Raw genomic sequence first — 56068 nt, forward strand, 5'->3', positions numbered from 1 at the left:
CCTCGAGACCGCCCTCGTAATGCAGCTCGACGACGCGCTCTTCGATGCCGCGCGCATCGGTCAAGGCCAGGGTCACGCCGGAGTTGAGGAAGGCCAGCTCGCGCAGGCGATGCTCGAGGGTATCGAAATCGAAATTGGTGTTGGTGAAGGTCTGCTTGGAAGGGAGGAAGGTGACCTCGGTGCCCTTCCGCCCGCCCTGCGGGCCCTTGACGGCGAGCGGCGCCTCCGGCTCGCCATGGTGGAAGCGCATGAAGTGCTCGTTGCCGTCGCGCCAGATCCTGAGCTCGAGGGTCTCGGAGAGGGCGTTCACCACCGACACGCCGACGCCATGCAGCCCGCCGGAGACCTTGTAGCTGTTCTGGTCGAACTTACCGCCGGCATGCAGCTGGGTCATGATCACCTCGGCCGCCGACACCCCCTCCTCCTTGTGGATGTCGACCGGGATGCCGCGGCCATTGTCGGTGACGGTGACCGAGCCCTCGGCGTTCAAGGTGACGGTGATGCGATCGCAATGGCCGGCCAGCGACTCGTCGATGGCGTTGTCCACCACCTCGTAGACCATGTGATGCAGGCCGGAGCCGTCATCGGTGTCGCCGATATACATGCCCGGGCGCTTGCGCACGGCATCGAGCCCGCGGAGCACCTTGATCGCTTCGGAGGTGTATTCCTCGCCCGCTTCGACGGGATTCTGTCGCGCTTGGCCGGTCATTGTCCTTGCGTGCCACCATGAGATAGCGGTGCCAATCGGGCATCGGCGACGCGGATGAATTGCGCGGCCCCGGCGAGATGCCGGAACAGGCCCTCATCGGTGCCGGTGAGCCAGGCCTGGGATCCCAAGGCCAGGATCTCCTCGTAGAGCGCCTGTCTGCGGCCGTCGTCGAGATGGGCGGCGACCTCGTCCAGGAGCAGGAGCGGCGGCTGGCCGCGATGGCCGCGGATGAGCCGGGCATTGGCGAGCGTGATGGCGATGATGAGCGCCTTCTGCTCGCCGGTCGAGGCCTGCTCGGCCGGCAGATTGCGGCTACCGAAGCTGACCTTGAGGTCGCTGCGCTGCGGTCCTTCGGCCGAGCCGCCGGTCTCGGCGTCGAGGCGCCTGAGCTCGGCGAAACGGGAGCGCAAACGCTCCTCGACCTCGAGCGCCGGCGTGGCCTCGAGGGCCGCCTCGACCGTGCCCGCCACTCTGAGGTGGGCGCGCGGGAAGGCTCCTTCGCTCTCGGCGGAGACCTCGTTCAAGCGCCTGAGCAGATCGAGCCTGGCGGCGGCGACGGCAACGCCCTGGCTGGCGAGCGTGGCCTCGAGTGCTGAGAGCCAGGTGGTGTCGATCTGGCCTTGCTTCAGCAGCCGCGAACGCTCGCTGAGCGCGTGCTCGTAGTGGGAGAGCCGGCGCGCATGCTCGGCATCGAAGCCATAGACCAGCCGATCGAGGAAGCGCCGCCTGCCGCTCGCCGGGCCGAGGAAGAGCCCGTCCATTTGCGGGGTGAGCCAGGCGATGGCGCCGAACGCGGCCAAGGCCGCATGGCCGCGCTGGGGCTTGCCGTCGATGCGCACCAGCCGGCGCTCCGATCCCTCGGCCGGATCGCGGCCGGTGCCGACCTCGACCGGACCCGAGCCGGTCTCCAAGGTCGCCGCCACGCCCCAGGCAACGCCGAGGGGAGCGCCGATGCGGTCGATCTCCCCCAGCCGCGCGCGGCGCAAGCCCCGTCCCGGCGCCAGGAACGAGATCGCCTCCAGGAGGTTGGTCTTGCCGGCACCGTTCGGCCCCGACAGCACCACCGGTGCTGCACCCACCGCCAGGCGCGCGCTTTCGTAGCCGCGGAAATCGGTCAAGGCCAGGCGACGAACCGCAAGACCGGACACGAGCGCGCGTTCGGCGGCGAGATGGATCGGCGCCGGCTCGCGCCGGGCGAAGGTGGTGAGAATTCCGTTCACACCCGCATCGGCATGAGGACGTAAAGCGCGCTCTGGTCGGCGAGGTCGCGCACCACGGTGGGTGAGGCGGCATCGGCCATGGTGAACTGCGCCACGTCGCCTTCGATCTGTTGGGTGATGTCGAGGAGATAGCGGGAGTTGAAGCCGATCTCCATGGGCGAGGCGCTGTACTTCACCTCGATCTCCTCGGTCGCGGTGCCGTTCTCGGGGCTGGAGGCCGAGAGCGTCAGCGAGCCGGTGGAGAGCTGCAGCTTCACCGCCCGGCTCTTCTCGGTCGAGATCGTCGCCACGCGGTCGACCGCCTCGGCGAAGTCCTTGCAGTCCACCTGCAGGACCTTGTCGTTGCCGGTCGGGATCACCCGCTCATAATCGGGGAAGGTGCCGTCGATCAGCTTGGATGTCAGCACGATGCCGTCGAAGGCGAAGCGGATCTTGGTCTCCGACAAGGAGATGCCGACGGCATCGCTGGTCTCGTCGACGAGCTTGCGGAGCTCGCCCACCGCCTTGCGGGGCACGATCACGCCGGGCATGCCATTGGCGCCTTCGGGGAGCGGCATCTCGACCCGGGCCAGGCGATGGCCGTCGGTCGCTACCGCGCGCATGACGGAGACGTCGTTCGAGCGCGTGGCATGCAGGTAGATGCCGTTCAGATAGTAGCGGGTCTCCTCGGTCGAAATCGCGAAGCGGGTGCGGTCGACCAAGGATCTGAGCTCGCCCGCCGGCAGCTCGAAGCTGTGCGCCAGGCCGTCGCCCGAGAGGGCGGGAAATTCTTCCGTCGGCAAGGTCGGCAGCGTGAAGGTCGAGCGGCCGGCCTTGAGGATCATGCGGCCGGACTCGCCGGTCGCCGACAGCTCCACCTGCGAGCCCTCGGCCAGCTTGCGCACGATGTCATGGAGGGTGTGCGCCGGACAGGTGACGGAGCCGGCGCGGCCGACTTCGGCGTCGACCGCTTCCACGATATCGATGTCCATATCGGTCGCAGTCACGCTCACCTTGCCGTCCCGCGCATCGATCAGCACGTTGGAAAGGATCGGGATCGTGGTGCGCCGCTCGACCACGCTTTGCACATGGGCAAGCGGTTTCAGGAGCTGGGCGCGGTCGATGATCAGCTGCATGTCGGCCGCCGCAATCAGAGGTCAAATCTTGAGACGACGGGGCCGCCTCAGCGTTCCCGGCGAAGGCGGCCCGTTCAAGGCGTGGAACTATACCACATTGCACCGCGATGAAGGAAAAAAGCACGGCCCCGCGGGGGCTCCTCGCGGCCCGAAAAAACCACGGTTATTCCGCAACTTAAGCGGGGCGCAACGATCCGGAAGGGGCCGTCTCCGGGGCATGCCGCCGCGTTCGCTGGAAACAGTCCGCCAGGGGCCAAAATCAAGCGGCCGTCAGGGTGCCTTGGGGTCGGATCGGGGGCGCTCGGCCAGGAGCGAGTAGGCCAGCGGCAGCCAGGGCTTGTCGGGCCATCGGTAGAGCCCGTCCGGGCCCTCGACCAGGCAGCCGAACATGCGCCAGGGAACCCCCTCATGCTCATGCAGCCACAGCAATCCGAGACCGGCATCGGTCAGGGCCGTGGTCACTGCGCCCAAAGGGTGCAGCCACTCGTATTTTCTCGCATTCGTGAGCCGGGCGCTCGCATCGGCGTAGTCGGTGGGATCGTCGTCGACGAGCGGCTCACCGCCGAAATAGGGCAGAAAATAGCCGGGCATGCCGTCAGCCATCGCGCGCTCGTCGTCGAAGACGGCCGCCGTTGGATGTCCTTCGGCGAAGTAGAGGCGGCCGCCGGGCTTCAGCAGGTGGGCCACGATCTCCGCCCAGCGCCTGACGTCGGGCAGCCATCCGATGGTGCCCCAGGTCACGTAGACGAGATCGAAGGAGCCGGGCTCGCCGATCGCCGCGATCGCTTCGTAGACGTCGGCTTCGACGAAGCGCGCGCGCGATTCGAGCCCGAGCTCGGTGGCCAGACGGCGCGCGGCGGCGATCGCCGGCGGGGAGAAATCGAGGCCGACCACATAGGCGCCGCGTTGCGCCAAGGTCAGGCTGTCGGCGCCGAAATGGCACTGCAGATGCGCAACGCTGAGCCCGGCGACGGGACCGAGCTCGGCCGCCTCGATCGCATTCAAGCGGCCGCGCCCGGATCGCAAATGGGAAAGATCGTAGCCCCGCGGCCCGAGATGGATGGGAACCCGCTCGTCCCAATTGGCGCGATTGGTCTGGCGCCATTCCGGCTCGGTCACGTGCGGCTCCATGATGAGCGGAATTTACCGCAGAGAACGCGGAGGAGCGCTAAGGACGCGGAGAAGAGATTCGTTTCCGCCGCGACCTCTGCGCTCCTCGGCGGCCTCTGCGGTTCTCGAACGACGCCGCCGGGCGCCGTTGCGATGCTCAGTTCTCCAGCATGCGCTTCAGGAGGTCGACGTCCTCGGCGAAGCCGGAATCGGCGGTGCGCAGCTCCTCGACCTTCTTCACCGCATGCATGACCGTGGTGTGGTCGCGGCCGCCGAACTTGCGGCCGATCTCCGGCAGCGAGCGCTGGGTCAGCTGCTTGGCGAGATACATCGCCACCTGCCGCGGCCGGGCTACGGCGCGGGCGCGGCGGGCCGAATGCATGTCGGCGACGCGGATGTTGAAGTGCTCGGCCACCCGCTTCTGGATCTCTTCGATGGTGACCCGGCGGTCATTGGCGCGCAGCAGATCGTGCAGCACCTCCTGCGTCCCCTCGAGCGTAATCGGCCTGCCGACCAGGGTCGCGTGCGCGAGGATGCGGGTGAGGGCGCCCTCCAGCTCGCGCACATTGGAGGTGATCTTGTGGGCGAGGAACTCCAGCACCTTCGGCGGCACCTGGACGTTCTGCTGCTCGGCCTTGGATTGCAGGATGCCGAGGCGGAGCTCGTAGGTCGTGGGGTGCAGGTCGGCGACCAGACCCCAGCCGAGACGCGAGCGCAGACGCTCCTCCAAGCCCTCGAGATCGGAGGGCGATTTGTCGGCGGAGATCACGATCTGGCGGTTCTGATCGGCGAGCGCGTTGAAGGTGTGGAAGAACTCTTCCTGGGTTGAGTCCTTGCCGCTGATGAACTGCACGTCGTCGATCATCAGCACGTCGACGGAGCGGAACTGCTCCTTGAAGGCCATCGTGTCCTTGTACCGGAGCGCGCGGATGAACTGGTACATGAACTTCTCGGCCGAGAGATAGAGCACGCGGCGCGCCTTGTGGCGCTCCGAGATGACCCAGGCGATCGCATGCATGAGGTGGGTCTTGCCGAGACCGACGCCGCCATAGAGGAAGAGCGGGTTGAACGGCACCGCGTCCGACTCGCTCACCCGCTTGGCGGCGTGGAAGGCGAGCTCGTTCGGCTTGCCGACGACGAAATTCGCGAAGGTGAAGCGCGGATCCAAGACCGCGGTCAGATCGGCGCGCTCGACCGGCGGCGGCTCAACGCCGTCGCCCGCCTGGGGACGCTGGGGGTAAGCCGGCGCCGCAGCGATGACCGGCTTCGGTTCGGCGGCACGCGCCGGCAGGCGGCCGACGATCACCTCGATGCCGCGCACCTCGGTGTTCTCGGTCGACCACAGGGCCAAGAGCCGGTCGGTGTAGTGGCTCAGCACCCAATCGCGCATGAAGCGCGTGGGCACCGAAATGACCACGGTTCCGTCCTTCAGGCCTTGCAGCGTAAGGGGCTTCAACCAGCTGCGGAATGCCGCTTCGCCGAACTCGGCGCGGAGCCGTCCACGCACGCGCACCCATTGCCCCTGCACCGGCTCGCCGCCCTGCCCCTCGATCATTCCTGCCTCCGCCCCGCCTCAACCATCGCGACCGTTCAACCGCCGCGATATCGCCTAGACGCGGCCTCGGCCCCGCGTCTCCCAGATCCCCCGCAGCCCGGCTGCGGCAGTACGCTTGAAGTATAACCAGCCCCCTCCACGCGCAGAGCGCGCAGCTTACGAGAACTCCGTCCCCATGTTCAGGTCTTTCTTCACTGGATTCTTCCCGACCGAAATATTTTACTCGGGACAGTTCCAACGAAGTTGCATCATTTTACAAACGATTATTTATTATTTTGTAACATTACTTCTTTTTTTGCCTCCCCGCCACAACCCGGGAAGGAACTTTAACCGCGTCGGCTGCGGGAGGCAACGTGATCGAAATGAGAACTGATGAATTTTTTCCACCGCTCGCTCGCTCCGCCGCAACGCCAAAAACTCAACGCGCGCGCGGGCTCCGCAACGGCGACCCCGCGCGTCGGTGACGGCTTCGTTACGCTTTAGTGATTTAGGAGAGCGCGTTGATGTGACGGGCGAGGCGGGAGAGCTTCCGCGCAACGGTGTTGCGGTGAAGCGTGCCCTTGTTGATGCCGCCATGGAGCACGGGCTGCGCCTCTTTGAGCGCGGCAGCCGCGGCGGCCTTGTCGCCGCTGGCGACGGCCTCCTCGACTTTTCTCAGATAGCTGCGCACCCGGCTGATGCGGGTCCGGTTGATCTGGGTGCGCCGCGCAATCTTGCGCACGCGCTTTTTTGCCGAAGGGGTGTTCGCCATGGTGGTCTCGCCTCTGGGAGGAGGGCGGTTATAGGCGTCGGCCCCCGCCGCAGTCAAGCGGCGATCGGGCGCTTTTGAGAGGTCTCGGCCGCACTTCTGCCGATTCGCTGCAATCGCCTGCCAGCTCCATCCACCAGGACGCTGTTCCAGAACACTCCGAGGCGGCGGCGCTGGTGTCGACCGTTCCGAAGTTCGTCGGCGATGCCGACGAACTTCGGAACCGGCACACTAGTGTGATGATTCCGACGTTCGTCGGCGAACTTCGGAATCTGAATCACACTGGATTCAATAGATTAGTGGCCCGCTTGTCCCTGAAGTTCGCGGACGAATTTCAGGGGCGGGACACTAGCGAGATTTCGGCGCGAGCGTGAACCGGACGGTGAGACCCTGCGAGTCCCGGGTGATTTCCAAGCTCAAGCGCTCCTTCTCGCGCTGGAAGCTGCGTTCGCTCAGGCGCTGCCAGCCGAGCTGGGGCAAGGTCGAGGCGTAGAAGGCGATGACCGTTTCAGGGCTGACCTGGCCCTTTGCATAGGCGACGACGATGCGGCCCTCGGGCGCATCGAAGCTCAAGCCCGCGTCCGGGAGTGCGGCCAATCCGTCCATCAATGGCAGGTCTTCCACACCCTCGACGAATCCCGGCTCCGCCGCCACGCTAGCGGGCCAAAGCAGCAGACTCGACAAGAGCAAGGCGGACGCCAAGCTCAGAAGCGGCCCCGCTCGCATCTCAGCGCTGCCGCTTGCCGCAATAGAAGGTCGAGCGACCGGACTGCACGATCCGTCTGACGCCGACCCGGCAATTGCAGTCGGGGCAGGGCTCGCCCTCGCGGTCGTAGACCGCGAAGCGATGCTGGAAATAACCGAGCTCGCCATCCGGCCGGCGGTGGTCGCGCAAGCTGGAGCCGCCGGCCTCGATCGCCTCGGCCAGCACCGACTTGATCGCCTCCGTCAGTTTCTGGGCGCGTGCGCCCGAGACGGTTCCCGCCTTGCGCAAGGGCGAGATGCCGGCGTGAAAGAGCGCCTCGGAGACATAGATGTTGCCGAGCCCGGCCACGACGCGCTGGTCCAGGAGGGCGGCCTTGATCGGCGCCGCCTTGCCTTGAAGGCGTTTGGCGAGGCTCGGCCCATCGAAGCTGGCATCGAGCGGCTCCGGTCCGAGACCGGCGAGAAGCTTGTGGCGCCCGAGATTGGCTTCGTCGGTCAGATCCAGCATGCCGAACCGCCTGGCGTCGTTGAAGCGGACGACATGGCCGCTGTCGTCGGCGAAGGTCACATGGTCATGGGGGTCCAGCCGGTTGGGCAATCCCGATGTCACCAGCATGCGCCCCGACATGCCGAGATGGGCGATGAGCACGCTCTGATCGTCGAACCCCATGAGGATATATTTGGCGCGGCGTCGCAGCGAGGTCACCCGGCGCCCGGTCAGCCTTTGGGCGAGATCGGGCGGCAAGGGCCAGCGCAGATCGGGCCGGCGGACCTCGACCTTGACCAGAACATGGCCGAGCAGCACGGCCGCCAGTCCCCGGCAGACGGTTTCGACTTCGGGAAGCTCAGGCACGTTGCGAGTGTCCGTCGCGATCGGGATGCCCCCACCCCAACCCTCCCCCACCGGGGGTGGAATTTGGGAGGGGGCGGGGACCACCCCCTCCCCGACCCTCCCCGGGACGCATGGGGGAGGGAGTAGAAATGCGTTTCGACTCCCTCCCTCGCCGAAGGCGGGGGAGGGTTGGGGTGGGGGCACGCGGCAGTTCCAAGCTCACCTGCAAAGCAACTCCTGTGGCCTGCATGTGTAGCCTAGGCCCTTGCGTTGGCGCTATGGTCCCCGCCCATGGCGAAGCCCGAGCCCGGATCGGACAACGAAGCGACCGCCTCCTTCGGCTATCGCGAGGTGCCGAAGGCGGACAAGCGCGGCCTCGTGCGCGATGTCTTCGAGAGCGTCGCCGGGCGCTACGATCTGATGAACGACTTGATGAGCGCCGGCATCCATCGGCTGTGGAAGGCGGCCCTCATTCGCCTTCTCAAGCCCACGCCGAGCATGCATCTCCTCGACGTGGCCGGCGGCACCGGCGACGTGGCCCAGCGCTTCCGCCAGGCCGGCGGCGGCAGGGTGACGGTGGTCGATCTCACCCCGGAGATGCTGAGCCACGGTCGGGCCCGGGCCGTCGATGCCGGCCTCCTCGACGGCATCGACTGGGCGGCAGGCGATGCCGAGGCCTTGCCGCTGGCCGACCGCTCGGTCGATGCCTATTCGATCGCCTTCGGCTTGCGCAACGTGACCGAGCCCGAGACGGCGCTCGGCGAAGCCCACCGGGTGCTCCGGCCCGGCGGTCGTCTCGCGGTGCTGGAATTCAGCCCGGCGGTGCTGCCGGGCCTGAGCCAGGTCTATGATCTCTACTCCTTCCGCGTGCTGCCCCTCTTGGGCGGGCTCGTCGCCGGCGATGCCGGCTCCTATCGCTATCTGGCGGAGAGCATCCGCCGCTTCCCCCGACCGGAGGTCTTGGCCGAGATGATCCAACGCCAGGGCTTCGCCGGGGTGCGCTGGCAGGCGATGACCGGCGGCATCGCCGCCTTGCATTCGGGCTGGCGGGTGTGAGCGGCCACGCCGGCGCCAGCCTCGGCGGTGGTTAGCGCCTGAATGCTCCGCGCCCTTCGCCACGCGCTCCGGCTGGTATCGATCGCGCGCACGCTCGCCCGCCACGACGCGCTTTTTGTCCTCGAGCTGGTGCCGGTCGCCCCGGCGCTGACGGCGCTGGCTGGGCTCATGCGGCGAGAGGCGTCGGGACGTCCTGGCGAGCGATTGGCCGCGGCGCTCACCGATTTGGGGCCGAGCTTCATCAAGCTCGGACAGTTGCTCGCCACCCGGGCCGATCTCATCGGCGAGGAGATGGCCGCCGATTTGAGCCTCCTCCAGGACCGATTGGCGCCGTTTCCCGGCATCGAGGCCGGAAAGACCGTCGAGAGCGAGCTCGGCAAGCCGATCGGAGAGCTGTTCCAGAGCTTCGAGGCGGCAGCGGTCGCCGCCGCCTCGATCGCCCAGGTGCATCTCGCGGTGACCTGCGCGGGCAAGCCGGTCGCGGTCAAGGTGCTGCGCCCCGGCATCGAGGCGGCGTTCCGCCGCGATACCGAGCTCTTCCGCTGGGTGGCCGAGCGCATCGAGGCGAGCCTCCCCGCCTTGCGCCGGCTCCGGCCGCAAGCGGTGGTCGAGACCTTCACCGAGACCGTGCGCGTGGAGATGGATCTGAGGCTGGAAGCGGCGGCTGCCTCGGAGCTTGCCGAGAACTTCGCCGGGGATCCGGATTTCCGCGTGCCGAAGGTGGACTGGGAGCGAACCGCGCGCCGGGTGCTCACCCTCGAGCGCGTCGAAGGCATTCGCATCGACGACGTGCCGGCGCTGATTGCCGCCGGCCAGGATATCGATGCGGTACTGGCGAAGTCGGCCGCCGCCTTCTTCCGGCAGGTCTTCCGCGACGGCTTCTTTCACGCCGACATGCATCCCGGCAACATGTTCGTCGCCGCGGACGGCAGCTTGGCGCCGGTGGATTTCGGCATCATGGGACGGCTCGATGTGGCGACACGGCGCTATCTGGCCGACATGCTCATCGGCTTCCTTGCCCGCGACTATCGACGCGTGGCCGAGGTGCATTTCCAGGCGGGCTACGTGCCGGCGCACAAATCCGTCGACGCCTTCATGCAAGCCTGCCGGTCGATCGGCGAGCCGGTGCTGGGCAAGCCGCTCAACGAGATCTCCGTCGGCCGACTCCTGGCCCAGCTCTTCCAGGTGACCGAGACCTTCGAGATGGAGACGCAGCCGCAGCTCCTCTTGCTGCAGAAGACCATGGTCGTGTCCGAGGGCGTGGGGCGCACACTCAATCCTCGAGTCAATATGTGGCAGTTGGCGCAGCCCTTGATCGAGGCATGGGTGCGTGAGCACCGCGGACCCGAGGCCAGGATCGGCGAGGCCATGGGCAGCGTTGCTCTGACGATCGAGCGGCTGCCATCTCTCGTCCGCGACACCGAACGCGCCGTCAGCGCGATCTCCGGCGGAGTCAAGCTGCACCCCGACACCATGCAGGCACTCGCCGGCGCCTTGCGCGCCGGCCAAAGCGGGTCATGGCCGCTCTGGCTGGCGATCCTGGCGCTCGCCCTTATCGTCGGCATCTACTTCCTGCGCTGAGGCAGCACCCCTTGGAGACAGCGTCTAGATCGGTCTCTGTTCCCGTCGGATGCCCCCACCCCAACCCTCCCCCAGCAATGCTGGGGGAGGGAGCCAGAGCGCATCATCACGCCCTCCCTCGCCGCTAGGCGGGGGAGGGTTGGGGTGGGGGCATTCGCTGCAAGGATCCGCCCTACCCCAGCACTCGCAGCAGCGCCTGCGCCTGCTCGGAGATGAGCGTCGGGCCGCTGATGTCGGGAAACTTGCCCCAGTTCTTGTCGACCCATTCCATTCCCTCGAACCGCCGTGGCGTCGCATAGCGCGGCACCACGTGAAAATGCACCAGCGGGTCCACCATCATCAGCATCAGATAGTTGATCTTGTCGTAGGCGAACGCGTCCTTGAGACGCGTTTCCACGTCCTTCACCACTTCGGCCAGGCCGGCGAACTCCTCCGGGCTCAGCTGGGAGAGCTGGATTGCTTCGCGCCTGACCGACAAGACCGAGGCGCCCAGCGTGCAATGCACCGGCCTCAGCGACCACACCCAGTCGCGATAGGATTTGACCGCGAGCTCGGCCGTGCGGAATTTCAAGGCGAATTCGGAGAGCGCAGTCATCGGTTCCGGCGGAGCCAAGAATGCCGAGACGGTAGCAGCGGCCGCCTTTGCCGGCGAACGGGAATTGCACTTTGCCCGGCTGGGGCTTATTTTAACAGGCTGTCAATGTAGTTTCCGCCGGAGCCGGCCATGCTCAAAGGCAAGCGGATCCTGCTGGTCATCGCCGGCAGCATCGCCGCCTACAAGACTCTCGACCTGATCCGCCGCCTGCGAGAGCAGGGTGTCGCCATCAGCGCGATCCTGACCAAGGGCGGGGCCGAGTTCGTGACTGCGCTCTCCGTCGGCTCGCTCACCGGCGAGAAGGTCTACAGCGAGCTGTTTTCGCTGACCGACGAGGCGGAGATGGGACATATCCGGCTCTCGCGGCAAGCCGAGCTGGTGGTGGTGGCGCCGGCGAGCGCCGACCTCATGGCGCGGATGGCGGCGGGCATGGCCGATGATCTGGCGACCGCCACCTTGCTCGCGACCGACAAGCCCGTACTGATCGCGCCTGCCATGAATGTGATGATGTGGCGCAATGCGGCGACGGCGGCGAACCTGGCGCTCCTCAAGAGCCGCGGCATCCTCACCGTCGGACCCAATTCCGGCGAGATGGCCGATGGCGAGTCCGGTCCCGGGCGGATGGCGGAGCCGGCGGAGATCCTGGCGGCGGTCGAGAGCTTCTTTACCGCTTCCGGGGTGCTCAAGGGACGCCGCGCCTTGGTGACCAGCGGGCCCACTCATGAGGCGATCGATCCCGTGCGCTACATCGCCAATCACTCCTCGGGCAAGCAGGGCCATGCGATCGCGGCCGCACTCCGCCGCCTCGGCGCCGAGACCACGCTGGTGACCGGCCCGTCGATGGAGCCGGACCCGCCCGGTGTCAGCGTGGTGCGCATCACCTCGGCCAGCGAGATGCTGGCGGCTTGCGAAGCGGCGCTGCCCGCCGAGATTGCGGTCTGTGCGGCGGCGGTTGCCGATTGGCGGGTCGCCGATCCGCCGACCGCCAAGATCAAGAAGGCCGCCGGCGCGCCGCCGCCCCGGCTCGAGCTGGTGGAGAATCCGGACATCCTCGCCACGCTTGCCACGCCAGGCAAACGCCGGCCGGCGCTGGTGGTCGGATTCGCCGCCGAGACCGGCGATGTGGTGCGGCTCGCAACCGACAAGCGCCGGCGCAAGGGCTGCGATTGGATCGTCGCCAACGACGTCTCGCCCGGCACGGGCACATTTGGGGGCGATCGGAACCGGGTGCATCTCATCTCCGAATCCGGCGCCGAGGCGTGGCCGCTCCTCGGCAAAGCCGAGGTGGCGCGGCGCTTGGCCGAGCGCATCGCCCAGCATTTCTCGCCCGTGAGCAAGCATGAGGCGGCGCAATGAGTGTCGCCGTTCCCGTGCTCCGCCTCGCCCACGCCGCGGGTCTGCCGCTGCCGGCCTATGCCACGCCGGGAAGTGCGGGCCTCGACCTCATGGCCGCGACCGATCGGCCGCTCGCCGTCGAGCCGGGCGAAAGGCTGGTGGTGCCGACCGGAATCGCGATCGCGCTGCCGCCGGGGTTCGAGGCGCAGGTGCGCCCGCGCTCCGGGCTCGCCTGGGAGCATGGCGTGACCGTGCTGAACGCGCCCGGCACCGTCGATTCCGATTATCGCGGCGAGATCCAGGTTCTGCTGATCAATCACGGCGCCAAGCGCGTGACCATCACCCGCGGCCAGCGCATCGCCCAATTGCTGGTGGCCCCGGTCTCGCGGGTGGTCTGGCAGGAGCGCACCGAGCTGGGTGCGACCGAGCGCGGGCCTGGGGGTCACGGTTCGACCGGCAGCGCCCCCCTGCCGACGAGCCGCACCGCCACGAGCTGATCCCATGCTGCGCCCGTCGAAAAAGCTCGTCTGCACCATCGAGGCGGTTCTCGACATCGCCTACAACGCCGCCGATCGTCCCGTGCGCGCCAAGGAGATCACCAGGCGCCAAGGGGTGCCGCCGCGCTTTCTCGAACCCGTCCTGCAGGATCTCGTGCGGGCCGGCGTGCTCGACAGCGTGCGCGGACCCCGCGGCGGCTATCGGCTGGCCCGCGAGCGCCGGCGCATCACCCTTGGCGATCTCTGCCGGGCCAGCGGCGCCTTCGAGGAAGCGAGCGAGGAGGAGATGGCGCCGAACGGCTCGATCCTCGCCGAGCAAGTCGTGCGCCCGCTCTGGGCCGATCTTCGCTCCGAGCTCGCCACCAGGCTCGAATCCGTCACCCTCGACGATCTTTGCCAGCGGGCGCAGAGCGCCGGCATCCCGAGCCAATCCGGGGATTGCCTCGACTTCAATATTTGAGCAGGCCGCCGCGGCGGATGATGACTGAAGCTCACCCTGAGTTCGGCATCTGGATCGTTCGGCCGCCGGGCTTCGTGCATAGCCGCGGCTTCGAAGAGGTGGCCGAAGCGCTCCAGGCCGGGCTGGTAGCGCTCGGCCATTCCGCGGCGATCGTCGACCCGCCGGCATGGGCCGCCCGTCGGCTCATCGTGCTCGGCGGACAGCTCATCGATCCCGGATATTTCGACCGCCTGCCCGCCGATGCCGTCATCTTCAATTTGGAGCAGATCTTTCCCGGTTCGCCCTGGCTCGAGCCGCACTACGTGGAGCTTCTGCGCCGGTTCGAGGTCTGGGACTATAGCCAGCGCAACCTCGATGAGCTGCGCCGGCTCGGCATCGACAATTGCCGGCTTTGCGGGATCGGCTACGCCTCCTGTCTCACGCGCATTCCCGAAGCCGTCGAGGACATCGACGTTCTTCACTATGGCAGCATGAACGCCCATCGGCGCTCGGTCCTGGCCGGGCTCGTGGAGCGGGGAGCGGTCGTCCGGCACGTCTTCGGCGTCTTTGGCGAAGACCGCGATCGGCTCATCGCCCGCTCGAAGATCGTGCTCAACATGCATTTCTACGAAGGGCGCGTCTTCGAGATCGTTCGGGTCTCCTACCTCTTGGCGAACCGACGGTTCGTCGTCTGCGAATACGGGACCGACCCCGGGTTGGAGGAGCCGTTCGCCGGTGGCGTCGCCTTCGCGCCGCATGAGGAGCTGGTCGACACCTGTCTTCGCTATTTGGCCGATCCGGACGCTCGCAAGCGCATTTCCGAGCGGGGATTCCAGCGATACAGTGCCATGCTGCAGGCCGATATGCTGCGCCGGGTGCTGAGCCAGCCCGGCGAGCGCCTCGGCTCCAATATTTGAGTGCCAAATCTATTCGATCGACAGAATTATTTGATCGACAGGATGAGTGGCCGAGCGGTGCCGACCACCCTATATTCACCGCCAGCTTGTCGAATATTCTAAATCACAGAACAAATAGGTGAAATCATGACTGCCCGCCGCGCCGAACCGCAAGAGCCCGCGCCCGAATTTCGCGGCCGCATCTATGACAGCATTCTGGAGACCGTCGGCGCCACGCCCTTGGTCAAGCTCCAGCGCTTTGCCGCGCATCACGGCGTCTCCGGCGAGCTCCTCGGCAAGCTGGAATTCTTCAATCCGCTAGCCTCGGTCAAGGACCGCATCGGGCTCGCCATGATCGAGGCGGCCGAGCGCGAGGGAAAGGTCGGCAAGGGCACGACCTTGATCGAGCCGACCTCGGGCAATACCGGCATCGCCCTTGCCTTCGTCGCCGCATCCAAGGGCTACCGGCTCATCCTGACCATGCCCGAAAGCATGTCGGTGGAGCGGCGCCGGATGCTGAAGCTGCTGGGGGCCGAGCTCGAGCTCACACCCGCCGCCGCCGGCATGAAGGGTGCCATCCAGCGGGCCGAGGAGCTGGTCAAGAGCACCCCCAATTCTTTCATGCCGCAGCAGTTCAAGAATCCGGCGAACCCGGCGGTACACCGGCGGACCACGGCCGAGGAGCTGTGGCGGGACACCGGCGGCAAGCTCGACGTGTTCGTCACCGGCGTCGGCACCGGCGGCACCTTGACCGGAGTCGGCGACGTCTTGAAGCCGCGCCTGCCCGGCTTGCGCATCGTCGCCGTCGAGCCGGAAGACTCAGCCGTGCTCAGCGGACGACCGCCGGGCCCACACAAGATCCAGGGAATCGGTGCCGGCTTCGTGCCCGACATTCTCGAGAAGAAGCACATCGACGAGATCGTGCGCATCGCCAACCAGACCGCCTTCGAGGCCGCGCGGGCGCTGGCGCGGCTCGAAGGCATCCCCGTCGGCATCTCCGCCGGTGCGGCGCTGGCGGCGGCGGTCGAGGTCGGCAAGCGGCCGGAGATGAAAGGCAAACGGATCGTGGTGATCATCCCCGACTTCGCCGAGCGCTATCTCTCGACCGCGCTCTTCGACGGGCTCTGAGAGATTTGTTCGTCATTGCCGGGCCAGTCTTTTCCCCCGCGCGCGCAGCCGCCACGCCAACCCTGCGCGCGCTGGGATATAGTTGCCCGGCGATCCATCGTGCTCTTGTTAGATGGACCCCCGGGTCAAGCCCGGGGGTGACGAAAACGGAGGGGTTCGTCAGGTGCCCGTAGAGCTGACCGACGCGCAATTCGAGCGCTATGCCCGCCACCTCATCCTGGATGAAGTCGGCGAAGAGGGCCAAGCGCGGCTGATGCAGGCGCGCGTGCTGGTCGTCGGCGCCGGCGGATTAGGCTCGCCGCTGTTGCTCTATCTCGCCGCCGCCGGTGTGGGCACGATCGGCATCGCCGATGATGACGAGGTGTCGCTCTCCAATCTGCAGCGCCAGATCGTGCATTCGACCCAAGCGCTCGGCGAAGCCAAGGTCAAGAGCGCCCGGCGCACGCTCGCCTCCGTCAATCCCGAGACAAGCATCGTCATCCACGATACGCGGCTCGTTCACTCTAATGTTCTGGAGATCATCGAGGGCTACGACATCGTCGCCGATGGCAGCGACAACTTCGCCACCCGTTATCTCTTGACCGATGCCTGCTTCCAGGCGCGCAAGATATTGGTCTCGGGCTCGCTGCTGCGCTTCGAAGGGCAGCTATCGACCTTCAAACCGTGGACCGGCGGGCCTTGCTACCGCTGCCTCTTCGCCGAGGCGCCGCCGCCCGATCTGATTCCGCGCTGCGAGGAGGCGGGCATCCTGGGCTCGGTCGCCGGCGTCATCGGCACCGTGCAGGCAACCGAAATCTTGAAGGAGATCCTGGGCCTTGGACAGTCGCTCTCCGGCCGGCTGATGATCTACGACGCGCTCTCGGCCGAGTTCCGCACCATCCGCTTCAAGCCCGATCCCAATTGCCGGCTCTGCGGGCCCAAGGCCACGATCCGCGATCTGTCGGAGCACAAAGAGAAGGCGCCGTCCGGCACCACCTGAGGGGTAACGGCGATCCGTAGCGCGAACCGGACGCGGCGCGGTCGGCCGCTTGCCGACGGCAAAAACCAGCGTATATTATGGTAATATACGCGGGATGATGGATTTCGACCGCATCATCGGTTTCGAATGGGATGCCGGCAACGCTCGAAAGAGCGAGGACAAGCATGGTGTTACGCAGGCAGAAGCCGAACAGGCATTCCTGAACGAGCCGCTGGTGGTTGCCGCCGACCCTGTGCACAGCGCTGCCGAGCCGCGCTTTCACGCCCTGGGTCGGACCGACGGCGAGCGGTTATTGCACATCGTGTTCACGCTCAGATCCGAAGACACCCTCATTCGCGTGGTCTCGGCGCGAGACATGAGCCGCAAGGAGAGGATGCGCTATGAAGAGAAGAACTAGGGCAGCGCCGCGGTTCCGCAGCGAAGGCGAAGAGCGCGCCTATTGGGAAAGCCACGACTCCTCCAGGGCGATCGATTGGAACATGGCGGAGCGGGTCCGTTTTCCTAACCTGAAGCCTTCGACCATTTCCATTTCTTTGCGCCTGCCCGTCGGGCTTTTGGAACGGATCAAAATCGCAGCCAACAAGCGCGACGTGCCCTATCAGTCGCTCATCAAGACCTGGCTTGCGGAAAAGGTCGACTGAGAGGAAATGCTTCGATGAGAAATGTGGATCGACGCCACGATGTGCGCGAGGGCGTGGAGCTCGGCTCGCTTCATGCTCCCTCTCCCATGGGGAGAGAGGCGGCGCATGACCAATCTATGCATGCCGGCGCCGCTTCCCCTCACCCGCGCTTCGCGCGACCTCTCCCGCGGGGAGGGTCGGGGAGGGGGTGGTCCCCACCCCCTCCCAATGTCCACCCCCGGGGAGAGGTAATGAACAATCGAGAAGCGCTTTCTCAGTAGGGCGAGCCCGAGGCGGCGCGGCGGCCGTTGGTCTTCTTCGGCGGTGCCTTGGCCGGTGCCGCTTTTCCCGGCGCGACCCCTTCGCGCATCTCCGCCATGGCCTGCTTGGCAGCCGCGGTCAACAGACGCGCATCGCCCATCACCGTCACCAGGTCGAAGCCGGCGGTGCGCATGCGCTTGGCGTAGGCGGGAGAGGCCGTGTGGATGCCGGCCTTGATGCCGTGCCGCTTGCAGGCCTTGAGGATGGTCATGATGACGCCCAGGCGAAAGTCATCGGTGTGGTCGGCGCCGGGCCCCTTGCCCAGCGAGATCGATAGATCCGAGGGGCCGATATAGACCCCGTCCAAGCCCTTGACCGAGAGAATCTGGTCGAGGTTCTCCAAGGCCTCCTTGGTCTCGATCATGGCGAGCGCCACCACCACGTCGTTCGCCTTGTCGTGATAGTCCGCCCCGCCATAGAGGGTGGCGCGGATCGGCCCGGAGCTGCGATAGCCCTTCGGCGCGTAGCGGGTGGCGCCGACGAAGCGCTGGCACTCCTCGCGGCTGTTGATCATCGGGCAGATGACGCCATAGCCGCCGGCATCGAGCACTTTCATCACCTGCCCCGGCTCGTTCCAGCTGACCCGCGCCATGGGCACGACTTGCGTGGTGGAGATCGCCTGGAACATCGAGACCATCATCTGGTAGTCGATGATGCCGTGCTGCATGTCGACGACGAGCGAATCCCAGCCGGCATGGGCCATGACCTCGGCGTTGAAGGCGCCGGGCATGTTGAGCCAGCCATTGACGACGCAGCCGCCCTTTTTCCAGATCTGCTTGACGATATTCGCGCGCATGGAATCCTCCGGATGGTCTTTGGTGGGGCGGCGTCGGCCTTGGGATGGCCGCTTGAGCCAAAGGGCGAGACGCCTAGGCTGGCCCGGTCGCGGGTGAAGTGCAAGGACAACCCGTGTCGAGGCTCACAGCATCTGCTCGAAGACCCGATCGGGCGGCTTGTGGCCGTCGACGAAGCTCTTGATGTTGATGATCACCCGCTCGCCCATGGCAAGCCGTCCTTCGTTGGTGGCCGAGCCGATATGCGGCAGCAGCACGACGTTGTCGAGCTCGATCAGCTTCGGCGGCACGCCGGGCTCATGCTCGTAGACGTCGAGACCGGCGCCGGCGATCTCACGCCGGATCAAGGCCTGGGTCAGCGCCGCCTCGTCGATCACCTCGCCGCGCGCGGTGTTGACCAGGATCGCATCGGGCCGCAAGAGCTTGATCCGCCGGGCGGAGAGGAGATGGAACGTCGCCGGCGTGTGCGGACAGTTGACCGAGATCACGTCCATCCGGCTCAGCATCTGGTCGAGGCTCTCCCAATAGGTGACGTCGAGCTCCCCCTCCAGGTCGGGCAGAACCGGTCGGCGGTTGTGATAATGCACCTGCAGGCCGAAGCCCTTCGCCCGCCGGGCGACCGCGGCACCGATGCGTCCCATGCCGACGATGCCGAGACGCTTGCCGCTGAGCCTGATTCCCAGCATCGAGGTGGGCGCCCAGCCCGTCCACTTGCCGGCGCGCAACAGCCGCTCGCCCTCGCTCAAGCGGCGGGCGACCGCCAGGATGAGCGCCATCACCATGTCGGCGGTGTCCTCGGTCAACACACCGGGCGTGTTGGTGACGGCGATGCGGCGCTCGCGCGCCGCCTCGAGGTCGATATGGTCGACGCCGGTGCCGAAGGAGGCGATCAGGCCGAGACTCTCGCCGGCGGCGGCAATGACGCTGCGGTCGATGCGGTCGGTCACCGTCGGCACCAGGATCGCGGCCTCGGCGGCGGCGGCGCGGAGCTCGGGCTCGCTCAGCTTCCGGTCGTCGAGATTCAACCGGGCATTGAACAGCTCCATCATCCGCGTCTCGGTGGCGGCGGGGAGCTTGCGGGTCACGATGACCAGGGGTTTGCGGCTCGGCATCGGCGCCTCGCTAGTGTGATGATTCCGAAGTTCGTCGGCGAGCTTCGGAATCTGAATCACACTAGATTCGACCAATTAGTGGCCCGCTTATCCCTGAATTTCGCGGGCGAATTTCAGGGGCGGGACACTATCGAGGCTTCCGCCTAACAGGCCGGGGCCGCAATGTCAAAAACCGGCCCGAAACGGAATCCGCGGGCTTCCCGGCCTTGACCGGCGGCGGCCTGCGCTATATTCGCCCTCCTCGATGTCCGTCCGCCGCCTCGCCCTCATCATCGTTGCCCTTCTCGCTCTCGACGGCAGCGCCCTTGCCGATCGCGTCGGCCGGGTCACCGGCCTGCCGCTGCCGCGCTTCCTCAGCCTGAAGAGCCCCGAGGTCAATCTGCGCACCGGGCCCGGAACCCAATACCCCGTCGAATGGGTGTTCGTGCGCCGCCTGCTCCCGGTCGAGGTGCTGGACGAGTTCGAGAACTGGCGCAAGATCCGGGACAGCCAAGGGGCCGAGGGCTGGGTGCACCTCACGGTCCTGTGGGCCCGCCGCTCCATGCTGGTGACGGGATCGACGCGCAGCCTCCGACGCAGCAACCGCGAGGATGCCGAGACCGTCGCCATGGCCGAGGCCGGCGTCATCGGCCGGCTCTTGGAGTGCCGGGAGGCCTGGTGCCGGGTCGAGATCGCCGGCACCCGCGGCTGGCTGAAGCGCCAGGAATTCTGGGGCGTCTACGAGGATGAAGCGGTGAAGTAGACGCGGGCGGCGCCGGGGCGCCGTTTTGCCATGCACCAACTGCTACCTTGCATAACAAGGTATCGATTGCTACTCTCCCTGGGCGCCAACGCCATCCACGGCTCCAACACCCTCGAATGACCGCCGCCGCCTCACCTCCCGAAGCCCAATCGGAGCCGACCCAGGTCCAGCTGAAGAAGGGCGTGCTCGAGCTCTGCGTCTTGGCGCTGCTGGCCCGCGGCGACAACTACGCCTACGAGATCGCCAGCCGCCTGTCGCGTGCGATCGATATGGGCGAGGGCACGATCTATCCGCTCATGCGCCGCATCGAGCGCGCCGGCTTGGTTGCCACATACCTCGTCCAGTCCGACAGCGGGCCGGCCCGCAAATACTACAAGCTCACCAAAACCGGCCGCGCGCATCTCGCCGCCCTCAAGGCGGAGTGGAACAGCTTCGCCCGCGACGTCGCCGCCATCTTGGGAGACTCCTAGATGACTCGAATCGATTTCCTTGAAACCCTGCGTCGGGGCCTCGCGGGCCTGCCGCAAGCCGACAACGAGGACATCCTCGCCGACTACGAGGCGCATTTCACGGAAGCGATCCGCGCCGGGCGGAGCGAGGACGAGGTCGCCAGCGCCATGGGCGATCCCTCACGCCTGGCGAAGGAGCTCCGCGCCGAGGCGGGTTTCCGGCGCTGGGAGAAGGAGCGCAGCACCCGCAATCTCGCCGGTGCCATCCTGGCGCTCATCGGCCTGGCGGCGGTCGATGTCGTGCTCTTGCTGCCGCTCCTTTGCTGGTTGGCATTCTTCGTGCTGGTCATGGCCATTGTCCTGGGTGCTGCCTGCATTGTCGGCCTGGTGCTGGTGACCGGTTTCGTCGCCTGGCACCCTTTCGCGCACATCGCCGGATCCTTGTCGCGCACGCTCTTCGGCATCGGGCTGTTGGCCGGCGGCATCGGCGGCGGCGCGGTCTTGTTCCTCATCCTGGAGTGGTTCGTCCGTCTCTTGGGCAAGTTCGCGCGGCTGCACTACCGACTGGTCAGCCCTGAAGACGACGCGCTTTCGAGGAGATGACCCATGATCAGACCCATCGCCATCCTCGCCATCGCCGGCCTCGCCGTCTCTGCCGTCTCGCTGTCGATCGCCGCCTCTTTGGATCGGGCTCCGTTCGTCGCCGCCTGGCCGGCGTGGGATCGGGGGATCATGCAGGACGCCTGCACCGGCGGAGCCGAGCAGCAAAGCCGCGAGCTCGCCTGGGACGGCGACGGCAGCCGCCTCGACATCGGCGTGCCGGCGGTCGCTCAGGTCGAGCCAGGAGTCGAGCGGAAGATCCACGTGGAAGGCCCGGCCGCCGCGGTCCAGCATCTGGCGATGCAGGATGGGCAGCTCAGCTTCGATGGCTGCCTCTGGAACGGCTCGCCCGGCCAGCTCACGATCCATGTGTCCGGCCCCTCGATCCGGCGCTTCGCCGTGAGCGGTGCGGGCCGGCTGGTGCTCGAAAGAATCGATCAGCCCGACATCGACATTGCGATCGCCGGCGCCGGATCGATCGCCGGCAAGGGCCATGCCGGCGAGGCAAAAATCAGGATCGCCGGCGCCGGCAAGGCGGAGCTGGGTGAGCTTGCGGTCGAGCGGCTGACGGTGCGGATCGCCGGCAGCGGCCGGGCGACGGTCGCGCCCAAGGACTCGGCCGATGTGAGGATCGCCGGCTCGGGCGATGTGCGGCTCGCGACACGGCCCGCGCATCTCACGACCCGTATCTCCGGATCCGGACGCATCCGCGAGGCGCAATCCAGCTCGACCACGCCCTGAGGAGCCGATGATGATGCCATCGAGAGCGCTCGCAGGTGCCGTGCTGCTCGGCTTGGCGGCGGCGTCGATCGCGCTGCCGGCGGGCGCTGTCGGCTTCCAATACGTGTCCGTGCCGGACCCGGATGATCGGCCGCTCGAGGTCGGCATCTGGTATCCGAGCGATGCGCCTGCCGCGCCACAGAAGGAGGCGCTCCTGCCGCAGATCGTGGCGCCCGATGGAGCGCTTGCCGGCGAGCATCTGCCGCTGGTCGTCATTTCCCATGGCAGCGGCGGCTGGTTCGGCAGCCATGTCGACACCGCCCTGGCGCTGGCCGAAGCCGGCTATGTGGTGGTGGCGCCGACGCATACCGGCGACAATTTCCGCGACAAGAGCGACTTCGGCACCCTCAAATCCTTGCAGAGCCGGCCACGGCACGTGCAGCGCGTGCTCGACTACATGCTGGAGGCCTGGCCCGCGCATGGCCGTCTCGACCCGGCGGGCATCGGTATCTTCGGATTTTCGGCCGGAGGCTATACGGCCCTGGTGGCGATCGGCGGCGAGCCCGCTCTCGGCCGCATCAATCCCGATTGCGCCGCCGACCCCGCGGGATCCGCGTGTCGTCGCCGCGTCGCGCAGCCCAAGCCCGCCAAGCGATCGAGGCCGGTTTGGCCGCACGTGCCGCGCTTCAAGGCAGCGGTCATCGCCGCCCCCGGACTCGGCTACGCCTTCGATGCGCCGGCACTCGCCGGAGTCCATGTTCCGGTGCAGCTCTGGGCCGGCGCCGAAGACGCGATCGTGCCGACGCTGACCAGCACCGCGTTCCTGCGCCAGGCCTTGCCGACGGCGCCGGACTACCACCTCGTTCCCGACGCGCGGCACTACAGCTTCCTCACCCCCTGCGACGGCAGCGCGAACGAAGCCATGGACTACTGCAAAGATAAGGCCGGCTTCGATCGCCGCGCTTTTCATCGCGCGCTGAATGCCGCCATGCTCGCCTTCTTCAATATCCAGCTCCGTTCACATTGACGGTGCATCACGCTGGCACACGCAGGGCGACCTATCGAAGATCATCCCACCGGCGGCACGGTCTGGAAGGCAGCGATCGTCTACTCCGGTACGGTGGCGCTAAGCTGGAGCATGGTCGCAGCTCTCCGCCGCCCTCCTTGGATCCGGTGCACGATCTAGCGATAGGGCGTCAACGATGACGGGCTCTCGAGGAACGATGGACGAAACGCAGTTCTCCGAGCTTGCGTCCTGGATCACCGAGGTGGGTTTGGCCGGCCGCGCCGAGACCTTGATGCTGACCGGGTTTTGCGAGCGCGCGGTGGTGGCCGGGCTGCCGCTGGCGAGCGGCCTCGTCATCATCGACACGCTGCACCCGACCCATGAAGGCCACGCCTTTCGCTGGCGCGAGGACGAGGCGGAGACGAAGTTCATCGAGTATGGCAGCAGCCATGAGGGGAAAGCCGCGGAGACATGGCGCCGAAGCCCGTTCTATCGGCTGCTGGAGACAGGTGACTCCGTGCTGAGGCGGCGCTGGAATCCGGCGGCGCTGGCGGAATTTCCGTCGATCAAGGACATGGTCCCGCCGGGCTCCACCGAATACGTGGCGATGATCAGCCGCTTCGCCGCCGCCGGCGCCATCGGGGAGATGGATTGCGTCTATCTCGCCTGGACCACACGCCGCCCGGGAGGTTTCGACGACGAAGCGATGGCGGCCTTGCGGCGCCTCGTCCCCTTCCTTGCGATCGCGATGAAATGCGCGGCTCTCGCCCGAGTCGCCACCAATCTGGTCGAGACCTATCTCGGCCGCGGCGCCGGGCGGCTGGTCCTGAGCGGGCGCATCGCGCGCGGCGTGGCCGATCGGATCGAGGCCGTCTTGTGGTTCAGCGATCTTCGCGGCTACACCAAGATCTCCGACTCCTCGCCGCCGGAAGAGATCGTCCCCCTGCTCAACGACTATGCCGAGGCGGTGATCTCCGCCATCCACGCGGAGGGCGGCGACGTCTTGAAGCTGATCGGCGATGGCGTGCTGGCGATCTTCCGGGTCGAGGACCGCAAGGCGGCGTGTCGATCGGCGATCGCGGCGGCACTCGCCGCCGATCGGGCGATCGAGGAGCTGAACCAGCGCCGCGCCGGCCGGAATGCGCCCACGACCCACATGTATCTGGGGCTCCATAGGGGCGAGGTGTATTTCGGCAATATCGGCAGCAAGGATCGGCTCGACTTCACCGTGGTGGGTCCTGCGGTGAACGAGGTGAGCCGCATCGGCGCCATGTGCCGGTCCTTGGATCAACCGGTGCTGACCTCGGCCGGCTTTGCCGAAGCGCTTGGCGATGCCAGGCCGCGGCTGGTTTCCGTCGGCCGCTACGCGCTCCGCGGCGTCGGGCGGGCGCAGGAGCTGTTCACCATCGATCCGGAGGATCGCCGGTAGTGCTTTATGTCGTCGCCGGATTCAATATTCCAAGCCGCCGCTCAACGCGCTCGATCCGCTCGCCAAGGCGGTCAATGGCAGCCTGCATTCGCGCGCTCTCCGTTCTGACGGCCGCCAAGCCGAGCTCCACCGCCGAGAGACGATGTTTGATGTCCGTGATATCGGCGCGCATGAGACGCTGCTCGTCCAGCACTTGCTGGAGCATGCGCCCAATCAGATCGAGAGTGAAGGGCTCGGCCACGGGAATAGTCTAGTTCCCTGCCATTTCGAGGTCCAGATACCAACGCTGCAACGGCCTCGTGGACTCTGCAGCATCGAGACCGGCCGAGGACGCTCTTGATGCTCGGCCGGCCTAGTCGAAATCCGCCGCCAGCGCCGCGCGGATCGGTTCGGGCAGCACGGTCATGTGCCCGTATTGGGGATGCTCGAAGCCGAGAAGGACGTGCTCGCCCGGGGTCTTGAAGCGGCGGATCTGGGCTTGCGTGAAGGCGAAGTGCACGAACTGCACCGAGGAGGCCTTGCCCTCCTCGGAGGTGCGATCCTGGTCCTTCTCGGGTGCCGCATTGACCGTCTCCTCGTCGAGCCGCATGAACACCGTCTCCTCGACGCCGCCCAATTCGGCCAGCACGGTGCGGCGGCGCTCCGGATCGTCGATCTCGAAGAAAATGGTGGCGACCAGCTCCTCGCCTTTGGGAATGAGCGGATTGTAGGCGTCGAGCTCGCCCGCCACCTGCTCGGCCCCACCCTTCTCGATGTAGAGCATCTCGTGCACCTGCAGCCACATGCTCTGATAGCTCTCGAAATGGAAGGTGGCGTAGGGCCCGACCGCCAGGCGCCGGTTGCGCTTCTGCTCGATGATCTCCCGGCGCTTCTCTTTGCGGATCGCCGCATATTCGGCCATCGGCATGATGTCGGAAGGGGTGAGCCTGTGCTTGGCTTCCATGCTCGTCGGCCTTCCCTCAGAGACCGAGCCCGTAGGCTTTGGCGAAGATCTCGATCGGATGCAGGCTCTCCGGCAAGGCGCCCGCCCCGTCGAGGCGCTCCAGACCCTGCAGGATGTGGCGCGCTGCCAAGGGGCATTCGGAGGCGAGATAGGGTTTCGCCTCTATCTTGATCTGGCGCGCGACCGGTTTTCCCTGCTTCAGGGCAACCTCGAAATGCTGCTGCATGACGCCCCAGGAGCCGCCATGGCCGGAGCAGCGCTCGACCACCGCGAGCTCGGCGCCGGGGATGAGCCGCAAGAGGTCGGCCGCCTTCTGTCCGATGTTCTGCGCTCGCGCATGGCAGGCGATGTGGAGGCCGATGCCGCCATCGAGGGCCTGAAGGCCCGGCGCCAATCCTTCCTTGCGCGCGATGTCGACGATGTACTCGCTGATGTCCCAGGTGGCGCCGGCGAGCTTCTTCACCCGCTCATCCTCCGGCAGGATCAGCGGCCACTCGAATTTGAGCATGAGCGCGCAGGAGGGAATGAGCGCGATCACGTCATAGCCCCGGTCGATCCAGGGCCCGAGCTCGGATGCGACATGGGCGGCCTTGCCGGCGACCCGCGAGAGGGCGCCATGCTCGAGCTGCGGCATGCCGCAGCAGCCGGGATAGACCACCTCGGTTTCGACCCCGTTCTTGGCGAGAACGGCCTGTGCGGCGGCTCCGATTCTGGGCTCGTTGTAGTTGACGAAGCAGGTGGCGTAGAGGACGGCCTTGCGCCCATGGGCGGGCGCGCCGGCGTCGACTGCGGGCGGCCTCAACCGGGCACGGCGAAGGAAGGTCGAGCCTTGGAACTTCGGCAGCGCTGCCTCGCGGTGCACCTTCGCCACCCGCTCGAGGAGAGGGCGGGTCAGGCGATTGGAGGTGTCGCCGGCCCAGTTGACGATGGGTGCGGCCAGGCTCGCGAGCTTGCCGTTGCGATCGGTCTCGGTCAGCTGCCGCTCGGCGAAGGCGACCTCGCCCTTGCGTTCTGCGACCGCCCGATAGCGCAGCATCAGATGGGGAAAGTCGAGGTTGAATTCGTGCGGCGGCACATAGGGACATTTGGTCATGTAGCAGAGATCGCAGAGCGTGCAGGCATCCACGACCTGGGCGAAGTCCTCGCTCTTGACCGCGTGCATCTCCTCTGCGCCAGCGGCATCGACGAGATCGAAAAGCCGGGGAAAGCTGTCGCAGAGATTGAAGCAGCGGCGACAGCCATGGCAGATGTCGAAGACGCGCCGCAATTCGGCGTCGAGCTTGGCCTCATCCCAGAATTCGGGATTGGTCCAGTCGAGCTTGTGGCGTGTCGGCGCCTCAAGGCTGCCTTCGCGCATGCCCACTCCTACGACCCCGATCCATGCTCAGCAAAAGAAAAGCGAAGGGGACCGGTTCGAGAGGCTCGGTCCCCTTACGCGAGATGATTAGAGGCCGTCGAGCGCCTTCTGGAAGCGGCCGGCGTGACTCTTCTCGGCCTTGGCCAAGGTCTCGAACCAATCGGCGATCTCCTCGAAGCCCTCTTCGCGCGCCGTCTTCGCCATGCCCGGGTACATGTCGGTGTACTCGTGGGTCTCGCCGGCGATCGCGGCCTTCAGATTGAGGGCGGTGCCGCCGATCGGCTTGCCGGTCGCCGGATCGCCGACCACCTCGAGGAACTCGAGATGGCCATGGGCGTGGCCGGTCTCGCCCTCGGCGGTGGAACGGAAGACCGCGGAGACGTCGTTGTAGCCTTCGACATCGGCCTTCTGGGCGAAATACAGATAGCGCCGGTTCGCTTGGCTCTCGCCGGCGAACGCGTCTTTCAAGTTCTTCTCGGTCTTGCTGCCTTTTAAGCCAGCCATGACGCTCTCCTTCACTTGGACTCAAAATCGCGCTGGGGCACCACCCGGCCTGAGCCGGCAAGGTGCCTCCTCACGGGGCTGGTATGGACCAGCCGCCGGGCGAAGTCAATACATTAGAATTGATCCAAGAAGCGGCGTAACTCAAGCACTTGGCGGAGTTTATGCCGCCTATTTCTGTGTGTGCAGACGGATCACGACATCCACCCGATCGATGACCATGCCCGCCGGCGCGGCCGGCAGGCTGGTGACCGCCACGGCGTCATTGGCGATGTCGCGAAGCTCGCCCGTGTCGACGAACAGGAAGTGGTGGTGATCGGAGGTGTTGGTGTCGAAATAGGCGCAACCGGCCTCGACCACGACCTCGCGCAACAGCCCGGCGCGGGTGAACTGATTGAGGGTGTTGTAAACCGTGGCGAGCGAGACTGGGACCCGCGCCCGCACGGCCTCGCCATGCAGCTGCTCGGCGGTCACGTGCCGATCGGCCGCTTCGAAGAGCAGGCGTGCCAGCGCCAAACGCTGGCGGGTCGGCCTCAAGCCGGCGCGTCTCAGGCGCTCCAGGCTCTCTGCGAAGGGGCGGCTCGCGCCCCGCATCTTCTGGGTCATGCCGTTCGATTCCTAACCCTGCTCCCGGCCGAGACCGGCCGCGAAAGCGGATAACTCACTCAGTCGCCGGTGGTCAAGCGCTGCACCAGCTGGTTCACCGTTGGAACGAAACCATTGGCATAGAACGGATCGGAGGCGAAACGATAGGCGTTGTGCCCGGCGAACATGAGCTCGTTCTCGACCTCGCTCGAATGGCTGATGGCTTGCAGGGTTTTTTGGATGCAATAGGACCTGGGGTCGGCCTTCTTGTGGGTGGTGCCTTCCTCGTTCTGCGCCCAATTGGAGAAGAGGCAGGCGGACAGGCAACCCATGCATTCGATCTGATCGTTCTGGATCTGGCGGGCCTTGGCCGGGGCGACGAAAATGAGGGTGGTATCGGGCGTGCGCAGCGCCTCGGTGTAGCCCTGGGCGACCCAAGCATCGGCGCGGAGCTTGTCATGGGCGGTCAAGTACACCTCGCGGCCGCGGGCGCCGACTTTGAAGGAGGTGTCATGGTCGGCCACCGGGTGGGCCTGATAGGCGACCTGGCGCTCCGCTCGCTCCTTCAGCTCCCTCAGGAAAGCGTTGGTGACAGCCGAGGAATAGAATCCGGTCGGGCTGAACCGGTTGAGCCAGACATCGCCGTCCTTGAGCGTCAGCAGCTTCCGCTTCCAGGCAGGCGAGATCGGACTTTCCTGGGTCAAGAGCGGCCGCGTGCCGAATTGGAAGGCGACTTTGCCGATCTCGGGATTGTCGAGCCAATGCTCCCATTCCCGCATGTACCAGACCCCACCCGCCATGATGATCGGGGTCTCGCCCAGGCCGAACTCGTTCATGAGCTGGCGGAGCTCGCGCACCCGGGGATAGGGGTCCTCGGGGCGGGTCGGATCCTCGCTGTTGGAGATGCCGTTATGGCCGCCGGCAAGCCAGGGATCCTCGTAGACCACACCCCCCAGCCAATCGCGGAAGCGGTGATAGGCGCGCTTCCACAAGGCCCGGAAGGCGCGGGCCGAGGAGATGATCGGATAGTAGTAGACCCGGTACTGGGCGGAGATCTCGGCGATGCGATAGGGCATGCCGGCCCCGCAGGTGACGCCGTTTATGAGGCCCTTGGCGCCCTCGAGGATGCCGTGCAGCGTCCGCTCCGAGGCGGCCATCTCCCACAGCACGTTCATATGGATGCGGCCCTGGCCGCTCGCCTTCTCCCAGGCGATGCGAGCCTGGGCGATGCCGCCCTTGATCGAGAGCGCGACCAGCTCCTCGTGGCGCTCGCGCCGGGTGCGGCCGTGATAGACCATGGGAATGAGCCGGCCGCTCGCATCGAAGGCGTCGGCATTGACCCCGGAGAAGGTTCCGACCCCGCATGACGCCGCCCAGGCGCCCGAACTCTCGCCGTTGGACACGGCGATGCCTTTGCCGCCCTCGACCAGGGGCAGAACCTCGCGGCCCGACAGCATGATCGAATTCAGCGCCCGCACGAACCGATCCTCCCGCTGGCCCAGCCCCCGTTTACGGGATGGTTGCTAGTCATTCTTATATACGCTTTGCGCCCAGAAAGACCACGGGCTCACGATTCGATTACATTCCGCCGATGGCCGGCACCAGCAGGTCCGGGGCGTCGGTGATGACCGCATCCACGCCCAAGCCGACGAGCCGGCGCGCCTCCTCCGGGAGGTTGCAGGTCCAGGTGACCACGGCAAGGCCGGCCGCCTTGATTTCGCTCACCCATTTCGGGGTGAGGTGCTTCCAGTTGGGGTTGATCGCCCGGCAGCCCAAGGCCTCGGCTGCGGCCCGCCAGTCCCGCTCATGCCGGTCGAGGAGAAGACCCCGCGGCCATTCCGGCATCGCCTCCTGGGCCGCCGCCAGCGCCGGGCGCTTGAAGCTCGAAAAGAGCGGCGGCGGCAAATGCCCGGGCCAGCAGGCCTTGGCGGTGGCGACCGCCTCGAGTGCGGTCTCGCGCTCGCGTCCTGGGCAGGGCTTGATCTCGATGTTGACACCCATGCCGCACCCGGCGATGACCGCCAGCGCCTCGCTCAGAAGCGGCACCCGCTCGCCGGCAAAGGCCGGAGCAAAGCGGATGCCGGCATCGGCATCCGCCAGCTCCCGCCAGTCGCTGGCCTCGATCCGCCCCGTGCGGTCGGTGGTGCGATCCAAAGTCTCGTCATGGATCACCACCGGCACGCCGTCCCGGGTCAGCATGACGTCGAGCTCGACCCAGCCGGCACCGAGCTCGGCCGCTTTCCTGAAGCCGGCCAAGGTATTCTCCGGCGCGCGCAAGGCCGCACCCCGATGCCCGACGATGCGGGCGAGACCGAGCAGCAAAACCAACTACTCGGCGACCTGCGCCGACTGCGTGAGATCGCGCCCGGTGGCCTGGTCCACCGCCTTCATCGACAGCTTGACCTTGCCGCGATCATCGAAGCCCAGGCACTTCACCTTGACCTGGTCGCCGACCTTGACCACGTCGGCGACCTTGCCGACCCGGTGCAGCGCCAGCTCGCTGATATGCACCAGGCCGTCGCGGGCGCCCAGGAAGTTCACGAAGGCGCCGAAGTCGACGACCTTGACCACCTTGCCGGTGTAGATCGCCCCCACCTCGGGCTCGGCCACGATGTTTCGGATCCAGTCGATCGCCGCCTTCGAGGCCTCGTTGTCGACGGCCGCGATCTTCACCGTACCGTCGTCCTCGATATCGATCTTGGCGCCGGTCACCTCGCAGATCTCGCGGATGACCTTGCCGCCCGGGCCGATGATCTCGCGGATCTTGTCCTTAGGCACGGTCATCGTGGTGATGCGCGGCGCGTTCTGCGAGACCGCTTCCCTGGCGCTGGTGAGCGCCTTCGCCATCTCGCCCAGGATGTGGAGGCGACCCTCGCGCGCCTGGCTCAAGGCCTGCTTCATGATCGCCTCGGTGATCGAGGTGATCTTGATGTCCATCTGGAGGGCGGTCACACCGCTCTCGGAGCCGGCGACCTTGAAGTCCATGTCGCCCAGATGGTCCTCGTCTCCCAGGATGTCCGAGAGCACGGCGAACTTGGCCTCTTCCTTGATCAATCCCATGGCGATGCCGGCAACCGGACGGCCCATCGGCACGCCCGCATCCATCATCGCCAACGAGGCGCCGCAGACGCTCGCCATGGAAGACGAGCCGTTCGATTCCGTGATCTCGGAGACGATGCGGAGCGTGTAGGGAAAGTTCTCCTTGGACGGCAGCAAGGGATGGACCGCCCGCCAGGCGAGCTTGCCGTGGCCGACCTCGCGGCGTCCGGGCGAGCCCATGCGGCCGGCCTCGCCGACCGAGTAGGGCGGGAAGTTGTAGTGCAGGAGGAAGTGCTCGCGATACTCGCCCGCTAGCGCATCGATGATCTGCTCGTCCTGGCCGGTCCCGAGGGTTGCGACCACCAGGGCCTGGGTCTCGCCGCGGGTGAAGAGGGCGCTGCCATGGGCGCGCGGCAAGACACCCACCTCGCAGACGATCGGCCTGACCGTCTTGGTGTCGCGGCCGTCGATGCGCTGACCGGTCTCCAGGATGGCGCCGCGCACGATGTCGCTCTCGAGGTCCTTGAATAGGCTCTTGACCAGCTCGGCCTCGATGCCTTCGGCCGCGAGCGTCTCAACCGCCTTCTTCTTGACCGCATCGATCTTGGAATGGCGCTGCTGCTTCACCGTCTCGCGGTAGGCCTGGATCAGCTCGGCTGTCGCCACCGCCTTCAAGCGCGCGCGCGCCGCCGGGACCGCCGAGGGCTCCTCGGGCAGAGGCCAAGGCTCCTTCGCCGCCGCTTCCGCCAGCTCGATGATGGCGCCGATCACCGGCTGGAAGCTCTTATGGCCGAACATGACCGCGCCCAGCATGATCTCCTCGGAGAGCTCCTTCGCCTCCGACTCGACCATGAGCACGCCTTCGACCGTGCCGGCCACCACCAGGTCGAGCTGCGAGTTCGGCAGCTCGTCGCGCTGCGGGTTCAGCACATACTCGCCGCCGACATAGCCGACCCGGGCGGCAGCGATGGGCCCCAGAAACGGGATGCCGGAGAGTGTCAGGGCCGCCGAGGTGCCGATCAAGGCGACGACGTCGGGATCGTTCTCCAGGTCATGGCTCAAGACCGTGCAGACGACCTGCGTCTCGTTGCGGAAGCCGGGCGCGAACAAGGGCCGGATCGGCCGGTCGATGAGCCGGCTGGTCAGCACTTCCTTCTCCGAGGGCCGACCCTCGCGCTTGAAGAATCCACCCGGGATCTTGCCCGCGGCGAAGGTCTTTTCCTGATAGTTGACGGTGAGCGGGAAGAAATCGATGCCGGGCTTCGGCGTCTTCATGCCGACGACCGTGCAGAGCACCACCGTCTCTCCATAGGTGGCCAGCACGGCGGCGTCCGCCTGGCGGGCGATCTTGCCGGTCTCGAGCACGAGCCGGCGTCCGCCCCACATCAGTTCTTTACGAAATACCTTGAACATTGGGTTGAATTCCTTTCACCCCGGGGCCGCTCGGATAGGATCTTCCCCTCGGCCTCGCGCTCCGGGGAGGGACGGGGAGGGGTGATCCTCACCCCTGCCAAATCCCCACCCCGAAAGGAGCGCGATGGGCGGACGGGAAGAACTCGGCGCATCCATGCGCCGGCGGACGGTGCCGCCTGCCGGGAATCGGCAGGAAACGGCGCCGCGAAGGGCGCGGCCCCTCTTCTTTCGCCTCTTCGTCTTTCGGTGCTTTCCATGACACGGAAGGGCCCGGTCGTCAAATTCACCGGGTCTGCCGCTTCCGGCCTGAACCCGCCTCAGCGGCGCAGGCCCAAACGCTGGATCAAGCCGTCGTAGCGGTCCTTGTCCTTGCGCTTCAGGAAGTCCAAGAGCCGGCGCCGCTGGCCGACCATCACCAGGAGCCCCCGGCGCGAATGCAGATCCTTCGCGTGGGTTCCCAAGTGATCGGTCAGGTGGCGGATCCGTTCGCTCAAGATCGCCACCTGGACTTCCGGCGAGCCGGTGTCGCCCGGCTTGGTGGCATATTCGGTAATGAGCGCAGCCTTGCGCTCCGGCGAGATCGACATCGGCCATCTCCTTATCGCTAGAGATTCAGCACCCGAACCGGGCAAATGCGACCTGCATCAAACCGGGCGAGCGCCACTGGCCTTCCGGCCGCCGTGGCGCAAAGCAAATCCCCGTCCTGCAAGTCGCCGAGCCTGTCGAGGTCGGACTTGCGGAACAGGGCGACCGCCTGGCCTTGACGCAGTCGATTGGCCTCGGTCCCAGTCAGGGCCAGCGCCGGGATGTCGTCCAGCGCGGTCTCGACCGGCAAGAGGTGCTCGAAAGCGGCCGGACTATGGCCCAACAGGGTCAGTGAATCCAGCGAAATCGCGCGGGTTTCCGCGAATGGACCGACCCGGAGCCGACGGAGCTGGGCGACATGGCCGAGGCTGCCGAGGACGCGGCCCAGGTCGCGGGCGAGCGCTCGCATATAGGCGCCCTTGCCGGATACCACCTCGAAAACCGCCAGATCGGGCGCGGGCTGGGAAACCAGGCTGAAGCGCTCGATCATGACCGGGCGCGGCTCGAGATGCACCGGCAGGTCGGCCCGCGCCAGGTCATAGGCCCGTTCTCCGGCGATCTTGAGGGCGGAGTAGGCGGGCGGTGTCTGCTGAATGAGGCCGGTGAAGCGAGGCAGCGCCGCTTGGATCGCATCGGCGGTGGGTCGATGGGCGCTCACCGCCGTCACCTCTCCCTCCGCATCATCGGTGGTGCGCGCTTCGCCCCAGCGGATGGTGAACCGATAGACCTTGGTCGCGTCCATGACGTAGGGCACGGTCTTGGTCGCCTCGCCGAACGCAATCGGCAGGACCCCCGTCGCCAAAGGATCGAGCGTGCCGCCATGGCCGGCTTTGGCCGCCTCGAAGAGGCGTCTGACCGCCCCCACGACCCGGGTCGAGGTCATCCCGCTCGGCTTGTCGATGATGAGCCAGCCGTCGACCTTGTTGCCCTTCCTTCTGCTCATAGCGGCGGGCTCATTCTTCGCCATCCTTGCCGGAGGCGAGGTCGCGTGCCACCGCCGGGCTTTTCAAGAGTTGCTCGATCCGGCTCGCCTCGTCGAAGCGCCGGTCGAGCTCGAAACGCAGCGCCGGGGCGAATTTGAGCCTGACCCGGTGGGCGAGCTCGCCGCGCAAATAGGCCGCCGCCCGCTTCAAGGCCTTGAGCAATGTCTCGCCGTCGCCGCCGCCGCCAAAGGGGGTGACGAAGATGGTGGCGTTGCGAAGGTCGGGGCTGACCTTGACCTCGGTCACGGTCAACTTGGCGGATGCGAGCTCGGGATCGCGCACATGACCTTCGGCAATGATGCCGACCAACGCGTGGCGGAGTTCTTCGCCGACCCTCAATTGGCGCTGCCCGGGAGCGCCGGTGGATTTGCGTGTCATCGATTGTGTCCTGGCCCAGCGTCTCGTCGGAGCTGCGCAAATGGGCGAACCCCGCCCGCCCGGGGGTGGACTTTGGGAGGGGGTGGGCCCCCTCCCCGACCCTCCTCGGGCGGGAAGGGATTTGGGTGAGGCTATCCTAGGAGCAGACGCGGCGACCCTCGACCTACAGCGTCCGCGCGACCTCCTCGACCTCGAAGCACTCGATGACGTCGCCCGCCTGGATGTCGTTGTAGTTCTCGAACGCCATGCCGCATTCGTAGCCTTCCTTGACCTCCCGCACCTCTTCCTTGAAGCGGCGCAGCGTCTTCAGCGTGCCCTCGTGGACGACCACGTTGTCGCGCAGCAGCCTGACCTTGGCGCCGCGTCGGACCATGCCTTCGGTCACCATGCAGCCGGCCACCTTGCCGACGCGGGTGATCTCGAAGATCTGCCGGATCGCGGCATTGCCGATGAGCTTCTCGCGGATGGTCGGCGCCAGCATGCCGCTCAACGCCGCCTTCACGTCGTCGACCACGTCGTAGATGATCGAATAGTAGCGGATCTCCACGCCGTCGCGACGCGCGAGATCGCGGGCCTGCGGATTGGCGCGCACATTGAACCCGATGATCACCGCGCCCGATGCCTTGGCGAGCGTGATGTCGGACTCGTTGATGCCGCCCACCGCGGCATGCAGGGTGCGCACCATCGCCTCGTCGGTCGACATGCGCTCGAGGCTGGCGCGGATGGCTTCGAGCGAGCCCTGCACGTCGGACTTGATCACCGCGGCGAACTGCTTCGCCCCGCCGCCGGCGGCGGCCTTCGCCATCATCTGCTCGACTGTGCCGCGCCCGGCCGCAGCGGCCTGGCTATCGCGCAGACGGCGCGCGCGGAAGTCGGCGACGTCGCGGGCCCGGGCCTCGTTCTCGACCACGGCAAACTCGTCGCCCGCCAAGGGCGTGCCGTTCAAGCCCAAGACCTCGACCGGGCTCGACGGTCCGGCCACCTCGATCGACTTGCCCTTGTCGTCGATGAGCGCTCTGACACGGCCCCATTCGGCGCCGGCGACGAAGATGTCGCCCACGCGGATGCTGCCGTTCTGCACGAGCAGCGTCGCAACCGCGCCGCGGCCGCGCTCGAGCTTGGCCTCGATGATGGCGCCCTCGCCCGGCCGGTTCGGATTGGCCTTGAGATCGAGCAGCTCGGCCTGGAGCACGATCGCCTCCTTCAGTCGCTCGAGCCCGACGCCGGTCTTAGCCGACACTTCGACGGCCAGCGTCTCGCCGCCCAAGTCCTCGGTGACGAGGCCATGCTGCAGGAGGTCGGTCTTCACCCGCTGCGGATTCGCCTCGGGCTTGTCGACCTTGTTGACGGCGACGATGACCGGCACGTTTGCCGCCTTGGCGTGGTTGATCGCCTCGATCGTCTGCGGCATGACGCCGTCATCGGCGGCGACCACGAGCACGACGATGTCGGTCACGTTGGCGCCGCGGGCGCGCATGCTGGTGAAAGCCTCGTGGCCCGGAGTGTCGATGAAGGTGATGCGCTCGCCGGTGTCGAGCTCCACCGAATAGGCGCCGATGTGCTGGGTAATGCCGCCTGCCTCGTGCGCAGCCACGTCGGTGTGGCGAAGCACATCCAAGAGCGAGGTCTTGCCGTGGTCGACATGGCCCATGACCGTGACCACGGCTGCCCGCGTCAGCAGCACCTCGGGTTGATCGGCAGCACCGGTCAAGCCGATCAGCACGTCCGACTCCGACACGCGCTTTATCTTATGGCCGAACTCTTGGACCAGGAGATCGGCGGTGTCGGCGTCGACAATCTGATTGATCGTCGCCATCACGCCCATGCGCATCAACGCCTTGATCACGTCGGCGCTGCGCTCGGCCATGCGATTCGCCAGTTCCTGGACGGTGATGGTCTCCGGTACGACCACCTCGCGGATCACTTTCTGTCCCTCCGCGCGGGTCTGCTGCGCCCGCTGCTTCTCGCGCTCGCGCGCCCGCCTGACGGAGGCAAGGCTGCGCACGCGCTCTTCTTCGTCGAGCGCCTGCTGGATGGTGAGCTTGCCCGCGCGCCGGCGCGGCTCCTGGCGGCGCGTGGCGCCGGGGCTGGGCTTGCGCGCCTCCAGCCGGCCGGGCTTGCGCGCCTTGGCGGAGTCCTCCTCCTCCTCCTCGGCGGCGGTCTTGCCGGGTTTCGCCTTGGAGGGAAGCGGGCGCGCCGGCTCGGGCGCCGGCGCCGCCGGTGCTTCGGCGACAGCGGGTGCGGCCGCGGCCGCCTCGACTTTAGCCGGCGGCTCTGGCTGCGGCTCGGTGAGCGTTTCCGTCAGCGCTTCGAATTCCGGCTCCTCGACCGCCGGCATCTCCGCATCCGTATGCGGCAGATCCTGAGTCAGCACATCGCCATCGATGTGCTTGGCGGCTTCCTCGGCCCGGTGTGCGGCTTCGACCGCGCGGGCTCTGGCGGCGCGCTCCTCGGCGGTCAGCGTGCGGACCGGGGCGCCGCGCGGCGCGGCGGGCTGTGCTGCCTCGTCGACCTGGACCTCGGGCGGACGCGCCTCGACGGCGATCTCCAGCGCTGCCGCCGCTTCCTTCACCTCGGCCATGCGGCCGCCGGCGCCGGGCGCGAAGGTGCGCTTGCGCTTCACCTCGACGGTGACGGTCTTCGACCGGCCGTGCGGGAAGCTTTGGCGGACCTGACCGGTCTCCACGGTCTTCTTCAGCTCGAGCCGTCCCGGTCGGGACAGGCTCAGCATCTTCTTGCGGTCCTGCTCGTCGGTTGCCGTCATCTATATCCGCCTCAACCCGCCTCGTTCACGCCTCAACCACGATCTCGACTAGAAGCCGCCTCCGCCTTCGAACGGAAGCCGGCGAGATGTCCCTGCAACGCCAAAAGGCGGCCGGCCAGCTTTCCCCGGTCGACCACCGCATGCACCACCGCGTCCCGCCCGAAGGCGCCTCCGAGCTCGGCGGCCGTCAGCCCATCCATCACCGGCACGCCCTGGGCAAGCCCGCTCAGCTTGCCCCGCCCGCCGGCCGCACCGTCGGATGCCTCGATCATGAGCCCGGCGGCACCGCCGGCCAGACGCTCGCGCACCCGTTCGAACCCGCACACTGCCTGGCCCGCCCGGCGCGCGAGGCCGATCGCCTCGACCATCCGGCGCACAAGCCCCGCCGTCACCTGATCGGCCAGATCCGCCTCGGCCTTGACCCGGGTGTGGGCCGCCTTGGCAAACAAGCCGCGGGCGACCGCCCGCTCGACCAAAGCCCGCTCCGGCGCCACATATACGCCCCGGCCCGGCAGTTTGCCATCTAAGTCCGGCACCACCCGCGCGTCCGGCCCGACGACGAAGCGGATGAGATCGGCCTTGTCGGCGGTCCGTCCGCTCGCAATACACCGGCGGCGGGGGGCCTCCGCGGCCTCGCTCGCTGCCGGCATCCCATGCTCACATGGTAGCGGCCGTGCCATGTCCAGCCGGATGCATCACGCCGCGCTCGGCGCCGGCGCCGGCTCGTCGGCGAACCAATGGGCCCGTGCCGCCATGATCACCTGGTTCGCCTCCTCTTCGCTAAGCGCGTCGGCGCCGACGATCTCGCGGAGCTCGTCGCTCGCCAGGTCGGCCAGGTCATCCAACGTCTTGACGCCCTTATCGCCGAGCTGGACCAGCATCTGCGGCGTCAGCCCCTCGATAGCCGCCACTTCGTCGGCCACGCCCAAGGTCTTCCGCTGCTCGGTCAGCTTCTCGTTGCGCTCGGCGATGAACGCCCGCGCCCGCTCCCTGAGCTCGGCCGCGACGTCGCGGTCGAAGCCCTCGATGCCGGCCAAATCGTCCAAGGGGACGAATGCCACGTCCTCGACCGTGGTGAATCCTTCCGTCACCAGGAGATGGGCGATCACGTCGTCGACGTCGAGCGCCTCGATGAACATCTTCGAGCGCGAGCGGAACTCCTCGGTCCGCCGCTCGGATTCCTCGGCCTCGGTCAGGATGTCGATATCCCATCCCGTCAGCATGGATGCCAGGCGCACGTTCTGGCCGCGCCGCCCGATGGCGAGGCTCAGCTGGTCGTCGGGAACGATTACCTCGATGCGACCCGCGTCCTCGTCCAAGACCACCTTCGCCACTTCGGCCGGCGCCAGCGCGTTCACCACGAAGTTGGCGGGGTCCTGCGACCAGGGAATGATGTCGATCTTCTCGCCCTGCAGCTCGGCCACCACCGCCTGCACGCGGCTGCCGCGCATGCCCACGCAGGCGCCGACCGGGTCGATCGAGGAATCATTGGAGATGACCGCGATCTTGGCGCGGCTGCCGGGGTCGCGCGCCACCGCCTTGATCTCGATGATGCCGTCGTAGATCTCCGGCACCTCCTGGGCGAACAGCTTCGCCATGAATTGCGGATGGGTGCGCGACAGGAAGATCTGCGGGCCCCTGAGCTCCTCGCGCACGTCATAGATATAGGCGCGCACCCGGTCGCCGGTGCGGAAACTCTCGCGCGGCAGGAGCTCGTCGCGCCTGAGGATCGCCTCGGCGCGGCCCAGATCCACGGTGACATTGCCGAACTCGACCCGCTTGACCAGACCGTTGACGATCTCGCCGACCCGGTTCTTGTACTCGTTGAACTGCCGGGTGCGCTCGGCCTCGCGCACCTTCTGCACGATCACCTGCTTGGCGGTCTGCGCGGCAACCCGGCCGAAATCGATCGGCGGCAGCGGATCGACGAGGAAGTCGCCGATGGCCGCATCGGGCTTGATCGCCTCCGCCTGGGCCAGCGTCAGTTGCGTGGCCTCGTTCTCGATGATCTCGACCACCTGACGATGGCGGGTGAGCAGGATGTCGCCGCTCACCCGATCGATCGAGGCGCGAATGTCGTGCTCGTGGCCGTATTTGGAGCGACCCACCTTCTGGATGGCCATTTCCATGGCTTCCAGCACCTCGTCGCGCTCGATGCCCTTCTCGCGGGCGACAGCGTCGGCCACTTGCAGGAGCTCGAGTCGGTTCAATAGATATCCGCTGCTTTCCATCGCCTCTTGGTATCCCAAATCTCGAATTAAACGCCTAGTGCCGCTTGGCGCCCTGGGCGAGCAGCTCGTCGGTCATGACGAGGCGCGCCTTCTGGATGATCGCGAGCGGCACATCGACCTCGCCCGACTCTTCGACCAGCCGCACTTTGGTCCCATCGGCCAGGCCGACGAGACGGCCCTTGAAGCGCCGCCTGCCGGCGACCGCAGCCTTGGTCTCGAGCTTGGCCACGAAGCCGGCAAACCGCGTGTAGTCCTCCGGCCTGGTGAGCGGCCGGTCGATCCCCGGCGAGCTCACCTCGAGGGTGTAGGTGCTGGCGATCAGATCCTCGACATCGAGCAAGGCCGAGACGGTCCGGCTGATGCGCGCGCAGTCCTCGACCGACATGGGCATGCCGTCGCGGCGCTCGGCCATGACCTGCAGCACCGGCCGATGCCTGCCGGAGAGCTGGATCCGCACGATCGCGTAGCCCAACGCCTCGATCGAGGGCGTCAGCATGCGTTCGATCCGATCCATCGGCCCGCCATTGGACGGGCTTACGGGCTCCATGCCTTCACCATCTCCTGCGAACGAAAAGGAGGCCTCTCAAACGAAAAAGTGGGCCCGCGGCCCACCTCGATCCTGATTCCCGGCAATTCGTCCAACCAGTAGGCCTTACGGGAATCGAGGCGGGACTATAGCGATTTCCCCGCGTCCATCAAGGGCTTTATCCCGCGCGGCATCCGCTCGAAGAGCAAGTAGTGCGGGCTCAAGCCCTTGGCAAGCGCCTTCGCCTCATAGCGGGTAGGGATCCAGCCGGGCGGCCTCAGGACGGTGTCCTCGGGCACCTGGCGCACACCCTGCCAGAGCCCGTGGCCGGTCATGGTCTCGCGCATGGCGGCCACATAGTCGGCATCGTCGCTGGCGAGCAGGAGCCGAGCCCCGTCGGACATGATCCGCGCCAGCTCGCCCGCGGTCTTGGGATTGACCAGGCGGCGCTTGTGGTGCCGGAGCTTGGGCCAGGGATCGGGAAACAGGATGAAGCAACGGGCGATCGAAGCCTCGGCCAAGGCCTCGATGAGGATGCGGCCGTCCTCGGGGAAGATGCGGATATTGCCGAGGCGCTCCCTCTCGATCCGGGCCAAGAGCGAGGCAATGCCGTTCAAGAACGGCTCGGCGCCGAGAAAACCGATCCCTGGATGGTCCTTGGCGGCGACGGCCAGGTGCTCGCCCCCGCCGAAGCCAAGCTCGAGCCAGACGGCCGCGGCGGGCGGCTGAAACAGCGTGCTTGGATCGAGCCCGGGTGTGGCCTCGATCCGGAGCGCCGGCAGCAGCCGGGCCAAGAGCTCGCGGCGGCCAGGGCGAAGCGGCCGACCCTGGCGGCGGCCATAGAGGACTCGGCGGGGGCGCCGGTCGGTTTCGGCCAACAGTCAGCCCCTATTTCTCACCGGGATCGGGAGCAGCGTCGCGCCGCGCCAAGCCGCTCGCCGGGGGTGGGATATAGAAGGGGGTGGTCCCCACCCCCTCCTCGATCCTCCCCCAGTGCGCAGCATTGCTCTTCGCGGCTTTCCTCGCCGGTGATCGCGTGAGCCCGTCGCTGCCCCGATCCCGGTGAGAAATAGGGGCTTACCGAAACGCCGCCTGCAGACCCTTCACCAGGTCGAGGCGCTCCCAGGAGAAGGCGCCATCCGGCTCGGGCTTGCGGCCGAAATGACCATAGGCGGATGTCCGCGCATAGATCGGCCGGTTGAGGCCGAGATGCTCGCGGATGCCCCGCGGGGAGAGATCCACGAGCTGCTGCAGCACCTTCGACAGCTTGGCCTCGTCCACCTGGCCGGTGCCGTGGGTGTCGACATAGACCGAGAGCGGGCGGGCGACGCCGATGGCATAGGAGAGCTGGATGGTGCAGCGCTGGGCGATGCCGGCGGCCACGACGTTCTTCGCCAGGTAGCGCGCCGCATAGGCGGCCGAGCGGTCGACCTTGGTCGGATCCTTGCCGGAAAAGGCGCCACCGCCATGGGGCGCCGCACCGCCATAGGTGTCGACGATGATCTTGCGGCCGGTGAGGCCGGCATCCCCATCCGGCCCGCCGATGACGAAGCGGCCGGTCGGGTTCACATAGAAATGCGCCTCGTCGCACATCCAACCCTCGGGCAGGACCTTTTTCACATAGGGCCGGACGATCTCGCGCACATCGTCCTGGTCGACCTTTTCGCTGTGCTGGGTCGAGACCACGATGGCTGTGCAACCGACGGGCTTGCCGTTGACGTAGCGAAGCGTGACCTGGCTCTTGGCGTCCGGCCCCAGCATCGGTTCCTTGCCGCTATGACGGGCCTCGGCCATGGTGCGGAGAATGTTCTGCGCGTATTGAATCGGCGCCGGCATCAGCTCCGGGGTGTCGTTGCAGGCATAGCCGAACATGATCCCCTGGTCGCCCGCGCCCTCGTCCTTATTGCCCTTGGCGTCGACGCCCATGGCGATATCGGCCGATTGGGCGTGGAGGTAGATGGCGATTTTCGCCTTCTGCCAATGGAAACCTTTCTGCGCGTAGCCGATGTCCTTGATGGCGCGGCGGATCGGCGATTCGAGCTTCTCTTTCTTGATCTTGCCGTCCTTGGTGACGAGCGAGCGGGGTCCGCGTACCTCGCCTGCGAGCACGATGCGGTTGGTGGTGACCAAGGTCTCACAGGCGACGCGGGCAAAGGGATCCGCACCCAGGAACAGATCGACGATGGTGTCGGAAATGCGGTCGCAGACCTTGTCGGGGTGACCCTCGGCAACGGACTCGCTGGTGAAGACGTAGTCGGATTTCGCCACAGGCGCCCCCCCGTCAGCTGCGGATCTGCATTGGAATCGGCGGGCGCCTCAGATGAGGAGGCAACCGATCGGTGCCGGATCGCAAAGCGCCGTGTTCTCGCAAGGTTTACGGCGACGGGTCAAGCAGTTTCCGGCGATCCGCCTCCGCGGTGCGGCGCGCTCGGCTTGTGGGCAGGATGTGGGCCGGAGAATGGGCCTAGGCCTGAGCCTTGCCATTCGCGTTGGCGATCGACTTCGCCAGCTCGAAGACGCGCTTGCGGACCGTGAGATCGTTGATCCGGTAATAGGCGCGCACCAGCTCCAAAGTCTCGCGCCTTGCCATCGGGTCGGCATCGAAATCGGCCGGACGCTCTTCGGCGAGCCCGGCGCTGAGCTGTCCCGGCGAGCGCGCCGCCACCTCAGAAGCCATGTCTTCGAAAAAATAGGAGACGGGAACGTCCAGCACCCGGCTCAGATCGAACAGCCGGCTGGCGCCGATCCGGTTGGTGCCGCGCTCGTATTTCTGCACCTGCTGGAAGGTCAGGCCCAGCGCCTCGCCCAATTTTTCTTGGCTCATGCCAAGCAAGGTTCGACGCAGGCGTACGCGGCCCCCGACATGCACGTCGATGGGGTTGGGCTTACCGTCTGGGGAGCCGCGCGAGAACGCTCGACGCGTGCTTCCTCGTGGAGCCATGGCAGCGATTTTCCAATCGGAATGTGGTTAACTAATTAGGCCATACTTCCGTATGCGGTCAATACGATATTGCTTAGTTGTGGCAGGACCTTGCCACTATTTTTTTGTCCCACGCCGACGCTCGATGCCGGCACCGGCAAGGAGCATTCCAAGGCCCAATAGAACACACATGGTGTCGCCCCAGCGCGCATAAAGGGGGGCCGTCGCCAGCGCTCCCGGCAAGGGCGAATCAATCACCCCCTCACGGTCGAGACCGAGCCGGGCGCGCACGCGGCCATAGGCATCGACCACGCCGGAGATGCCGGTATTGGCCACGCGCACCAAGGGTAGCCCCTCCTCGATGGTGCGCATGCGGGCGATGGCGAAATGCTGGTAGGGCCCGGTCGAGCGCCCATACCAGGCATCGTTGGTGAGGTTGACGAGCCAAGCCGGGCGCGCGCCTTCATTCACCACCTGGCCCGGGAAAATCGCTTCGTAGCAAATGAGCGCGCCGGCCGGGGGCGCGCCTGGAATCAGCAGCCTCTCGAGCCCGGCGCCGGTCGAGAAATCGACCTCCCCCACCAAGGTCCAGCTCGCCGGGAACAGACGGCGGAGCGGTTGGTATTCCCCGAAGGGCACCAGATGAACCTTGTCGTAGCCGGCAACCTGTCTTCCCTCCTCGTCGAAGACGAGAAGCCCATTCCAGACTTGCCAAGGCTGGAGACCGGGAGGAGTCACCCGGATGGCACCGGTGATGAGCGCCCCGCCGCGGGGCAGCGCCTGGCCGAGGATGGGGATCGGCCGGGGATCGCGCACGACCGGGTAGGGAAGCGCCGTCTCCGGCCAAATCACATGGGTGATCGGCGCATCGCCCGGCCGCATCGATAGCTCGACGTAGCGGGCAAGGGTCGCCGCCTGCTGCTCGGGCACGAATTTGAGGTGTTGCGGCACATTGCCCTGAACCAGGCGCAGCCGCACGCCGGCGACGTCGGCCTCGCCGGCGCCCTCGAGGCGCAGCCAGCCCGCGCCCGCGATCAGGAAGAGGCCGGCAAGAGCGATCATCACCGCGACGCGGCCCCGCGGGCGAGCCAGGAGTGCGGGCATCGCCGCCACCGCCACGGTGATCAGGCTGAGGCCGTAGGCGCCGATGACCGAGGCCGCCTCAGCCACCCAGAGCCAGTCGGCCCAGGCATAGCCGATCAAGTTCCACGGAAAGCCGGTCAGCACATGCCCGCGCAGCCATTCGAGCGCGGTCCATGCCAGCGCCAGCGCCAGCACGCGCGCGGCACCCTGCCACCGGGTCCGCCAGACGAGCCAGAGCGCCGCACCGGTGAAGAGTCCCAGAACCGCCGGCAGCCCCGCCACCGCAAACGGCACCGCCCAGGCGAAAGTCCAACCGTCGACGATGAGCGCGTTGGCGATCCAATAGAGGCCGAGCACGAAGTAGCCGAAGCCGAACCACCAGCCGGCAAGAAAGGCGCCGGCGCTGCCGGCGGCGCCATCCAAGAGCCAGAGCAGGCCCGGAAAGGAAATGAGGAGGACCGGTGCTGCATCGAAAGGCGGCAGCGCCAGGGCGGCGAGCCCGCCCAGCCCAAACGTCGCCAGCGCGCGCGACCATCCCCGGCTTCGCGCGCATGACGCTGCGATCCGCGGCAGCCGACCCGGCGCTTGGTCCGAGATGGTGCTCAGGCTTCTTCGGCCGGTGCCGGCGGTCTGGCGCCGATGACACGCAAGCGCTTCACGCGGCGGGCATCGGCCTCGATCACCTCGAACTCGAGACCGGAAGGGTGGCGCACGAGCTCGCCGCGCGCGGGCACGCGCCCGATCAGCGAGACCACGAGCCCGCCGATGGTGTCGATGTCCGCCCGTTCCTCGGGTGAGACGATCGGCCCGACCCGGGCCTCCAGCTCCTCGATGGTCGCGCGCGCATCGGCGAGCACCGAGCCGTCGGGCCGATCGACGAGACGCGGCGCCTCGGTCTCGTCATGCTCGTCCTCGATCTCGCCGACGATCTCTTCGACCAGGTCCTCGATGGTGACGAGCCCGTCGATGCCGCCGAACTCGTCGACCACCAGCGCCATGTGGGTGCGCACTGCCCGCATCTCCAAGAGGAGATCCATGGCCCGCATCGCCGGCGAGACGAACAAGACCTTGCGCAACAGGCCGCGCAGCGGAACGCTCTGCCCGGAAGCAAGCCGGGTGAAGACGTCCTTGATGTGGACCATGCCCACGACGTCGTCCAGCGTCTCGCGATAGACCGGCAGGCGCGAATGGGCCGAAGCGACCATCCGCTTCGCCAGCTCGTCCATGGGCGTGTCGACCTCGACGGCGACGATGTCGGCGCGCGGCACGGCGACATCGGTCGCGGTCAGGGAACGGAGCTTCAGAATGTTGGCGATGAGCGCCCGCTCATCGTCGGCGATCGGCGCCTCCTCCTCCCGCTCCTCGATCAGCTCCTCCAAGGTCTCGCGCAGCGAGGCCTCGGCTTCGCGATCCGGCCGCAGCCGCGACAGCCAACCGCGCAGCCGGCGCCGGAGCACCGATTCCTGCACCTCGCCATGGGAATGGGGCGATCCGGCGGAGGCACCGCCGGCACCGCGAAACGAGGTGTCGGTCATGGGCGCGCTCGCACCTCTGCCCGCGCCTCGCGCCGGCGGACGGCGGCGCTCTGGAGGCAAGCGCGGTAGGGATCGGGCACGCCCAGCTTGGCGAGGATCGTCCGCTCGAGCCTCTCCATGGCCGCCGCCTCGGCGTTCCTGGCGTGATCATGGCCGAGAAGATGCAGCACGCCATGGACGACGAGATGGCTCAAATGATCGGCAAAGGGCTTCTTTTGCTCTTTGGCTTCGCCCTGCACCGTCTCGAAGGCGAGCACCACGTCGCCGAGGAGGCGCGGCTGCCGGGCTGCACCGCTCGCCGCATCGCCGGCGAAGGAGAGCACATTGGTCGGCTTGTCCTGGCCGCGAAACTCACGGTTCAGCCGCCGCGCCAGCCGGTCGCCGGCAAGCGCGATGCTGAGCTCGACGGCTCCCTGCGCCGGTCCGCTTGCGAGCGCCGCCATCGCCGCGCGCCGGGCGACGGCGGCGCAATCCGGCAGCTTGGCGGTCCAACGCCTCGAGAGCATGGCGATCGCGATGTCAGGCTTCGCTCTCACCGATGCTCCTCTTTGGCCTTGGCGGCAAGCAGCCTTGGATCCTTCGCGTTGTAGGCGCGTACGATCCGGGTCACCAGCGGATGGCGGACCACGTCGGCATCGGTGAACTCCGTGACGGTGACACCGGTGACCCCCTTCAGTGTCTCCAAGGCGTCGTTGAGCCCGGACCTGGCGCCGAGCGGCAGATCGATCTGGCTCGGATCGCCGGTGACCGACATGCGGCTGTTCTCGCCGAGCCGGGTCAGGAACATCTTCATCTGCGTGGGCGTGGTGTTCTGCGCCTCATCCAAGATGATGAAGGAGTTGGCGAGAGTGCGCCCGCGCATGAAGGCCAAGGGCGCGATCTCGATCTCGCCCGACTTCAAGCGACGATCCACCTGCTCGCCCGGCATCATGTCGTAGAGCGCATCGTAGAGCGGGCGGAGATAGGGGTCGATTTTCTCCTTCATGTCGCCGGGAAGGAATCCCAGGCGCTCGCCGGCCTCGACCGCCGGACGCGACAGGATGATGCGGTCGACCCGCTTCTCGCGGAGAAAGGCCACGGCCACCGCCACGGCGAGGTAGGTCTTGCCGGTGCCGGCGGGACCGAGACCGAACACCAGCTCGAAGCGCCGGAGCGCATGGATATAGTCCGCCTGCACCGGCGAACGGGCGATGATCGGGCGCTTCCAGGTCTGCACCGCAGCACCCGCCTCCTCGAAGCCTTCGCCGTTGCCGGAGGCGGCCTCACCCTGGCCGCCCTGCCCGGCCCAGAGAATGGCGGCATCGACCACCGAGGCCTCCAGCTCGGGCGGTGCGGCACCGCCGCGCTTGTGCTCGGCCAGACGGTCGTAGAGCGCCTTCAGGGTGGCATCGGCGGCGCGGGCCGATCCTTCCGGTCCGGTAATGGCGACGACATTGCCGCGCGATGCGATGCTGACATCGAAGCTTTGCTCGATGCGAGCGAGGTGACGGTCGTGCTCGCCGAACAGGATCGGCAGCAGGCTATTGTCACCGAACTCTCGGCGGATCGGATCCTGACGCGTCAAGCTTGCGTCCCCGCAGGGGCCGCCGCCGCCGGCTCGACCAGGCGAGCAGCCAGACTGTTGGCGTAGGCGCCGATCACCTCGACATCGACCAAACGGCCGAGCATCCGGCTCGGCGCCTCGAAATACACCGACTGCATGTAGGGACTCCGACCGATCAGCTGGCCTGTACGCCGGCCGCCTCGCTCGGCCAGGACGGCGATGCGGCGGCCAAGCGCATCCCTGTTGAAGGCGCGCTGATGTTTGCCGATGGCGGCCTGCAGTTGCGCCAAGCGATCCTCCTTGACCGGTTCGGGCACTTGGCCCGCGAGCGCCGCGGCGGGGGTGCCGGGCCGCGGGCTGTATTTGAACGAGTAGGCTTGCGCGTAGGCGACACTCTCGACGAGCCCGACCGTCAGCTGGAAGTCTTCCTCGCTCTCGCCCGGAAATCCGACGATGAAATCCGAAGACAGCGCCAGATCGGCCCGCACCTTGCGAATGCGCTCGACGACCCGGAGATAGTGCTGGGCCGTATGGCGTCGGTTCATCGCCGCCAGGACGCGATCGGAGCCCGACTGCGCCGGCAGATGCAGGAAGGGCATGAGCTGCGGCACCTCGCGGTGGGCCTGAATGAGCTCGTCATCCATGTCCATGGGGTGCGAGGTCGTGTAGCGGAGCCGCTCGAGTCCGTCGATTTCGGCGAGCGCCCGGATGAGCCGACCGAGACCCCAGCCGGCACCGTCCGGCCCTTCTCCGTGATAGGCGTTGACGTTCTGGCCGAGAAGGGTGATCTCGATCGCCCCCGCCGCCACCAGGCGCCGAGCCTCGGCCAGGATCGCCTGGGCGGGCCTCGAGTATTCGGCGCCGCGGGTATAGGGGACGACGCAGAAGGTGCAGAACTTGTCGCAGCCTTCCTGCACCGAGAGGAAAGCTGAGGCGGCCGCTCTCAGGCTCGCCTCCGGCAAGTGGTCGAACTTGGGCTCGACCGGGAACTCCGTATCGAGCACGCCGCCGCCGGCACGGGTCGCCCGCGCCAACAGCTCCGGCAGCCGGTGATAGGCCTGCGGGCCCACCACCAGATCGACGAAGGGTGCCCGCTCGAGGATCTCCTGACCCTCGGCCTGGGCGACGCAGCCGGCGACCGCGATGATCATGCCCCGGCCTTGCTCCAGGCGCGCCTCCTTCAGCGGGCGCAGGCGCCCCAGCTCGGAGAAGGTCTTCTCCGCCGCCTTCTCGCGGATGTGGCAGGTATTGAGGATGATCATGTCGGCCGTCTCCGGCCGCGCCGCCGCCACAAAGCCGAGGGGCGCCAGGACATCCGCCATCCGACCGGAGTCGTAGACGTTCATCTGGCAGCCATAGGTTTTGATATAGAGCTGCTTCGCCAAGCTCTTACCCGGTCGGCGCGTTGCCGGCGGCCGACGCCCTGACCGGCCGTAATGCTGCGATCCTGCGATGGGTCACTCTAAGCAAAAACATGACCATGGCTCGGGGCATCGTCAAGTTACGATCCGACGACGGCCGGCTCGGCCGGAACCGGTGCCGCTTCGGGGATCTGCGGCCGGGCGGCCCGGGCGCCGGCCAAGGACTCGGCGAGGCCGGCCGCCACCAGGCGATGACAATGGTGCGCCAAGGCCTTCCGCGAGCCCTGTTCATCCAAGCTGGTCGCGGGATGGAAGCGGATCTCCACCGTCGCCATGCCGAGCCCCAGCATGAACCAGGCATGGGCAAGGAGACCCATGTCGCCGTACCAAGCATAGAGCGGTCGGAATTCGCGGCCGAGCGGCATGCCATTCAGCCGCACGAAGGCGACCGACACGGGCTGCACGACGATCGTCCGTCCCGGCCGCGGGCCCTCCGCGGCGGCAAAGAGCGCGCTCTTGAACGGCAGCACGCGGTTGCCGTCGGAAGAGGTTCCCTCCGGAAACAGAATGATGTTGTCGCCCCGCGCCAGCCGCTCGGACATCTCGTCGCGGTGCTGGGAGCTCATGCTGCGCCGACGGTTGACGAAGACCGATCGCTGCAGGCGTGCCAAGGTGCCGAACAAAGGCCAGCCGGCGATCTCGCTCTTGGCGACGAAGGAGCCGGGGATGAGCGCGCCCAGGATCGGAATGTCGAGGTAGCTCGTATGATTGCAGGCGAACAGCACCGGGCGCGCTTCAACCATCTGGCCAAGCACCCGCAAGCTGACCCCTAAGAGCGGCAGGCAGGATCGGTGATAGAAGAGCGGCAGGCGCTCCGCCAGGCGCCAGCCCGCGGCGACGGCGAGCACCTGTAGCGGCATCAGCATGAGCGTCCAGAGCACATAGGCGAGAGCCCGCCAGGCGGCCAGCGCCGTCGATCCGATATCCGGCATTCCCTTGGGCCTCAAGCCTGCCCTCCAGCCAGGGCGATGCGGCCCAGGGAGCGCCGCCGGAGACCGACACGCTTGGCCGCGTGGGCGATCAGGCTGGCCGTCCGCCTATTCCCGCTCGCGCTTGATCGGGACGCCGAAGAGCTCCAGTCGATGGTCGACCAGACGATAGCCCAGCTTCTCGGCGATCTGGCGCTGCAGAGCCTCGATTTCCTCATTCTTGAACTCGATGACCTTCCCGCTTTCGACGTCGATCAGATGGTCGTGGTGCGCCTGGGGCACTTCCTCGTAGCGCGAGCGGCCGTCGCCGAAGTCGTGGCGCTCGAGGATGTTCGCCTCCTCGAACAGCCGAACCGTGCGATAGACCGTAGCGATGGAAATGCCGGGATCGATGTCGGCGGCACGCCGGTGCACGAGCTCCACGTCGGGATGATCGGTCGAGTCCGACAGCACGCGGGCGATGACGCGCCGCTGCTCGGTCATTCTCAGGCCTTTCTGAATGCACAAATCCTCGAGTCGAGACGGCACGGGTGCATGCTCTCCGTCTGTTGCCGCGAGGTCGGGGGATTATAGACGACCGCCTGGCCCGAGGCTAACGGCCGAGCCCGACGCCGTCGATGCCCAACCACCGGGCACCGGCGCATGCGTTCGGCCGTGCCCGGGCGATCGCCGGTGTTACTTGCTGGCGCCACGCCGCCTGGCGCGGGTGCCGAGGCCGATGTCCTTGGCGAGCTTGCTCCGCTGCAAGGCATAGTTCGGCGCCACCATCGGATAATCCGGCGGCAATCCCCAGCGTTCCCGATATTCTTCCGGAGTCATGTTGAAGGCGGTCTTCAGATGCCGCTTCAGCATCTTCAGCTTCTTGCCGTCTTCCAGGCAGATGATGTAGTCCGGCGTCACCGACTTCTTGATCGCCACGGCCGGTTGCGGCCGCTCGGCGACCGGCTGCGCCGGTTGTCCCAGCGAAGACAACGACGCGTAGACCTGTTGGATGAGTTGCGGCAGGTCGGTAACACCGACGGTGTTGTTGGACACATGCGCGGCGACAATATCGGCCGTCAGTGTCAGCAGCTCGTTGTTATCGGTTCGGTCGGCCATTTCTGAATTCCCCGTATCCGGAAGATTGGCGGTAATATAGTTCCCGGGTGCGACAACTTCAATCTATAATCAAGAGCCTTTATAATTCGTAAGATTTCAGCACAACATCTTGCGCATCTTCTTTGTTTGTGGAATTGCCGGCCGGCAGCGGAGGCATCGCCTGCGGCTTTTCCCGGGTGAGGGGATTGTCTGCGTGTCGTCGGCGACCCGTTACTGGCAGGATGAGGTCGAACCCGACGCCTAAGACCTAAGGCCGGTGGTCAGGTTCGATGTCGCGGCGCATGGTGAGCGCCGCCACGCGCCGCCCCATCTGATCGCGGTAATAACCCGGTCGGCGTCCCACGACGACGAAGCCGAAGCTCTTATAGAGCACCTGACCCGGCAGATTGTCCTCGGCGACTTCGAGGAACATGTGCCCGGCACCCCGTTGCCGGGCGCGGGCGCAGGATTCCGCCAAGAGCCGGCGCGCATGGCCTTCGCGGCGGCGCTCCGGCAAGACGCCGAGGGTCAACAGCTCCGCCTGCTCGCCCACCACCTGGCACACGGCAAATCCCACCGACACCCGGCCGCGTTGCAAGGTGGTGCGGCAGATGAGCGCGAAGGCGCCGGGCAAAGACAGCATCCGCCCGAAACCGACCCGGCCCCAGGGGTCGTCGAAGCATTGGCCCTGCAGCCAAGCCAAGGTCGCGGTATCGGACTGGATCGCCGCCACGATGGCGGGGTCGGTAACCGCGCTCATCGCGTCCTCGCCGCGGTCGGCATGGTCACATCGGGAGCGTGGAGATAGAGCGGCGTTCCCGGACGCGCCGCATCGCTCCCGTGGCGAAGGGCGGCGATGCGCGCGACCAGCGCCGCCTCGGGCAGGCGCACGCCTTCGGCAATGCTGAAAGCGCGGCCCCGAAGGCTCGCCGCCAGCCGGTCGGCACCGTCGCCGGCGATGAGGAGCGGGCCGGAAGGCGCCCATGCCTCGAAGCGCTCGGGTGCCACCGCCTGCGGCTCGGTCAAGGGCTGAAGTGCCGGGGTGAAGGCCTGCAGATACAAATCCCGGCGCTTGGTCTCCAGCGCCACCACCAATGTCCGGCCCCGGCGCAGGGCAGCCTCGGTCGCCGCCGCCACCGCTTCCAGCGTGGTCACGCCGGCAACCGGCCGTTTGGCGCCCAGCGCCAAGCCATGCGCGGCAGCAAGACCGATGCGAAGCCCGGTGAACGCTCCCGGCCCGATGGTGACCGCGATCAGATCGAGTGCCGGAAAGCCGATGGTGGCCGCTGCCATGGTCGCTTCGATCATGGGTAAGAGACATTCCGCCTGTCCCCGCTCGCCGGCTTGGTGCCGCTCGGCTTTGAGCTGGCCCGCGGCGACGAGCGCGACCGAGCAACCGGAGAGCGCGGAATCCAGACCAAGCACCGTGATCGACGACATCCGCTCCTCGCGCCAGCCTGCCCACCGGCTCTGCCGATGCGGGCGCCCCTCAACATAGGCGAGGGCAACATAGGCGAGGGCACGGGCTCGGTCGAGGTTGAATGGCTCTTCCACGCGCCAACCCAGCGGTTCCCGGCGGCGGGTGCGTGCTATTCGATTCGGCAAACCTCCTCGAAGGCGAAGCGCGGGCTGCGGGGAAAGAGACCGGCGGGATCGCCGTGGCCGAGGTTGACGAGAAAGTTCGAGCGCACCGAGCTGTTCGCAAAGAATGCGGCATCGACCTTGGCATTGTCGAATCCCGACATGGGGCCGCAATCCAAGCCCAGCATGCGCGCCGCGATGATGAAATAGGCACCTTGCAGGGTGCCGTTGCGGAAGGCGGTCGCCTCGACATCGGGCTTGCCTTCGAACCAGGAACGGGCGGTCGGATCGTGGGGAAAGAGACGCGCCAGGTGCTCGTAGAACTTGAGGTCGTGGGCGATGATGGCGGTGACCGGAGCCGCCATGGTCTTGGCGAGGTTGCCGGAGGAAAGCGCCGGCTTCAACCGCTCCTTCGCTTGCCGCGAGCTGACGAAGACGACGCGCAGGGGCGAGCAGTTGGCGCTGGTCGGCCCCATGCAGGCGAGCTCGTAGACAGCACGCAGCCGCTCCTCGCCGATCGGCTCATTGCGCCAGGCGTTGTGGGTCCGCGCCCGGCGAAAAGCCAGGTCGAGCGCTTGATCGTCGGCTGTCGCCATGGAACCTACCCCGCCCCGGAGACATGAAAAGCCCGTCCAGAGCGCTACTCTGGACGGGCATGCCGATCGCATACAAGCCTCTGGGCCGCTTCCGGCCCACGGGCGGACCTACATGACGGCGCGCACCTCGGTCACCTCGGGGATATAGTGCTTCAGCATGTTCTCGATCCCCATCTTCAAGGTGGCGGTCGAGCTCGGGCAGCCGGAGCAGGAGCCCTGCAGGTGCAGGGACACCACGCCGTTCTCGAAGCTCTGGAAGATGATGTCGCCGCCATCCTGGGCGACCGCCGGCCGAACCCGCGTCTCCAAGAGCTCCTTGATCTGGGCCACGATCTCGCTGTCCTCGCCGGCATCGCCATCCGCCGCCGCCGCTGCTTCGGCAATCATAACGGGCTTGCCGTGCGTGAAGTGCTCCATGATGGCGCCGAGGATGGCGGGCTTCAGCACCGCCCAGTCCTTGTCGTCGTCCTTGGTGACGGTCACGAAGTCGCTGCCGAGGAAGACGCGCTCGACGCCGGCAATGGCGAAGACGCTCTCGGCCAGGGGCGAGCGCGCCGCCGCGTCCCGATTGGCGAAATCCGCCGTGCCCTTCGCCAGCACCTCGCGGCCGGGCAGGAACTTCAAGGTCGCCGGGTTCGGCGTATATTCGGTCTGGATGAACATCTGGAGACCCTCCGCGCGGGAATCGGCTCTTGGAGCCGCGCCGGCGCCATAGTAACCGGTTCACTGCATAAATGGGCTATTCTTGGTGGAGGATCAACCCCGGCTCCGGGATCCGGCTGGTTCGGCCGGGGCCTAGGAGCCTGCATCCCGTGCGGTAGAAATTCCAAGCATGGCGCCCGATATGGCGGTGGCAACACCTTTGGCAGCTTCCGGCCGGGCCGAACCGGCGCTCTTGGAATGGCTCCTGAGAGAGGGGCCGCGCATCGAGTCGCCGGGCGAGCTCCTGTTCGAGCTTTGCAATCGCTTGCTGGCGGCCGGCGTGCCCTTGATGCGGGCGACCTGCACCGTGCGCACGCTGCATCCGACGCTCATCGGCACCACCATGATTTGGCGCAAGGGCGAGGACTGGCCGACGGAGATTGGGCTCCTGCATGGAATCGAAGAGACGCAGCAGTTCAAGGAAAGCCCGCTGCCGGCCATCTATGAGGGAGCGGCGGCCATTCGCCGGCGCCTCGATATCCCCGGAGCCGTGCTCGACTATCCGATCCTGGCCGATCTCAAGGCCGAGGGTGCGACCGACTATGTGGCGCTGCCGCTGGTGTTCTCCGACGGGCTCATCAACTTCCTGACCTGGACCTCGGACAGGCCGGGCGGCTTCACCACCCAGCACCTCAAGGTACTCTACGATCTCATGCCGGTGCTGGCGCTGGTTCTGGAAACCCGCGCCCGGCAAGTCATGACCACGACCTTGCTGACGACATATCTCGGCGGCGACGCCGGACGCCGGGTGCTCGAAGGCGCCATCCGCCGCGGCAACGGCGAGACCATCCGCGCCGTCATCTGGCTGTGCGATCTGAGGGGCTTCACCGCGATGTCGGACGCGCTGCCGCGCGACACGCTGATCGCCGTGCTCAACGACTATTTCGAGCGCATGGTGCTGGCCGTCGAAGGCCAGGGCGGCGAGGTCCTCAAGTTCATGGGCGACGGCCTGCTCGCGATCTTTCCGATCGACGGCGAGGCGAAGCATGCGGCCACCGCCGCGCTCGCCGCGGCCGCCGACGCGCAGACGCGCATGGCGCGGCTGGCCGAGGAGCGGCGCGCCAAGGGCAAGGCAGAGCTCCGCTTCGGCCTGGCGCTGCATGTCGGCGACCTAATCTACGGCAATATCGGCAGCCGCCGCCGCCTGGATTTCACCGTGATCGGTCCCTCGGTCAACATGGCGAGCCGCATCGAGGCCCTGACCAAGGTGCTGCGGCGCGCGGTGCTGGCCTCGGCCGAGTTCGCCGAAGTCTATCAAGGCCCGCTCACCTCGCTCGGATTCCACGTGCTCCGGGGCTTCACCGAACCGGTGGAGATCTTCACGCTGCCGGAAGACGTGCCGGAGCCGGGCTATGGTTGAGCCATCCGGCATCGGCGGCGGCTAGAAGCAGTCATGCGTCCTTCGGCAGCGCTTTCTTGGCTCCAGCACCAGTGGCGCCAATACCGCGCCGGTGCCATCGACCAGCGGATCGTCGGCGCCGGGCTGACGCTGGCGACGCTGTCCTTGCTGGCGAAGGCGGTTGGGCTGGCGCGCGAGGTGGTCGCAGCCGCGCTGTTCGGCACCGGCGATGCCATCGACGCCTATGTCATCGCCACCTTGGTGCCGGTGTCGCTGACCGGAATCCTCTGCGGCGCCTTTCAATTCGCCTTCATCCCCGCCTATCGCAGAGCCCTCGATCGCTCCGGCGAAGCGGCAGCCGAGCGCTTGCTCGCCGGCGCCAGCGCCGTCGCCTTCTCGCTCCTGGTGCTGGCGACCTTGGCCATGGTGGCGACCGCACCTTTCTATCTGCCCTGGCTCACCTCGGGCTTCGATGGCCCGAAGCGCCTGCTGACGGAGAGCCTCTTGCGGTGGATGGCGCCCTACGTCGTCATCAACGGCGTCGGCTATATCTGGGCCGGCGTGCTGGTGGCCCGTCGCAGCTTCGCGCTGACCGCACTGGTTCCGGCCACGACACCGGTGGTCATGACGGTACTGCTGCTCGCTGAGGGAAGGGAGCTCGGCGTCCTCGCCCTGGTGCTGGGAGCGCTGGCGGGCATGGTCATCGAGGCGGTGCTGCTGGGTGCCGGCCTCAGGCGCCAGGGGGTGGGCCTGGTGCCGCGCTGGAGTGCCGTCGGCCCCGAGCTTGCAGCGGTCGGCAGAGAATATGCGGTGATGCTGGCCGCCTCGCTGCTGATGGGCGGCTCGCTGCTCATCGACCAGGCGATGGCCGCCAGCCTGGATGCCGGCAGCGTCGCCAGCATCGGCTATGCATCGAAGCTGGTGGCCGCCGTGCTGCATCTGGCGACGCTCGCCTTGGGCTCGGCGGCTGCACCCTACTATGCAGGCCTGGCCGACGAGGCCGGCGCCGCCTTGATCCATCGCGTCAGGCGGCATCTCCTATGGGTCGTCGCCGCTGCCATGCCGGTGACCCTGGTGCTGATCCTCCTGTCCGAGCCGGCGGCGCGCCTCATGTTCGAGCGCGGCGCGTTCACCGCCGAGAGCACGTCCCAAGTGGCGGCGGTGCAAGCCGCCTACTTCGCGCAGCTTCCCGCCTTCGCGGCCACCGTGCTGCTGGTTCGCCTGGCGGCTTCCCTCTCGCTGGCACGGCTCATCCTCGCCATGGCGGCGCTTAATCTCGCCCTCAAGCTCGCCCTCAATTATTGGCTGATGCAGAAGCTGGGCGCGGTCGGCATCGCGGCGGCGACCCTGCCGGCAACCGCGATCTGCGCCGGCTTCCTTTATGGCTGCATGCGACGGACCGAACGGCCGGACGCGGCACCGGAGATCGCCTAGCCGATCTCCCGCGGTGGCAAAAAACCAAACGCGCAGCCTAGGAGGTGCGGATGTTGGAGCTGAGGCCGAACTGCGAATACTGCGACAAGGATTTGCCGCCGGAAGCGACCGATGCCCGGATCTGCAGCTATGAATGCACCTTCTGCGTCGCTTGCGTCGACACCGTGCTCAGCAATGTCTGCCCCAACTGCGGCGGCGGGTTCGTTCCGAGACCGATCCGGCCGGCGAGCGAGCGGCGCAAGGGCGTCAGCCGGAGCCAGCACAAGGCCTCGACGAAGCGGGTCCATCTCAAATGGGACCGCGCAGAGCT

At 67.0% G+C, this 56068-nt stretch carries 60 protein-coding genes (1 of these 60 cut by a window edge); 19 read left to right on the top strand and 41 right to left on the bottom strand.

Annotation, left to right across the window (positions count from 1 at the left end; all coding sequences use genetic code 11):
- The 8 genes from HY058_16985 to mutM form a co-directional block, all read right to left on the bottom strand.
- A partial coding sequence (locus HY058_16985; GenBank protein ID MBI3498991.1) for a DNA gyrase subunit B occupies positions 1–709 on the bottom strand: 709 nt, incomplete at its 3' end.
- On the bottom strand, positions 706–1884 hold the full coding sequence (gene recF, locus HY058_16990) for a DNA replication/repair protein RecF (GenBank protein ID MBI3498992.1): 1179 nt from the start codon (positions 1882–1884) through the stop codon (positions 706–708). The genes HY058_16985 and recF, both read right to left, overlap by 4 nt.
- A gap of 41 nt (positions 1885–1925) precedes the next feature.
- Complete coding sequence (locus HY058_16995) at positions 1926–3044, bottom strand: DNA polymerase III subunit beta (GenBank protein ID MBI3498993.1); 1119 nt, start codon at positions 3042–3044, stop codon at positions 1926–1928.
- A 270-nt stretch (positions 3045–3314) separates the two neighbouring features.
- The gene (locus tag HY058_17000) at positions 3315–4175 is read right to left on the bottom strand and encodes a class I SAM-dependent methyltransferase (GenBank protein MBI3498994.1); all 861 of its coding nucleotides are present in this window, start codon (positions 4173–4175) and stop codon (positions 3315–3317) included.
- A gap of 136 nt (positions 4176–4311) precedes the next feature.
- Positions 4312–5709 (bottom strand): chromosomal replication initiator protein DnaA, encoded by a 1398-nt coding sequence (dnaA, locus tag HY058_17005; GenBank protein ID MBI3498995.1) that lies wholly within the window; start codon positions 5707–5709, stop codon positions 4312–4314.
- Positions 5710–6196: 487 nt separating this feature from the next.
- A complete protein-coding gene (gene rpsT, locus HY058_17010) occupies positions 6197–6460 on the bottom strand; it encodes a 30S ribosomal protein S20 (GenBank protein ID MBI3498996.1) in 264 nt (87 codons plus the stop codon).
- Between the two features lie 345 nt (positions 6461–6805).
- A complete protein-coding gene (locus tag HY058_17015; protein ID MBI3498997.1) occupies positions 6806–7183 on the bottom strand; it encodes a hypothetical protein in 378 nt (125 codons plus the stop codon).
- Between the two features lies 1 nt (position 7184).
- Positions 7185–8015 carry a bifunctional DNA-formamidopyrimidine glycosylase/DNA-(apurinic or apyrimidinic site) lyase gene (gene mutM, locus HY058_17020; GenBank protein MBI3498998.1) on the bottom strand — a complete coding sequence of 277 codons (831 nt, stop codon included), beginning with the start codon at positions 8013–8015 and terminating at the stop codon, positions 7185–7187.
- 270 nt (positions 8016–8285) lie between these two features.
- Here mutM and HY058_17025 point away from each other — a divergent pair, with 270 nt between their 5' ends.
- The gene (locus tag HY058_17025; protein MBI3498999.1) at positions 8286–9050 is read left to right on the top strand and encodes a class I SAM-dependent methyltransferase; all 765 of its coding nucleotides are present in this window, start codon (positions 8286–8288) and stop codon (positions 9048–9050) included.
- A gap of 42 nt (positions 9051–9092) precedes the next feature.
- Entirely contained in the window at positions 9093–10631 is a 1539-nt protein-coding gene (gene ubiB / locus HY058_17030; GenBank protein MBI3499000.1) for a 2-polyprenylphenol 6-hydroxylase, read from the top strand.
- A gap of 172 nt (positions 10632–10803) precedes the next feature.
- Here the strand turns inward: ubiB and HY058_17035 are convergent, their stop codons facing one another.
- Positions 10804–11226, bottom strand: coding sequence for an HIT family protein (locus HY058_17035; protein ID MBI3499001.1), 423 nt, complete (start codon positions 11224–11226; stop codon positions 10804–10806).
- 129 nt (positions 11227–11355) lie between these two features.
- Here HY058_17035 and coaBC point away from each other — a divergent pair, with 129 nt between their 5' ends.
- From coaBC to HY058_17075, 8 genes are all read left to right on the top strand, one after another.
- Positions 11356–12582 (top strand): bifunctional phosphopantothenoylcysteine decarboxylase/phosphopantothenate--cysteine ligase CoaBC, encoded by a 1227-nt coding sequence (gene coaBC, locus HY058_17040; GenBank protein MBI3499002.1) that lies wholly within the window; start codon positions 11356–11358, stop codon positions 12580–12582.
- Complete coding sequence (gene dut, locus HY058_17045) at positions 12579–13058, top strand: dUTP diphosphatase (GenBank protein ID MBI3499003.1); 480 nt, start codon at positions 12579–12581, stop codon at positions 13056–13058. The genes coaBC and dut overlap by 4 nt, the downstream gene beginning before the upstream one ends.
- A 4-nt stretch (positions 13059–13062) precedes the next feature.
- Positions 13063–13518, top strand: coding sequence for an Rrf2 family transcriptional regulator (locus HY058_17050; protein ID MBI3499004.1), 456 nt, complete (start codon positions 13063–13065; stop codon positions 13516–13518).
- A 20-nt stretch (positions 13519–13538) separates the two neighbouring features.
- The gene (locus HY058_17055; protein MBI3499005.1) at positions 13539–14414 is read left to right on the top strand and encodes a glycosyltransferase family 1 protein; all 876 of its coding nucleotides are present in this window, start codon (positions 13539–13541) and stop codon (positions 14412–14414) included.
- Between the two features lie 126 nt (positions 14415–14540).
- Complete coding sequence (gene cysK / locus HY058_17060; protein MBI3499006.1) at positions 14541–15521, top strand: cysteine synthase A; 981 nt, start codon at positions 14541–14543, stop codon at positions 15519–15521.
- A gap of 112 nt (positions 15522–15633) precedes the next feature.
- Positions 15634–16500: a molybdopterin-synthase adenylyltransferase MoeB gene (moeB, locus tag HY058_17065; protein MBI3499007.1), complete on the top strand. Its 867-nt coding sequence runs from the start codon at positions 15634–15636 to the stop codon at positions 16498–16500.
- Positions 16501–16594: 94 nt separating this feature from the next.
- Positions 16595–16897 carry a BrnT family toxin gene (locus HY058_17070; GenBank protein MBI3499008.1) on the top strand — a complete coding sequence of 101 codons (303 nt, stop codon included), beginning with the start codon at positions 16595–16597 and terminating at the stop codon, positions 16895–16897.
- Entirely contained in the window at positions 16881–17141 is a 261-nt protein-coding gene (locus tag HY058_17075; protein MBI3499009.1) for a BrnA antitoxin family protein, read from the top strand. The genes HY058_17070 and HY058_17075 overlap by 17 nt, the downstream gene beginning before the upstream one ends.
- A gap of 253 nt (positions 17142–17394) precedes the next feature.
- Here HY058_17075 and HY058_17080 read toward each other — a convergent pair whose 3' ends face one another.
- Positions 17395–18237: a 2,4-dihydroxyhept-2-ene-1,7-dioic acid aldolase gene (locus HY058_17080; GenBank protein MBI3499010.1), complete on the bottom strand. Its 843-nt coding sequence runs from the start codon at positions 18235–18237 to the stop codon at positions 17395–17397.
- Positions 18238–18360: 123 nt separating this feature from the next.
- Complete coding sequence (locus tag HY058_17085) at positions 18361–19347, bottom strand: D-glycerate dehydrogenase (GenBank protein MBI3499011.1); 987 nt, start codon at positions 19345–19347, stop codon at positions 18361–18363.
- A 244-nt stretch (positions 19348–19591) separates the two neighbouring features.
- Here HY058_17085 and HY058_17090 point away from each other — a divergent pair, with 244 nt between their 5' ends.
- The 6 genes from HY058_17090 to HY058_17115 all read left to right on the top strand — a co-directional run bounded on the left by HY058_17090 (position 19592) and on the right by HY058_17115 (position 24293).
- On the top strand, positions 19592–20089 hold the full coding sequence (locus tag HY058_17090; GenBank protein MBI3499012.1) for a hypothetical protein: 498 nt from the start codon (positions 19592–19594) through the stop codon (positions 20087–20089).
- 116 nt (positions 20090–20205) lie between these two features.
- Positions 20206–20559 carry a PadR family transcriptional regulator gene (locus HY058_17095; GenBank protein ID MBI3499013.1) on the top strand — a complete coding sequence of 118 codons (354 nt, stop codon included), beginning with the start codon at positions 20206–20208 and terminating at the stop codon, positions 20557–20559.
- Positions 20560–21141: a DUF1700 domain-containing protein gene (locus HY058_17100; protein ID MBI3499014.1), complete on the top strand. Its 582-nt coding sequence runs from the start codon at positions 20560–20562 to the stop codon at positions 21139–21141.
- Positions 21142–21144: 3 nt separating this feature from the next.
- A complete protein-coding gene (locus HY058_17105; protein MBI3499015.1) occupies positions 21145–21879 on the top strand; it encodes a DUF2807 domain-containing protein in 735 nt (244 codons plus the stop codon).
- Between the two features lie 10 nt (positions 21880–21889).
- Positions 21890–22885: a dienelactone hydrolase family protein gene (locus HY058_17110; protein ID MBI3499016.1), complete on the top strand. Its 996-nt coding sequence runs from the start codon at positions 21890–21892 to the stop codon at positions 22883–22885.
- 196 nt (positions 22886–23081) lie between these two features.
- Complete coding sequence (locus HY058_17115; protein MBI3499017.1) at positions 23082–24293, top strand: adenylate/guanylate cyclase domain-containing protein; 1212 nt, start codon at positions 23082–23084, stop codon at positions 24291–24293.
- A gap of 4 nt (positions 24294–24297) precedes the next feature.
- On the opposite strand, the gene HY058_17120 is transcribed toward HY058_17115, so the two are convergent.
- The 30 genes from HY058_17120 to HY058_17265 form a co-directional block, all read right to left on the bottom strand.
- Positions 24298–24534, bottom strand: a complete 237-nt coding sequence (locus tag HY058_17120) for a hypothetical protein (GenBank protein MBI3499018.1) — start codon at positions 24532–24534, stop codon at positions 24298–24300.
- A gap of 111 nt (positions 24535–24645) precedes the next feature.
- Positions 24646–25236, bottom strand: a complete 591-nt coding sequence (locus HY058_17125) for a DUF3501 family protein (protein MBI3499019.1) — start codon at positions 25234–25236, stop codon at positions 24646–24648.
- 16 nt (positions 25237–25252) lie between these two features.
- Positions 25253–26593 carry a glycerol-3-phosphate dehydrogenase gene (locus HY058_17130; protein ID MBI3499020.1) on the bottom strand — a complete coding sequence of 447 codons (1341 nt, stop codon included), beginning with the start codon at positions 26591–26593 and terminating at the stop codon, positions 25253–25255.
- An 87-nt stretch (positions 26594–26680) separates the two neighbouring features.
- Positions 26681–27097: a rubrerythrin gene (locus HY058_17135; protein MBI3499021.1), complete on the bottom strand. Its 417-nt coding sequence runs from the start codon at positions 27095–27097 to the stop codon at positions 26681–26683.
- Between the two features lie 168 nt (positions 27098–27265).
- Entirely contained in the window at positions 27266–27688 is a 423-nt protein-coding gene (locus HY058_17140; protein ID MBI3499022.1) for a transcriptional repressor, read from the bottom strand.
- Positions 27689–27759: 71 nt separating this feature from the next.
- On the bottom strand, positions 27760–29136 hold the full coding sequence (locus HY058_17145; protein MBI3499023.1) for a nitronate monooxygenase: 1377 nt from the start codon (positions 29134–29136) through the stop codon (positions 27760–27762).
- A gap of 121 nt (positions 29137–29257) precedes the next feature.
- Positions 29258–30001: a glycerophosphodiester phosphodiesterase gene (gene ugpQ / locus HY058_17150; GenBank protein MBI3499024.1), complete on the bottom strand. Its 744-nt coding sequence runs from the start codon at positions 29999–30001 to the stop codon at positions 29258–29260.
- A gap of 6 nt (positions 30002–30007) precedes the next feature.
- A complete protein-coding gene (gene pnp / locus HY058_17155; GenBank protein ID MBI3499025.1) occupies positions 30008–32131 on the bottom strand; it encodes a polyribonucleotide nucleotidyltransferase in 2124 nt (707 codons plus the stop codon).
- A gap of 317 nt (positions 32132–32448) precedes the next feature.
- On the bottom strand, positions 32449–32718 hold the full coding sequence (gene rpsO / locus HY058_17160; protein ID MBI3499026.1) for a 30S ribosomal protein S15: 270 nt from the start codon (positions 32716–32718) through the stop codon (positions 32449–32451).
- Positions 32719–32735: 17 nt separating this feature from the next.
- The gene (gene truB, locus HY058_17165) at positions 32736–33659 is read right to left on the bottom strand and encodes a tRNA pseudouridine(55) synthase TruB (protein MBI3499027.1); all 924 of its coding nucleotides are present in this window, start codon (positions 33657–33659) and stop codon (positions 32736–32738) included.
- Between the two features lie 10 nt (positions 33660–33669).
- Positions 33670–34077 (bottom strand): 30S ribosome-binding factor RbfA, encoded by a 408-nt coding sequence (gene rbfA, locus HY058_17170; GenBank protein ID MBI3499028.1) that lies wholly within the window; start codon positions 34075–34077, stop codon positions 33670–33672.
- Between the two features lie 163 nt (positions 34078–34240).
- A complete protein-coding gene (gene infB, locus HY058_17175) occupies positions 34241–36841 on the bottom strand; it encodes a translation initiation factor IF-2 (protein ID MBI3499029.1) in 2601 nt (866 codons plus the stop codon).
- Positions 36842–36873: 32 nt separating this feature from the next.
- A complete protein-coding gene (locus tag HY058_17180; protein ID MBI3499030.1) occupies positions 36874–37491 on the bottom strand; it encodes an RNA-binding protein in 618 nt (205 codons plus the stop codon).
- A gap of 45 nt (positions 37492–37536) precedes the next feature.
- Positions 37537–39072 (bottom strand): transcription termination/antitermination protein NusA, encoded by a 1536-nt coding sequence (gene nusA / locus HY058_17185; GenBank protein MBI3499031.1) that lies wholly within the window; start codon positions 39070–39072, stop codon positions 37537–37539.
- Positions 39073–39106: 34 nt separating this feature from the next.
- Complete coding sequence (gene rimP, locus HY058_17190) at positions 39107–39586, bottom strand: ribosome maturation factor RimP (GenBank protein ID MBI3499032.1); 480 nt, start codon at positions 39584–39586, stop codon at positions 39107–39109.
- A 158-nt stretch (positions 39587–39744) separates the two neighbouring features.
- The gene (gene trmB / locus HY058_17195; protein MBI3499033.1) at positions 39745–40476 is read right to left on the bottom strand and encodes a tRNA (guanosine(46)-N7)-methyltransferase TrmB; all 732 of its coding nucleotides are present in this window, start codon (positions 40474–40476) and stop codon (positions 39745–39747) included.
- A gap of 199 nt (positions 40477–40675) precedes the next feature.
- On the bottom strand, positions 40676–41866 hold the full coding sequence (locus tag HY058_17200; GenBank protein MBI3499034.1) for a methionine adenosyltransferase: 1191 nt from the start codon (positions 41864–41866) through the stop codon (positions 40676–40678).
- 196 nt (positions 41867–42062) lie between these two features.
- Positions 42063–42539: a helix-turn-helix transcriptional regulator gene (locus tag HY058_17205; GenBank protein MBI3499035.1), complete on the bottom strand. Its 477-nt coding sequence runs from the start codon at positions 42537–42539 to the stop codon at positions 42063–42065.
- Between the two features lie 96 nt (positions 42540–42635).
- Positions 42636–44024 carry an apolipoprotein N-acyltransferase gene (lnt, locus tag HY058_17210; protein MBI3499036.1) on the bottom strand — a complete coding sequence of 463 codons (1389 nt, stop codon included), beginning with the start codon at positions 44022–44024 and terminating at the stop codon, positions 42636–42638.
- 179 nt (positions 44025–44203) lie between these two features.
- Complete coding sequence (locus tag HY058_17215; GenBank protein MBI3499037.1) at positions 44204–45136, bottom strand: HlyC/CorC family transporter; 933 nt, start codon at positions 45134–45136, stop codon at positions 44204–44206.
- Positions 45133–45642, bottom strand: coding sequence for an rRNA maturation RNase YbeY (gene ybeY, locus HY058_17220; protein MBI3499038.1), 510 nt, complete (start codon positions 45640–45642; stop codon positions 45133–45135). The genes HY058_17215 and ybeY overlap by 4 nt, the downstream gene beginning before the upstream one ends.
- Before the next feature lie 26 nt (positions 45643–45668).
- The gene (locus HY058_17225; GenBank protein ID MBI3499039.1) at positions 45669–46700 is read right to left on the bottom strand and encodes a PhoH family protein; all 1032 of its coding nucleotides are present in this window, start codon (positions 46698–46700) and stop codon (positions 45669–45671) included.
- Positions 46697–48064: a tRNA (N6-isopentenyl adenosine(37)-C2)-methylthiotransferase MiaB gene (gene miaB / locus HY058_17230; protein MBI3499040.1), complete on the bottom strand. Its 1368-nt coding sequence runs from the start codon at positions 48062–48064 to the stop codon at positions 46697–46699. The genes HY058_17225 and miaB overlap by 4 nt, the downstream gene beginning before the upstream one ends.
- A gap of 116 nt (positions 48065–48180) precedes the next feature.
- On the bottom strand, positions 48181–49032 hold the full coding sequence (locus tag HY058_17235; GenBank protein MBI3499041.1) for a 1-acyl-sn-glycerol-3-phosphate acyltransferase: 852 nt from the start codon (positions 49030–49032) through the stop codon (positions 48181–48183).
- A 105-nt stretch (positions 49033–49137) separates the two neighbouring features.
- Complete coding sequence (locus tag HY058_17240) at positions 49138–49512, bottom strand: transcriptional repressor (protein ID MBI3499042.1); 375 nt, start codon at positions 49510–49512, stop codon at positions 49138–49140.
- A 192-nt stretch (positions 49513–49704) separates the two neighbouring features.
- Positions 49705–50127 carry a MucR family transcriptional regulator gene (locus HY058_17245; GenBank protein ID MBI3499043.1) on the bottom strand — a complete coding sequence of 141 codons (423 nt, stop codon included), beginning with the start codon at positions 50125–50127 and terminating at the stop codon, positions 49705–49707.
- 247 nt (positions 50128–50374) lie between these two features.
- On the bottom strand, positions 50375–50866 hold the full coding sequence (locus tag HY058_17250) for a GNAT family N-acetyltransferase (protein MBI3499044.1): 492 nt from the start codon (positions 50864–50866) through the stop codon (positions 50375–50377).
- Positions 50863–51546 carry a tRNA (adenosine(37)-N6)-threonylcarbamoyltransferase complex dimerization subunit type 1 TsaB gene (gene tsaB, locus HY058_17255; protein MBI3499045.1) on the bottom strand — a complete coding sequence of 228 codons (684 nt, stop codon included), beginning with the start codon at positions 51544–51546 and terminating at the stop codon, positions 50863–50865. The genes HY058_17250 and tsaB overlap by 4 nt, the downstream gene beginning before the upstream one ends.
- A 149-nt stretch (positions 51547–51695) precedes the next feature.
- On the bottom strand, positions 51696–52283 hold the full coding sequence (locus HY058_17260) for a malonic semialdehyde reductase (GenBank protein MBI3499046.1): 588 nt from the start codon (positions 52281–52283) through the stop codon (positions 51696–51698).
- A 108-nt stretch (positions 52284–52391) separates the two neighbouring features.
- Positions 52392–52946, bottom strand: a complete 555-nt coding sequence (locus HY058_17265) for a NifU family protein (protein MBI3499047.1) — start codon at positions 52944–52946, stop codon at positions 52392–52394.
- 169 nt (positions 52947–53115) lie between these two features.
- Between HY058_17265 and HY058_17270 the strand changes: the two genes are divergently transcribed.
- The 3 genes in view from HY058_17270 to HY058_17280 are tightly spaced (at most 50 nt apart) and all read left to right on the top strand, a layout consistent with a single transcriptional unit that may run on beyond the window.
- Positions 53116–54345 (top strand): adenylate/guanylate cyclase domain-containing protein, encoded by a 1230-nt coding sequence (locus HY058_17270; protein MBI3499048.1) that lies wholly within the window; start codon positions 53116–53118, stop codon positions 54343–54345.
- 33 nt (positions 54346–54378) lie between these two features.
- On the top strand, positions 54379–55758 hold the full coding sequence (locus HY058_17275; GenBank protein MBI3499049.1) for a hypothetical protein: 1380 nt from the start codon (positions 54379–54381) through the stop codon (positions 55756–55758).
- 50 nt (positions 55759–55808) lie between these two features.
- Positions 55809–56068: the 5' portion of a DUF1272 domain-containing protein gene (locus HY058_17280; protein ID MBI3499050.1), read on the top strand. Its footprint extends 49 nt past the window's final position; 260 of the gene's 309 nt are visible here — the first part of the coding sequence; the start codon lies at positions 55809–55811; the stop codon falls past the right edge of the window.

It is taken from the genome of Pseudomonadota bacterium, from assembly GCA_016195085.1.
In the GTDB taxonomy this organism is placed as follows: Bacteria; Pseudomonadota; Alphaproteobacteria; order SHVZ01; family SHVZ01; genus JACQAG01.

Bases quoted from the DNA above. Each gene is read 5' to 3' on its own strand.
- HY058_17095 (MBI3499013.1), top strand. From the start codon at position 20,206: ATGACCGCCGCCGCCTCACCTCCCGAAGCCCAATCGGAGCCGACCCAG.
- pnp (MBI3499025.1), bottom strand. From the start codon at position 32,131: ATGTTCAAGGTATTTCGTAAAGAACTGATGTGGGGCGGACGCCGGCTC.
- HY058_17025 (MBI3498999.1), top strand. From the start codon at position 8,286: ATGGCGAAGCCCGAGCCCGGATCGGACAACGAAGCGACCGCCTCCTTC.
- HY058_17090 (MBI3499012.1), top strand. From the start codon at position 19,592: ATGTCCGTCCGCCGCCTCGCCCTCATCATCGTTGCCCTTCTCGCTCTC.
- HY058_16995 (MBI3498993.1), bottom strand. From the start codon at position 3,044: ATGCAGCTGATCATCGACCGCGCCCAGCTCCTGAAACCGCTTGCCCAT.
- infB (MBI3499029.1), bottom strand. From the start codon at position 36,841: ATGACGGCAACCGACGAGCAGGACCGCAAGAAGATGCTGAGCCTGTCC.
- dnaA (MBI3498995.1), bottom strand. From the start codon at position 5,709: ATGATCGAGGGGCAGGGCGGCGAGCCGGTGCAGGGGCAATGGGTGCGC.
- tsaB (MBI3499045.1), bottom strand. From the start codon at position 51,546: ATGTCGTCGATCACGGTGCTTGGTCTGGATTCCGCGCTCTCCGGTTGC.
- HY058_17055 (MBI3499005.1), top strand. From the start codon at position 13,539: ATGACTGAAGCTCACCCTGAGTTCGGCATCTGGATCGTTCGGCCGCCG.
- HY058_17100 (MBI3499014.1), top strand. From the start codon at position 20,560: ATGACTCGAATCGATTTCCTTGAAACCCTGCGTCGGGGCCTCGCGGGC.
- HY058_17215 (MBI3499037.1), bottom strand. From the start codon at position 45,136: ATGACCGACACCTCGTTTCGCGGTGCCGGCGGTGCCTCCGCCGGATCG.
- HY058_17140 (MBI3499022.1), bottom strand. From the start codon at position 27,688: ATGCGGGGCGCGAGCCGCCCCTTCGCAGAGAGCCTGGAGCGCCTGAGA.
- HY058_17240 (MBI3499042.1), bottom strand. From the start codon at position 49,512: ATGACCGAGCAGCGGCGCGTCATCGCCCGCGTGCTGTCGGACTCGACC.
- truB (MBI3499027.1), bottom strand. From the start codon at position 33,659: ATGAGCAGAAGGAAGGGCAACAAGGTCGACGGCTGGCTCATCATCGAC.
- rbfA (MBI3499028.1), bottom strand. From the start codon at position 34,077: ATGACACGCAAATCCACCGGCGCTCCCGGGCAGCGCCAATTGAGGGTC.
- HY058_17015 (MBI3498997.1), bottom strand. From the start codon at position 7,183: ATGCGAGCGGGGCCGCTTCTGAGCTTGGCGTCCGCCTTGCTCTTGTCG.
- HY058_17105 (MBI3499015.1), top strand. From the start codon at position 21,145: ATGATCAGACCCATCGCCATCCTCGCCATCGCCGGCCTCGCCGTCTCT.
- HY058_17205 (MBI3499035.1), bottom strand. From the start codon at position 42,539: ATGGCTCCACGAGGAAGCACGCGTCGAGCGTTCTCGCGCGGCTCCCCA.
- ubiB (MBI3499000.1), top strand. From the start codon at position 9,093: ATGCTCCGCGCCCTTCGCCACGCGCTCCGGCTGGTATCGATCGCGCGC.
- HY058_17145 (MBI3499023.1), bottom strand. From the start codon at position 29,136: ATGCTGTCGGGCCGCGAGGTTCTGCCCCTGGTCGAGGGCGGCAAAGGC.
- HY058_17180 (MBI3499030.1), bottom strand. From the start codon at position 37,491: ATGCCGGCAGCGAGCGAGGCCGCGGAGGCCCCCCGCCGCCGGTGTATT.
- moeB (MBI3499007.1), top strand. From the start codon at position 15,634: ATGGACCCCCGGGTCAAGCCCGGGGGTGACGAAAACGGAGGGGTTCGT.
- HY058_17080 (MBI3499010.1), bottom strand. From the start codon at position 18,237: ATGCGCGCGAATATCGTCAAGCAGATCTGGAAAAAGGGCGGCTGCGTC.
- nusA (MBI3499031.1), bottom strand. From the start codon at position 39,072: ATGGAAAGCAGCGGATATCTATTGAACCGACTCGAGCTCCTGCAAGTG.
- HY058_17270 (MBI3499048.1), top strand. From the start codon at position 53,116: ATGGCGCCCGATATGGCGGTGGCAACACCTTTGGCAGCTTCCGGCCGG.
- HY058_17115 (MBI3499017.1), top strand. From the start codon at position 23,082: ATGGACGAAACGCAGTTCTCCGAGCTTGCGTCCTGGATCACCGAGGTG.
- HY058_17050 (MBI3499004.1), top strand. From the start codon at position 13,063: ATGCTGCGCCCGTCGAAAAAGCTCGTCTGCACCATCGAGGCGGTTCTC.
- ybeY (MBI3499038.1), bottom strand. From the start codon at position 45,642: ATGCTCTCGAGGCGTTGGACCGCCAAGCTGCCGGATTGCGCCGCCGTC.
- HY058_17245 (MBI3499043.1), bottom strand. From the start codon at position 50,127: ATGGCCGACCGAACCGATAACAACGAGCTGCTGACACTGACGGCCGAT.
- HY058_17110 (MBI3499016.1), top strand. From the start codon at position 21,890: ATGATGCCATCGAGAGCGCTCGCAGGTGCCGTGCTGCTCGGCTTGGCG.
- HY058_17235 (MBI3499041.1), bottom strand. From the start codon at position 49,032: ATGCCGGATATCGGATCGACGGCGCTGGCCGCCTGGCGGGCTCTCGCC.
- HY058_17260 (MBI3499046.1), bottom strand. From the start codon at position 52,283: ATGGCGACAGCCGACGATCAAGCGCTCGACCTGGCTTTTCGCCGGGCG.
- HY058_17250 (MBI3499044.1), bottom strand. From the start codon at position 50,866: ATGAGCGCGGTTACCGACCCCGCCATCGTGGCGGCGATCCAGTCCGAT.
- HY058_17035 (MBI3499001.1), bottom strand. From the start codon at position 11,226: ATGACTGCGCTCTCCGAATTCGCCTTGAAATTCCGCACGGCCGAGCTC.
- HY058_17075 (MBI3499009.1), top strand. From the start codon at position 16,881: ATGAAGAGAAGAACTAGGGCAGCGCCGCGGTTCCGCAGCGAAGGCGAA.
- rpsO (MBI3499026.1), bottom strand. From the start codon at position 32,718: ATGTCGATCTCGCCGGAGCGCAAGGCTGCGCTCATTACCGAATATGCC.
- cysK (MBI3499006.1), top strand. From the start codon at position 14,541: ATGACTGCCCGCCGCGCCGAACCGCAAGAGCCCGCGCCCGAATTTCGC.
- HY058_17265 (MBI3499047.1), bottom strand. From the start codon at position 52,946: ATGTTCATCCAGACCGAATATACGCCGAACCCGGCGACCTTGAAGTTC.
- HY058_17130 (MBI3499020.1), bottom strand. From the start codon at position 26,593: ATGCGCGAAGGCAGCCTTGAGGCGCCGACACGCCACAAGCTCGACTGG.
- HY058_17135 (MBI3499021.1), bottom strand. From the start codon at position 27,097: ATGGCTGGCTTAAAAGGCAGCAAGACCGAGAAGAACTTGAAAGACGCG.
- HY058_17275 (MBI3499049.1), top strand. From the start codon at position 54,379: ATGCGTCCTTCGGCAGCGCTTTCTTGGCTCCAGCACCAGTGGCGCCAA.
- HY058_17070 (MBI3499008.1), top strand. From the start codon at position 16,595: ATGATGGATTTCGACCGCATCATCGGTTTCGAATGGGATGCCGGCAAC.
- HY058_17000 (MBI3498994.1), bottom strand. From the start codon at position 4,175: ATGGAGCCGCACGTGACCGAGCCGGAATGGCGCCAGACCAATCGCGCC.
- HY058_17125 (MBI3499019.1), bottom strand. From the start codon at position 25,236: ATGGAAGCCAAGCACAGGCTCACCCCTTCCGACATCATGCCGATGGCC.
- rpsT (MBI3498996.1), bottom strand. From the start codon at position 6,460: ATGGCGAACACCCCTTCGGCAAAAAAGCGCGTGCGCAAGATTGCGCGG.
- HY058_17085 (MBI3499011.1), bottom strand. From the start codon at position 19,347: ATGCCGAGCCGCAAACCCCTGGTCATCGTGACCCGCAAGCTCCCCGCC.
- dut (MBI3499003.1), top strand. From the start codon at position 12,579: ATGAGTGTCGCCGTTCCCGTGCTCCGCCTCGCCCACGCCGCGGGTCTG.
- coaBC (MBI3499002.1), top strand. From the start codon at position 11,356: ATGCTCAAAGGCAAGCGGATCCTGCTGGTCATCGCCGGCAGCATCGCC.
- rimP (MBI3499032.1), bottom strand. From the start codon at position 39,586: ATGGATCGGATCGAACGCATGCTGACGCCCTCGATCGAGGCGTTGGGC.